At 50.3% G+C, this 40,440-nt stretch carries 32 protein-coding genes and 3 pseudogenes (1 of these 35 cut by a window edge); 21 read left to right on the plus strand and 14 right to left on the minus strand.

What is annotated here, in order from left to right:
* The 8 genes from AB1611_15395 to AB1611_15430 form a co-directional block, all read right to left on the minus strand.
* Nucleotides 1-138: the beginning of a prepilin peptidase gene (locus AB1611_15395; GenBank protein ID MEW6380977.1), read on the minus strand. 396 nt of this gene lie to the left of the window's left edge; the window shows 138 of its 534 coding nt (coding positions 1-138); the start codon lies at nt 136-138; its stop codon lies beyond the left edge, outside the window.
* A gap of 54 nt (nt 139-192) precedes the next feature.
* The gene (locus tag AB1611_15400) at nt 193-366 is read right to left on the minus strand and encodes a Flp family type IVb pilin (protein MEW6380978.1); all 174 of its coding nucleotides are present in this window, start codon (nt 364-366) and stop codon (nt 193-195) included.
* A gap of 216 nt (nt 367-582) precedes the next feature.
* Complete coding sequence (locus tag AB1611_15405; protein ID MEW6380979.1) at nt 583-756, minus strand: Flp family type IVb pilin; 174 nt, start codon at nt 754-756, stop codon at nt 583-585.
* 596 nt (nt 757-1,352) lie between these two features.
* On the minus strand, nt 1,353-2,066 hold the full coding sequence (locus AB1611_15410; protein MEW6380980.1) for a pyridoxine 5'-phosphate synthase: 714 nt from the start codon (nt 2,064-2,066) through the stop codon (nt 1,353-1,355).
* A gap of 41 nt (nt 2,067-2,107) precedes the next feature.
* Nucleotides 2,108-2,980 carry a dihydropteroate synthase gene (gene folP / locus AB1611_15415; protein ID MEW6380981.1) on the minus strand — a complete coding sequence of 291 codons (873 nt, stop codon included), beginning with the start codon at nt 2,978-2,980 and terminating at the stop codon, nt 2,108-2,110.
* A 111-nt stretch (nt 2,981-3,091) separates the two neighbouring features.
* Nucleotides 3,092-4,972, minus strand: coding sequence for an ATP-dependent zinc metalloprotease FtsH (gene ftsH, locus AB1611_15420; GenBank protein ID MEW6380982.1), 1,881 nt, complete (start codon nt 4,970-4,972; stop codon nt 3,092-3,094).
* Nucleotides 4,973-5,181: 209 nt separating this feature from the next.
* A complete protein-coding gene (tilS, locus tag AB1611_15425) occupies nt 5,182-6,657 on the minus strand; it encodes a tRNA lysidine(34) synthetase TilS (protein MEW6380983.1) in 1,476 nt (491 codons plus the stop codon).
* A 158-nt stretch (nt 6,658-6,815) separates the two neighbouring features.
* Nucleotides 6,816-7,220 carry an NUDIX hydrolase gene (locus AB1611_15430; protein MEW6380984.1) on the minus strand — a complete coding sequence of 135 codons (405 nt, stop codon included), beginning with the start codon at nt 7,218-7,220 and terminating at the stop codon, nt 6,816-6,818.
* A 623-nt stretch (nt 7,221-7,843) separates the two neighbouring features.
* Between AB1611_15430 and AB1611_15435 the strand changes: the two genes are divergently transcribed.
* From AB1611_15435 to ahcY, 6 genes are all read left to right on the plus strand, one after another.
* Nucleotides 7,844-8,227, plus strand: coding sequence for a response regulator (locus AB1611_15435; GenBank protein ID MEW6380985.1), 384 nt, complete (start codon nt 7,844-7,846; stop codon nt 8,225-8,227).
* Nucleotides 8,228-8,899: 672 nt separating this feature from the next.
* Nucleotides 8,900-9,706 carry a GNAT family N-acyltransferase gene (locus tag AB1611_15440; GenBank protein ID MEW6380986.1) on the plus strand — a complete coding sequence of 269 codons (807 nt, stop codon included), beginning with the start codon at nt 8,900-8,902 and terminating at the stop codon, nt 9,704-9,706.
* Between the two features lie 156 nt (nt 9,707-9,862).
* The gene (locus AB1611_15445; protein MEW6380987.1) at nt 9,863-11,218 is read left to right on the plus strand and encodes a polyketide synthase; all 1,356 of its coding nucleotides are present in this window, start codon (nt 9,863-9,865) and stop codon (nt 11,216-11,218) included.
* A gap of 14 nt (nt 11,219-11,232) precedes the next feature.
* Complete coding sequence (locus tag AB1611_15450) at nt 11,233-14,046, plus strand: SDR family NAD(P)-dependent oxidoreductase (protein ID MEW6380988.1); 2,814 nt, start codon at nt 11,233-11,235, stop codon at nt 14,044-14,046.
* 376 nt (nt 14,047-14,422) lie between these two features.
* Entirely contained in the window at nt 14,423-15,598 is a 1,176-nt protein-coding gene (metK, locus tag AB1611_15455) for a methionine adenosyltransferase (protein ID MEW6380989.1), read from the plus strand.
* Between the two features lie 145 nt (nt 15,599-15,743).
* Nucleotides 15,744-17,174 carry an adenosylhomocysteinase gene (ahcY, locus tag AB1611_15460; GenBank protein ID MEW6380990.1) on the plus strand — a complete coding sequence of 477 codons (1,431 nt, stop codon included), beginning with the start codon at nt 15,744-15,746 and terminating at the stop codon, nt 17,172-17,174.
* A 303-nt stretch (nt 17,175-17,477) separates the two neighbouring features.
* Here the strand turns inward: ahcY and AB1611_15465 are convergent, their stop codons facing one another.
* Entirely contained in the window at nt 17,478-17,774 is a 297-nt protein-coding gene (locus tag AB1611_15465; protein MEW6380991.1) for a hypothetical protein, read from the minus strand.
* Nucleotides 17,752-18,288 (minus strand): hypothetical protein, encoded by a 537-nt coding sequence (locus tag AB1611_15470; protein ID MEW6380992.1) that lies wholly within the window; start codon nt 18,286-18,288, stop codon nt 17,752-17,754. The genes AB1611_15465 and AB1611_15470 overlap by 23 nt, the downstream gene beginning before the upstream one ends.
* Nucleotides 18,289-18,428: 140 nt before the next feature.
* On the opposite strand from AB1611_15470, the pseudogene fabD reads away from it, so the two are divergent.
* The 6 genes and pseudogenes from fabD (at nt 18,429) to AB1611_15500 (ending at nt 25,472) form a co-directional block, all read left to right on the plus strand.
* A pseudogene (gene fabD, locus AB1611_15475) lies at nt 18,429-20,709 on the plus strand (ACP S-malonyltransferase).
* 133 nt (nt 20,710-20,842) lie between these two features.
* Nucleotides 20,843-21,049: a type II toxin-antitoxin system VapB family antitoxin gene (locus AB1611_15480; protein ID MEW6380993.1), complete on the plus strand. Its 207-nt coding sequence runs from the start codon at nt 20,843-20,845 to the stop codon at nt 21,047-21,049.
* The gene (locus AB1611_15485) at nt 21,046-21,444 is read left to right on the plus strand and encodes a PIN domain nuclease (protein MEW6380994.1); all 399 of its coding nucleotides are present in this window, start codon (nt 21,046-21,048) and stop codon (nt 21,442-21,444) included. Before AB1611_15480 ends, AB1611_15485 begins: the two co-directional genes overlap by 4 nt.
* A 79-nt stretch (nt 21,445-21,523) precedes the next feature.
* Nucleotides 21,524-21,853: a biotin carboxylase N-terminal domain-containing protein gene (locus tag AB1611_15490; protein ID MEW6380995.1), complete on the plus strand. Its 330-nt coding sequence runs from the start codon at nt 21,524-21,526 to the stop codon at nt 21,851-21,853.
* A pseudogene (locus tag AB1611_15495) lies at nt 21,777-22,052 on the plus strand (biotin carboxylase N-terminal domain-containing protein). The gene AB1611_15490 and the pseudogene AB1611_15495 overlap by 77 nt, the downstream one beginning before the upstream one ends.
* Nucleotides 22,053-22,058: 6 nt before the next feature.
* On the plus strand, nt 22,059-25,472 hold the full coding sequence (locus tag AB1611_15500; protein MEW6380996.1) for a biotin/lipoyl-containing protein: 3,414 nt from the start codon (nt 22,059-22,061) through the stop codon (nt 25,470-25,472).
* A 288-nt stretch (nt 25,473-25,760) separates the two neighbouring features.
* On the opposite strand, the gene AB1611_15505 is transcribed toward AB1611_15500, so the two are convergent.
* From AB1611_15505 to nrdD, 4 genes are all read right to left on the minus strand, one after another.
* Complete coding sequence (locus AB1611_15505) at nt 25,761-26,702, minus strand: hypothetical protein (GenBank protein ID MEW6380997.1); 942 nt, start codon at nt 26,700-26,702, stop codon at nt 25,761-25,763.
* A 933-nt stretch (nt 26,703-27,635) separates the two neighbouring features.
* Nucleotides 27,636-28,376, minus strand: coding sequence for an anaerobic ribonucleoside-triphosphate reductase activating protein (locus AB1611_15510; GenBank protein MEW6380998.1), 741 nt, complete (start codon nt 28,374-28,376; stop codon nt 27,636-27,638).
* A 265-nt stretch (nt 28,377-28,641) separates the two neighbouring features.
* A complete protein-coding gene (locus tag AB1611_15515; protein MEW6380999.1) occupies nt 28,642-28,923 on the minus strand; it encodes a thioredoxin family protein in 282 nt (93 codons plus the stop codon).
* Nucleotides 28,924-28,994: 71 nt separating this feature from the next.
* Nucleotides 28,995-31,088 carry an anaerobic ribonucleoside-triphosphate reductase gene (nrdD, locus tag AB1611_15520; GenBank protein ID MEW6381000.1) on the minus strand — a complete coding sequence of 698 codons (2,094 nt, stop codon included), beginning with the start codon at nt 31,086-31,088 and terminating at the stop codon, nt 28,995-28,997.
* A 1,175-nt stretch (nt 31,089-32,263) separates the two neighbouring features.
* Here nrdD and eno point away from each other — a divergent pair.
* The 9 genes and pseudogenes from eno (at nt 32,264) to AB1611_15565 (ending at nt 40,187) form a co-directional block, all read left to right on the plus strand.
* On the plus strand, nt 32,264-33,565 hold the full coding sequence (gene eno / locus AB1611_15525; protein ID MEW6381001.1) for a phosphopyruvate hydratase: 1,302 nt from the start codon (nt 32,264-32,266) through the stop codon (nt 33,563-33,565).
* 110 nt (nt 33,566-33,675) lie between these two features.
* A pseudogene (locus AB1611_15530) lies at nt 33,676-34,030 on the plus strand (DUF1016 N-terminal domain-containing protein).
* A 26-nt stretch (nt 34,031-34,056) separates the two neighbouring features.
* On the plus strand, nt 34,057-34,266 hold the full coding sequence (locus AB1611_15535) for a DUF433 domain-containing protein (GenBank protein MEW6381002.1): 210 nt from the start codon (nt 34,057-34,059) through the stop codon (nt 34,264-34,266).
* A 171-nt stretch (nt 34,267-34,437) separates the two neighbouring features.
* Nucleotides 34,438-34,770, plus strand: coding sequence for a septum formation initiator family protein (locus tag AB1611_15540; GenBank protein MEW6381003.1), 333 nt, complete (start codon nt 34,438-34,440; stop codon nt 34,768-34,770).
* A gap of 2 nt (nt 34,771-34,772) precedes the next feature.
* Nucleotides 34,773-35,756, plus strand: a complete 984-nt coding sequence (locus AB1611_15545) for a UDP-glucuronic acid decarboxylase family protein (GenBank protein ID MEW6381004.1) — start codon at nt 34,773-34,775, stop codon at nt 35,754-35,756.
* Between the two features lie 49 nt (nt 35,757-35,805).
* Nucleotides 35,806-36,363, plus strand: a complete 558-nt coding sequence (pyrR, locus tag AB1611_15550; protein MEW6381005.1) for a bifunctional pyr operon transcriptional regulator/uracil phosphoribosyltransferase PyrR — start codon at nt 35,806-35,808, stop codon at nt 36,361-36,363.
* Nucleotides 36,364-36,403: 40 nt separating this feature from the next.
* Nucleotides 36,404-37,324: an aspartate carbamoyltransferase catalytic subunit gene (locus AB1611_15555; protein MEW6381006.1), complete on the plus strand. Its 921-nt coding sequence runs from the start codon at nt 36,404-36,406 to the stop codon at nt 37,322-37,324.
* The gene (locus AB1611_15560) at nt 37,321-38,631 is read left to right on the plus strand and encodes a dihydroorotase (GenBank protein ID MEW6381007.1); all 1,311 of its coding nucleotides are present in this window, start codon (nt 37,321-37,323) and stop codon (nt 38,629-38,631) included. Before AB1611_15555 ends, AB1611_15560 begins: the two co-directional genes overlap by 4 nt.
* Nucleotides 38,550-40,187 carry an ABC transporter substrate-binding protein gene (locus AB1611_15565; protein MEW6381008.1) on the plus strand — a complete coding sequence of 546 codons (1,638 nt, stop codon included), beginning with the start codon at nt 38,550-38,552 and terminating at the stop codon, nt 40,185-40,187. Before AB1611_15560 ends, AB1611_15565 begins: the two co-directional genes overlap by 82 nt.
* The last annotated feature ends 253 nt before the right edge of the window (nt 40,188-40,440 follow it).

The raw sequence follows: 40,440 nt of genomic DNA on the forward strand, positions 1-40,440 counted from the left end.
ATAAATAATTCCCGTTACCATAGTGGAAAATGTGAGCCAGTTGGGAATTTTCCGGGATAAAATGTCACCTGTGGCAGCCACAGGCAGTATAATGGCTAAGTATACTATGGGAAATGCTTCAGTTATCCTTGGTTCCATGTGCCTCTCTACAAAGATGTTATTAACCTTAGACTCCTTACCCCAAAAGCCCCCCTATCTCGGTAAATCAGGTATACACTTAGATATGGCACCAAAATATGTGTTCAGGCTACGACCCAATGAGCCCGCCCCTATTGTCATGGCCAGAGCGATCAATCCAACAAGCAAAGCATATTCAAGAGCGACTGCTCCATCTTCATTTTTTAAAAATTTTATCATTTTATCCATGGTATCTACTGTGCAAGGTATTATTAGTATTAACGATATAATAGGTTATTTATACTATCTGGTTTAGATAGTATTCTCCCTCCTGAAGCGCATCGTTCTCATTACGCATAAAAGAGGTGCATTACTTACCCCCTCAGATGCAAGGTAAGTAATGCACTCCCGTATCCATTCAGATCAAAAGACGTCATCTGGGATCAGCAGACGTTATTAAGCTCCCTATCTTGGAAAAGAAGGTATTCTATTAGCTATGTCCTGAAAATATTGGTTTAAGTTAATACCCAATGCGCCTGCCCCGACGAGAATCGCAAGAGCGATCAAGCCAAGAAGCAAAGCATACTCAACAGCGCCGGCTCCTTCTTCATCTTTCAAAAATCTCATCAATTTGTCCATAACATTCGCCTTCCTTAAAAATCTAATAATATCAATATGTTATTTTACTTTGACCTTCCTAAACCTTACTAATTCCGTCAATTACCAGATTTTTTACACCCTGACGCTTTTCTTCTCTGATCTATCACCGTTTTTTGATAATCACCCCCCCTCTTTTTACTTTCCACCCTGTGTTGGCTTAATAAACCCTCAGATTCGATCAAATTTTATTTATTTACCCTTGAATACTGAAAATAAATATACCTTAAGATTTATATTACTTATATACTAGCAAAAAAGATGCCACTAACACTTTGTTATATTTAATTATAATATTAAAATTTCAAAATTATAATAATTATAACAATTTCTGTTATAAAGAATTGATTTATACTCCCCGATGTGAAACTTCTTGCATGTGCTGTGCACATATCTTCATATAACCGGCAATCCACGGTAAATGTTAGCCCGGCTCTATGAAAAGTATTCAATACTGCTTTTGGGGATAGGTGCTGAATAAGGAGGCAATCTCAGTCCTGGAGAAGACCAAGCATGCCTTCAGATCCCGGGACTTTGGACATCTGCGGAAAAACTGGAGGAAGCTATGGCGGGATTAATCATCGAATCAGGGTGAGCATTTCTTTGACCGCCTGCTCCAGGCCGACAAAGACGGCGCGGGCTACGATGTTGTGCCCGATATTGAGCTCTTCGATTTCCTCGATAGCTGCAATCGGGGTGACATTCCGGTAGGTCAGATCATGGCCGGCGTTGACTCCGAGGTTCAGCTTTTTGGCCAGTCTGGCTGCCTGCTGGATGCGCTCAAGTTCCTCACCCTGGTGGGCCGGGGCCTTGGCCGCAGCATACAGGCCGGTATGAAGCTCGACGTATTGGGCATCGATCTTGCGGGCCAGCTTTATCTGTGACAGGTCAGGATCGATAAATATACTGACGGTAATTCCGGATTCCCTGAGAGCTCTGACCCGCTGGGCCAGAGCGTCTTTCTGCCGTTCGATATCCAGTCCGCCCTCGGTGGTCACTTCATTGGGTTTTTCCGGGACCAGGGTGACCATGTCCGGCTTGATTGCCAGGGCAATATCGATCATCTCGTTTTCAGGACATATCTCGAGGTTGAGGCGGGTTTGCACAACTTCACGCAGGAGCCGAAGGTCCCGGTCCTGAATGTGCCGGCGGTCCTGCCGAAGGTGTACGGTAATGCCATCCGCACCGGCCATTTCCACCATCACAGCCGCCGCAATCAGGTCCGGCTGGGTCGCTTTCCTGGCTTCCCGGATGTTGGCCACATGGTCGATATTAACTCCTAATCTGGTCATTCCCGGTTTTCTCCTTCTCTCCTGACTTATGGTATTACCATTCATCCCTTCACCGCAACCTGCTGCGGCTCCAGGATGGCATCCATCATCCGGGCTACCCGGACCATGGCCTTGACATCATGGACGCGAACCAGATGAGCCCCGTTCATGATCCCGGCGGCAACGGCAGCCGCAGTCCCCTCGATCCGGTCCTCCACCGGAAGATCCAGGACCTTACCAATAAAGGATTTGCGGGATGGGCCAAGCAGGACCGGCTTGTCCAGGGAACGAAATTCCCCAAGCCTTTGAATGATCTCAAGGTTATGGAGGAGCGTTTTTCCAAAGCCGATTCCGGGGTCCACGATGATCTGCTCAGACAGGATACCGGCCTCCAGGGCTGTCTCAATGCTCTGGTGCAGATAGTCTGCTATTTCCGGGATAAGATGCTGGTAAAAGGGATTCTTTTGCATATCACGGGGCGTTCCCTGAATATGCATCAGAACCACAGCGGCCTTAAACCTCCCCACAACAGCGGCCATCTGTGGATCAAAGCGCAGGCCGCTGATATCGTTAATCAGGTGAACCCCTTCATCAAGCATGGCTTGTGCCACCGCAGCTTTGTATGTATCGATGGACAGGGGAACCGGGATCTCTTTTCGCAGATGGGAAATGAGCGGCTTCAGCCGCGCAATTTCCTCCTCAGCCGATATGGGCATTGAGCCCGGGCGGGTGGATTCCGCACCAATGTCAATGATATCCGCTCCCTCTTCAACCATCTGACCGGCCCGGCGGATGGCCTGGTCACGGCCGAGGAACTGCCCCCCGTCGGAAAAAGAATCGGGAGTGACGTTCAGGATGCCCATGATGCAGGTTCGTGATCCAAGCCGAATGGTCCGGTCATGGAGCACAAGAGAGTATTCTTTCCTCTTTTCCATACGGGACGGTTTCCTTCCTGATATCGCCTTACGGTTATAACTTTCGAATTTTTTCCTACACGGGCACCAGGGAAAGACGGGAGAAGTGGGGCATCGGGAAGACTTCTCCCGTTATTTTTGAGCGAATGCCTTGACAGCCACAGGCGCTTCTATTACCGGGACCTTTTGGTTAGCTGGAGGAGCGTCTTTTTTATCCGGCTGGAGCTCACCCCTGACCAGTGCTTCGATCTCCGCTCCATCCAGCACTTCCTTTTCCAGCAGGGCGAGGGCCAGGCTGTTCAGTTGGCTCAGGTAGGTTGTCAGAATTGTCTTGGCCAGGTTATAATTCTCGTTCACAATTCTCTTAATCTCCTGATCGATCAGAATGGCGGTATCCTCGCTGTAGTCCCGGTGCTGAGCAAATTCCCGGCCAAGGAAAATCTGCTCTTCCTTCTTTCCGAACGAAAGAGGGCCGAGTTTGTCGCTCATTCCCCACTCGCAGACCATTTTTCTGGCCAGTTCCGTAGCCCGCTCGATATCGTTGCCCGACCCGGTGCTCAGGCTGTTCAGGACGATCTCTTCAGCCGCCCTGCCGCCCAGCAGAATGGCAATGTTCTTGAGCAGGTAGTCCGACGAATAGTTATGCTTTTCATCAAGCGGAAGCTGCTGCGTCAGGCCCATGGCCCGGCCACGGGGGATGATGGTCACCTTGTGAATCGGGTCTGTTCCCGGCAGCATCATGGCCACCAGAGCATGGCCGGATTCGTGGTAGGCAGTGATCTTCTTCTCCTCGTCGCTGATGATCATGCTCTTTCGTTCCTTGCCCATCATGACCTTGTCCTTGGCTGCCTCGAAGTCTTCCATGGCCACTTTATCCTTGCCCTTTCTGGCCGCCAGAAGGGCCGCCTCATTGACCAGGTTGGCCAGGTCAGCACCGGAAAACCCGGGGGTTCCGCGGGAGAGTACCTTCAAATCGACATCGGCGGTCAGGGGCACGTTTTTGACATGAACTCTCAGAATGCCCTCACGCCCCTTGATATCCGGACGGGAAACCACTACCTGCCGGTCGAACCTGCCGGGCCGCAGGAGTGCCGGATCGAGAACATCCGGCCTGTTGGTGGCAGCCACGATAATAACCCCTTCATTGGATTCAAAGCCATCCAGCTCGACCAGCAGTTGGTTGAGGGTCTGCTCCCGCTCGTCATGACCGCCGCCGAGCCCTGCGCCACGGTGACGGCCTACGGCATCGATCTCATCCACGAAAATGATGCAGGGGGCATTCTTTTTCCCCTGCTCGAACAGATCACGCACCCGGGAGGCACCGACACCGACAAACATTTCCACAAAATCGGAGCCGCTGATGCTGAAGAAGGGCACATCCGCCTCTCCGGCGATAGCCCGGGCCAGCAGGGTCTTTCCGGTCCCCGGAGGCCCCATGAGCAGCACTCCCTTGGGGATTTTTCCTCCCAGTCTCTGGAATTTTTGCGGATCACGTAAAAATTCGATGATTTCCTGCAGCTCGTCCCTGGCCTCATCAATGCCCGCCACGTTTTCAAAGGTAACTTTCTGCTTGGGATTGGAGAGCATCTTGGCCTTGCTCTTGCCAAAGGAAAGCGCTTTGGCCCCTCCTCCCTGCATCTGCCGCATCAGATATATCCAGATGGCAATAATCAGGATCAGGGGAAACCAGGAAATAAAGAGATTGGTAAACCAGGAATTTTCATCCACGGGTTTAGCTTCGATCCGGATGTTCTTGGTCCGCAGGGTCTTGATCAGGTCTGGATCGTTGGGAGAAAAGGTCTTGAATCGGCTGTTATCCTGATAAGTGCCCTGAATGTCATTACCCTTGATGATAATTTCCGCTACATTCCCCTTTTGGACTTCCTCCATGAACTCGCTGAAAATAATTTTTTTAACCTGCGACCTTGGAGTATTAAAGAGGTTGAAGAGCAGAATCAGGACCAATCCCATGACCAGCCACAGGGCTAAATTTTTATAGAATGAATTATTCAAAATCTTGCCTCCACGAAGCGAATATTTATACAAGCCAGCTATTTGATATCTATATTTATATACTAAATATATAGTAAGCCTTGTTAATCATAGCACAATATTCCCCCCATTACAACAGACAAACGGGTGAATTTGACTCAAACTATACGGGAATTTTCCATTTTTATTCATACGGAGCTTCAGCCAGACAGTGCTGTCTGCCTCAGGCCTTACTCCGTTGCAAGCCGAAGGACGCGCTCCGTTTTTTCTGTTATCTTGAACGGCTCGGCGATCCGCCTCCCGAAAACCCAGACCACCTCCTGGCCGAAAGCCACGACAGGGATTTTTTCTCTTTCCGGCCTGGGAATTTTGGCATCAATAAAAAAATTTTTCAGCTTCTTATGTCCCGGCCCTCCCAGCGGATGGAAACGGTCACCCGCCTGACGCTTGCGGATAACCAGCGGAAGAGGCAGGGTATCAAAATCCAGACAGGCTTTTTCAGCCTTGCATTGAGAGCCATGCCTTCCGCTATCCATAACCTCCGTAACCTCTGGTGAGATAGCCTCTGCCGGAACAGCCCCGGCTGGAAGAATCTCAGCAGAAATCGAAAGATTCAGTTCCGGAATCAGGGTGTTTCCGGGAATATTCATCTGATGGCAGAAATCTGCCTGCGGCAGGGTTTCGAACTGCTCCTGCCTCCCTTCAATCCAAAAGCTCTTCCCGTGTCTTCGGATGCGCAGGTCCCGGCCAAGGTGCATCACTCCTTCCGCCCTGCCCTCCTTGAGCCATTGAAGCACAGCAGACACTTTGAGAAATCCTGTCTTGTAGGGGCTCGAACCTGCCTGCTGGACCGCTTCGCGCAAGGTCTCCCGCTGGAGGGCGAGGGGAGCGGCCAAAAACGGGTCCAGAGCAAAGCGCATCCTCTGCTCCCCGGCCTCTTCGAGGCACTGCCCCAGGTGCTCCTTGACCAGTCTGGATATCCACTCTTGCTCTTCCCCCAGAATGGATGCGGTCTGGTGCAGGGTCACGAGGATCTGAGGATTGTATTCCCTGCTCAGCAGGGGGATCAGGTGCAGACGGATTCGGTTTCGCAGGCAGTTAAGCTCCCGGTTGGTTGAATCCAGGCAAAAAGGTAATTTCTGTTCATCCAGAAAGTCCAGTATTTCCCGGCGAAAAACATCCAGCAGCGGTCGAATCAAAGGGATTTCCTCATCCCGTCTGGGCCGCATGGCTGCAAGGCCATCCAGTCCCGCTCCCCGGAAAAGGCGCATCAGGAGAGTTTCTGCCTGATCATCAGCCGTATGCCCCAGGGCAATCCTGGTGGCCCCGATATCCCTGCCCGTCTCCCTGAAAAACCGATACCTGGCTTCCCTGGCTGCCTCCTCCAGGGACAGGCCCCTCGTTCTGCTGAGCCGGGGCACGTCCACATGGCGGACAAAGCATTCCAGGCCCAGTTCCTTCCCAAGATGCTGAACAAATCTCGCCTGCTCTCGTGATTCCTCTCCCCTGATTCCGTGCTCCAGGTGTGCCAGTGCCAGTCTCAGGCTATATTCTTCCCGCAGCTCAAGCAGAAGGTAGAGAAGGGCAACCGAATCCGGTCCTCCGGAAATGCCGATAAGCACGCTGTCACTTTGTTTCAGGAGTGCATGCTTTTCGGAGAATTTCCGAATGCGCTGCACGAGATGATATTTTATCCTTCCATTCATCTTTTTCGACTCAAACTGCTTTTTTCATCAATGAGTGAAAAATAATTTTGAGGAGTCAGAAGTCAGGAGTCAGAAGTCAGGAGTCAGGAGTCAGAAGTCAGAATAAAAGCATTTCTCCTGGCTTTCTGGCTTCTGGCTTCTGACTCCTGTTTTTCCCATCAGTACCTTCTCTCAAAGTAATCATCCAGAATATTTGCATGATCAAAGGCCATGTCCGGGGGAATCCGGTCTCGAGTGAAAATCCGTGCCTCCGCTGCATCATCCCTGCCCATCGGCTCTCCCTGCGCCGTCGCCAGATAGACTGTGGAGATGGTGCACAGGCGGGGATCTCTGCCTGGATCCGAATAGGTGTGAAACTGCCGCACCAGGTGCACATCAAGGCCGGTTTCCTCTTTGGCCTCACGGCAGGCAGCCTCCTCCAGGGATTCTCCATAATCGACAAATCCGCCGGGTATGGCCCAGCCATAGGGCGGATTCTTCCGCCGGATCAAAACAATTCCCTTTCCCTCTACCTCAATGATAATGTCAACCGTAGGCAGGGGATGCCGATATTTTTGTTCCATACTGTCCTCCTTCTCTCCTGAGCCCTTAGCTTTGTTTCTTCCCGGATCATCAAAGCGAATTTTTATACTCCGGCTCTCAGACTCATGCCTCACCTGCTCACATTCTCATATGCTCATATTTCAGGGTGAATATCGTATGCTGAATCTATCTCGTCTGGAAACGTCGGGAAAGAGGTGTCTCAACACTGTACTCCAGGACCAAGGGGGGAGATTGAGCGATGTCATGGGGTCCATATTCAGGCTATCCTGGTGGGATGTTCGTATCAGATTGAAATGCGCTTACCCGCGAATTTAACCTTTTAATCTTTACAAATCTGGTATTATAGCATATATTGAGGGAAATGGAAAGGTAAACGAAAAAGACAGAAAGTTCCCCATGTTCCTTTTCTCGATGAGGAGTTATGGAGGCTTTCATACAAGATGGGGAACATCTGAAAAAGAGAAGAGCATGACAAGTACGGTTTCGTTCTTGATGGTGGATTATCTGCCTGTGAGGAGTAAATGATTTTTGTTGAAGGGCGTCGAAGCGGATTGATGAAGTGTAAGGAATTGGGATGGACACCACATTGGTTATTGGAAAACTTACCATCAGAAATCGAAGGAGAAAGGAAAGAGATAATCCCATGGATTCCCCAAAAAAAACACCTAATATATTAATTGTGGATGACGACGAGGAACTGTGCAATATTTATAAAGAGGCCTTGGAAGATGAGGGATACGGAATTGCCACTGCCCAAAATGGCAAGCAGGCTCTGGCCAAGATGAAGGAAGAGCATTTCGATCTGATTATCGCAGATAAAAACATGCCACAGATGGGAGGTGCCAGGCTGCTGAAGGCAATTCGGAAGAAAGACCCGATTGTGAAAATCGTCCTGATTACCGGTTTCGGAGGGCAAAAGTCATACCTTGATGCCATGGAACGGGGTGCGGATGAATTTCTGAATAAGCCTTTTCACGTCGCGGAGCTCAAGAAGTTTGTCTCAAACATGCTGAGTCAGACCTCCTGAGACATTCACCTCAGACCTCGTAAGAGCTTGTCCCTGGGGCAAGTAATTTCGCTTGCAGAGGGGGATCTGAAAATCCACCCCTAAGTAGTTGAAAGCATCTTTATCCCCCTTTATGCCTTTACCCCTTTGTGTCTGCCTGAACAGTAACCAAAAATCAAACTAATATGGCTTGATGCAGGGAATCTGACGACATGCAGACGACATGCAGAGGTCTTTACAGAAAAAAAAGCCAGTGTGTTGATCTCCACACACTTGGCTTTATCCATTCCGGAAATAAGAGAACAACTGTCAGGTTTAAAAATTAAGAATATCCCTCCCCAGCATTCAATTCTCCTCATATTTTCCTCTATATTTTCCCCTCCCTCCTGCTCGATATTTTTTCTTAGGAATAATTTATGCTAGAGAAAACGCTATGACATGAGCTTACGGTGGATGAGGTTTTTTCAACCTCATAATATCAAGCGGTTAATTGGATTTTTTACCTGAATTCTGTAGAAGAAGCAGTGGGAAAATTATGGTTTTCCCCTGATATTTTTTCACTCTCCAGCACTGATTGTTTTTTCACTCCCAGCATTGTAGGGATATATCCCGTGAAGGGAAGAGTTACTTGAGGTCAATATTTTACGAGAGGGGATTTGATTTACCTGAAATCAAGGATCAAGGGAGGAAGCAGTGGTAAGGCAATCGGTTCAAGGGGTATCTAACTTTCAGACTAGCGACAATGGTCAGCCTTATTACCATCAGTCTCAATATGGAAAAAGTTACCCACATTTCCATCGAAGCAGGGTTTCAACCGATCTGGACATTGAAGGAAGCGTAACCGTTCGCAAGGCGGTAACCAGAGACGATTTGATGAAAGTTTTCGGTGTCAGGTGGGAGGGGTATAAAAAGTATTACAAGACTCCGGATGAAAATATGGATCAATTCGATTTTTCACCCCATGCATCTTTACTCCTGGCTGAGGATAAAGGCCATAATGCGGTAGGAACGATAAGGATACTTGATCGCCGACAGGGAAGCGTAGAGCTTGACAAGTTTATCGACCTTGACGCTATCCTTCCATCGGAGAAAAAAACCAGTGTTATTGAAGCCACCCGCTTTTCCATTCCAAGCCATCCGGAATCCAAAATGATTAAGATGCTGCTCTGGAAAGCACTCGTGCTCTATTGTCAAATAAACCATATCGATACTATTGTCATGTCGGCACGGCCTGCCGCTGCCCGTTCATATCGGTGTCTGCTTTTTGAAAATGTCGGCCCTCTGGGGGTGTATAAACACGGATTGCTGGGAGATTTGGAACATCAGACGTATATATGCACTATTTCTGAAAGGAAATCTATCCTTAAGCAGAGGCACTGGCCGCTCTATCACTTTTTTTTCGTCAAGGCTCATTCCGGCATCAATACCGATTATTTCATGCCTTATGATCCGGAGACTGAATATCAGGATCAGTGCATGAAAAATTGGAGTTATGTGTAATGGGCAGTTGTGCTGTATTATCCAAGCTGTTTTTTTATCTTGTCCTGGCATCAACTTTGCAAAATAATCTTGTGCTTACGATTAATTACTAGATTGCTATAATCATGCAATTTATTATTTTTTAACTGTAATTAATAAGAAGGCAAGGAAGTAACCATGAGGATGTTCAGTGGAGGCAGCGAAGATAAGGACGAAAAGCAGGAGCCGGAATCCGGGCAGGGAGCAGCCGGGAAGAAGGGTGCGGATATTGCCATAATCGGCATTGCCTGCCGGTTTCCGGGGGCTCAGGATTACCGGGAGTTTGCTGATAACCTGTTCAAAGGGGTCAATTCGATCCGGGAGATCCCTTCTTCCCGCTGGGATACCCAAAAATATTACTCCCCTGATTTTAATAAGCCCAACACCAGCATCAGCAAGTGGTGCGGCCTTATCGATGGGATAGATCAATTCGACAACCAATTTTTTAGCATTTCTGCGCGGGAAGCGAATTATATGGACCCGCAGCAGCGGCTTCTCCTGGAAGAAACATGGCATTGCATCGAAGATTCGGGAGTCTCCTTAAAAAATCTCCAGAGGAAAATTACCTCCGTGTACATCGGGGTAATGGCCATCGATTACCACCAGGAAGCCTCGCATCCGGATATAATAACTGACAGCTATGCCTGCCTGGGAAACTATGAGTGCATCTTGGCCAACAGAATTTCTTATGCTTTCGGACTTCAGGGCGCCAGCATGTCGATTGATGCAGCCTGCGCCTCTTCTCTGGTAGCCATGCACCAGGCCAAAAATTCCCTCCTGTTGCGAGAGAGTGATTATGCCCTGGCCGGTGGGGTCTCCCTGGATTTTCACCCCTGGAAATATATTTCCTTTTCCAAGTCCCGGACGCTGAGCCCGGACGGGCAGTGCAAGACCTTTGATCGGGAAGCCAATGGCTATGTGCCGGGAGAAGGGGTGGGGATACTGCTCCTGCAGCGGCTGGAAGATGCTCTTGCTGAAGGTAATCGTATCTACGGGATCATCAAAGGATCGGCGGTAAATCATGGAGGAAAAACCCTGTCGATTACCGCTCCACGGGTGGAATCGCAAAAGGATGTAATTATGCGCGCTTACCGTGATGCGAACCTGAGCCCTGACACCATAACCTATATTGAGGCTCATGGAACAGGGACCTCTCTGGGCGATCCTATCGAGGTAGAATCCCTGACTCAGGCATTTCAGGAGTATACTCAGGATGTGCAATTTTGCAGGATCGGTTCGGTCAAAACGAACATTGGCCATCTCGAGGCCGCTGCCGGGGTTGCAGGTGTTATCAAGGTATTACTGATGATGCGCCATCGCACAGTGCCCAAGAGCTTGAATATCAAAAAATTAAACCCGATCATCAACTTCAGGGGTTCACCGTTCGTGGTAGCCACTGAACCGGGTGACTGGCAGGCACGGAACCCTGAATTACCTCTGCGTGCCGGGGTAAGCTCATTCGGGTTTGGCGGCACGACAAAAGATCAAGGATAAGATCAAAATAGTGCATGCCTATCCTGCTGGTGCCGATGAACCACAGCCTTTCTGCGCTGCCCTTTGGCGGATTGGCCAGGACGGTTCAAAAGGAAAATTCGAAATTTTCATTCAAGATCGTGGAGTTTCAAACATCACACGAGGCACAAACGGCCCTGCCGTTATCCCGGAAGGTGGATATCCTGCTGGCTGAGGCGCAAACGGAGAACGATAATGAGGTTGAGGTCCGGTATGAAGGAGAGCGAAGGTGGATAAAGCGGCTGCGGGAATTCAATCTTGAGGCAGAAGCGAAGCTAACGGATGGAAGGGCAGCCTCGCTCAAAGAGAAGGGTGTGTATATCATTACGGGCGGAGCTGGTGGTTTGGGGCTCATTTTTGCCGGGTATCTTGCCGGCAAGGTGAAAGCACGGCTCGTGCTCACAGGCCGCTCCGAGTTAAGTGACAAGAAGCAGGCCAGGATCCGGGAGCTTGAATCTCTCGGCTCGGAAGTAGCTTATATCAGGGCTGATATTTCCAGCCGTGAAGAGGTACGGAAACTGATCACTGAGGCTAAATCCCGGTTCGGTGAGATCCAGGGAATCATTCATAGCGCCGGGGTAATCCGGGATGCATATATTATCGGGAAATCACAAGAGGATATGGATGCGGTACTGGCCCCGAAAGTATTTGGCACCGTGTATCTCGATGAAGCAACCAGAGGGGAGAATCTCGACTTCTTTGTGCTCTTCTCGTCAATTGCAGGAGCGATAGGCAATCCAGGGCAGATCGATTATGCTTATGCCAATAGCTTCATGGATAATTTTGCCCTCATGAGGGAAGGGCTGCGAAGAAAAGGGTCCCGCGCTGGCAGGACCTTGTCCATCAACTGGCCGCTGTGGCGGGAAGGCGGGATGAAGGTTGACGAGAACATTGAAAAGGCGTTGGCAAAGACTTTGGGGATGTGGCCGCTCCGGACAGAGGCCGGGTTGAATACCTTTACTCAGGGGTTGGCCTCGGAGGAAACCCAATTCCTGGCAGTAGAGGGTGACCAGCAAAAGCTCAGGCAACTGCTCGGAAAAGGAGACGAATCCTCCTGGCAGGAAGATGAAGGCAAAATCCCACCCAAAGCGGATGAGGAAGATTTACTGGAGAAGATTCAAAAAGACATCGTGAGGATTGCTTCGGAGATTCTCAAGATTCAGGAAACGAGCATCGATGTAAACAAGGACATGAATGAATATGGTTTCGATTCTATTACCCTGACAGACCTCACCAATCGAGTCAATGCCCGCTACGGCCTGGAGATAGCCATATCTGTTTTCTTTGAACATTCCTCCATCAGTGCATCTGCGAAGTATTTGGGTAATGAATACCGGGATAGCTTTCTCCGCTATTACCAGGATAGCCTGGGAGTGGGCAAACCAGTAAAAGTGGACCAGGACGCTCCACATTTCCCTGTTCTTGATGAGGAAGGTGAAAACAGCCATCACCCTCACCCAGCCTCCCCCCTCAAGGGGGAGGAGAGAGATGGGTGTCCTCAACAAGGATGGGGAACATCTGAGTCTGCTGCATATAAAGTCGAACCCGGAAGCTGCTTTCACACTGTTTTTCTCACCGGGGCTACCGGGATTTTGGGCGGATACATACTCAAAGAGCTGCTGGAAACGACTGATTCACGGATATATTGTCTAATCCGGGCCAATGATACCGTTCATGCTCAAGAGAGGCTGAGGAAAATATTAGCCATTTATGGGGCGGACGACAGGGTATTAAGCGCATTGAACCACAGAGTCCTTCTCCTGATCGGCGATGTCAGCAAAGATAATCTTGGCTTGTCAGGCGAGGAATACCGCCATTTGGCAGAGTCGATCGATTGTGCGATTAATATCAAATGGCTGTCCAAAGGCTCGAAAAAGATCCTCGAAGCATCCAAAGAGCTGGGCTATAAGATGGAACCCATGCCAAAATTCATGCGGTATAACAAGTGCCGCAGGTGCGGCATGTGCCATTTGGGCTGTCCCTACGGTGCCAAGTGGACGTCCCTGGATTACCTGGATGAAGCCGTAAGCCAGGGGGCTGACGTCAGGTATGAGACCGTTGTCGAGCGGGTTCTTCTCGAGAATGGCAAGGCCGTAGGAGTAAAGGGAAAGGGTCCGAAGGGGCGGGTTGAAATCTTCTCGGACGTGGTCATTCTGGCCGCAGGCGGCCTGGGGACCCCCGTTATCTTACAGAAAACAGGCATTGAAGATGCCGGGTCAAATTTTTTTGGGGACCTTTTGATGAATACCTATGGAGTCACCAAAGATCTCAGCCAGCTTCATGAGCCTGTGAAGGCACTTGTTGATACTGAATTTCATAAAAGCAAAGGGTTTATTCTCTCTACATTCCTCCAGCCGGCGCGATTGCACAGGTTCGTAGAAGCCGGGGTACGGGGAGTGCTTCTTCCAACCGACCGAACATTAGGCATCATGACCAAAAGTGCCGATGACCAAACCGGTCGCGTATACCTTGATGGATCTTATTCCAAGGTGGTGACCGAAAAGGACAGGGCAAGACTGAGAGAGGGCTCTGAAATAGCCAAAGAGATACTTATCAGGGCGGGAGTAGACAGCAAGTCCATCGTGGTTGGAAATCCTGTTGGTGCTCACCCTGGTGGAACCGCTGCTATCGGCAAAATCGTGAACAGTGATCTGAAGACAGAAATCGATAACCTCTATGTCTGTGATGCCAGTGTCTTTCCGCGGTCAGTCGGTGCCCCTCCTATTCTGACTATCGCTGCCCTGGCCAAGCGGCTGGCGAAAACGCTGGTATCGCAGCAAACTCTGACCGAGTACCGGAGTGCGGCATAGGAGAAGAGCGGCGGTAGCCGCTTTGAAGTGTGGTGGCACGACACCGCTTCCCTTCAGGGAAAGCGGTGTCCATTTAGCCGGCTAATTCCCGTGCCGGGTACTAAGTCTCTGTATAAGCATAGTTAATTCATTAAATTCCGATAATATTGATGGAGTGAGAAAAAAATTTCTTGATGGTCTGAGCAGGAAACACAGTTACCTGTCGGTGTTCGTATCAGGCAGTGGTTTTTGGAGTAATTACCCCAAAATATTATAGAAATTTTAACATAATTAGGCTACAATAGTCTTTCATGGGCTGGGAACACCGGTTCATTACCGGTAGTCACTTATAATGACCTACAGTCGGAAACCGCTATGACAAAGGAGAAACAAACCGATGCATAAGAAAGATTTCCTCTTTACCTCAGAGTCCGTTACCGAAGGGCATCCGGATAAAGTAGCTGACCAGGTATCGGATGCAGTTCTGGATGCCATTATGGCTCAGGATCCGATGGGGCGGGTGGCCTGTGAAACCCTGGTCACGACCGGCTTGGCTTTTGTGGCTGGAGAGATCACAACCCGGTGTTACGTCGATATACCGAAAATCGTCCGTAATACGATCCGGGAAATCGGCTATACGGACGCCCAGTATGGTTTTGATTGCCAGACCTGCGCGGTGATTACCTCCATCGATGAGCAGTCTCCTGACATTGCCCAGGGCGTGGATACCGGCGGGGCCGGTGATCAGGGTCTGATGTTCGGCTATGCCTGCAATGAGACGCAAGCTCTCATGCCCATGCCCATCCTCTTAGCCCACCAGTTGGTCCGAAGGCTGGCTGAGGCGCGGAAAAAAGGCATTCTTCCTTACTTGCGGCCGGACGGTAAGAGCCAGGTGACTCTGGAATATGTCAATAACAAGCCGGTGAGGGTGGATAGCGTGGTTATCTCCACTCAGCACAGCCCCGAGATTGACAACCAGACTCTGAGGGAGGATGTTATCAATCAGATCATCCGACAGGTAATCGATCCCTCCCTGCTCGATGCAGAGACAGTCTTTTACATCAATCCTACCGGCCGGTTCGTGGTGGGCGGTCCGATGGGCGATACCGGCCTGACCGGAAGAAAAATAATCGTTGATACCTATGGCGGATTGGGAAGCCACGGAGGCGGGGCTTTTTCCGGAAAAGACCCCAGCAAAGTGGACCGGTCGGCTTCCTACATGGCCCGCTACATTGCAAAAAACATTGTCGCTGCCGGGATCTGCGAGCGATGCGAAGTACAACTGGCCTATGCCATCGGTGTGGAAAAGCCGGTTTCCATCATGGTGGACGGCTTTGGAACAAGCCGGATTCCCCTGAAAAAGATCAGAGACATTGTCTGGGACAACTTTGACTTAACTCCCAAAGGCATTATTAAGCATCTTGACCTTCGTCGCCCCATTTTCAAAAAGACTGCCGCCTATGGCCATTTCGGACGGAATGAGGAGGAATTTACCTGGGAGAGAACTGACAAGGCGGAGCAACTGCGGATAGATGCGGGCCTTGAAGAAAGCTTATGTGAAGTAACCGGGTAGTGCCTTAAGCATCAGCCTTGACATCGATTACTTATTTTGAGATAAGCGTTCAGTATCCGGGACAAATCCTGAATGCTGAACGCTTTTACCTTAAACCCATGAGGAGACATGGATAAGCATGAACAATCAGACTGCTGTATTAGATATGCCTGCGAGCGAAATTGATACCATGAACCAGGATTATAAGGTCAAAGATATTTCATTAGCCAGGGCCGGGCGGCTGCAAATTGAAATTGCCGAAAAAGAAATGCCCGGGCTTATGGCCATACGAAAAAAATATGCTGCTGAAAAACCTTTGAAAGGGGCACGGATTACCGGCTCTCTTCATATGACCGTCCAGACAGCCGTCTTAATCGAAACCCTGGTTGAATTAGGTGCCCAGGTGAGATGGGCCTCCTGTAATATCTATTCCACCCAGGACGAGGCAGCCGCAGCTATTGCCCAGGCCGGGATTCCGGTGTTTGCCTGGAAGGGAGAAACACTGGAAGAATACTGGTGGTGTACTGACCGGGCATTATCTTTCCCCGGAGGGAAAGGGCCGAATCTCGTCGTGGATGATGGCGGCGATGCTACCTTGCTCATCCATAAAGGGTATGAGGCCGAAGAGGGAAGTACCTGGTGCAGCGAGCCTTCAACCAGCAGAGATGAAGAAACCCTGAAAAACCTTATCAAAGCCGAGTTGCAAAGAGATAATACCCGATGGCACAAGGTAGTGAAGGAATGGGCAGGAGTTTCGGAAGAGACCACTACCGGCGTGCACAGATTAATCCAAATGGCGCAGAATGGTACCTTGCTTGTCCCGGCTATCAATGTCAATGATTCGGTGACGAAATCCAAGTTTGATAATCTGTATGGATGCAGGGAATCTTTAGCCGATGGCATCAAAAGAGCGACCGATGTCATGGTGGCTGGCAAGGTCTGTGTTGTCTGTGGGTATGGTGATGTCGGGAAAGGCTCCGCCAAGTCTCTTCGCGGATTCGGGGCGAGAGTTATCATTACCGAGATCGACCCCATCTGCGCCCTGCAGGCGGCCATGGAAGGGTATGAGGTCACTACCGTGGAAGACACTCTGGCGGAAGGTGATATCTACATCACTGCAACAGGGGACTGCGATATCATTACCATTGAACATATGGCCAGAATGAAAGACCAGGCCATTGTCTGTAATATCGGTCATTTTGACAGTGAAATCCAGGTTGAGGCTCTTAACAATTTTCCCGGCATAAAAAAGGTCAATATCAAGCCGCAGGTAGATCGATATGACTTTCCTGATGGACACAGTATTTACCTTCTTGCTGAAGGCAGGCTGGTAAACCTGGGCTGTGCTACAGGGCATCCCTCGTTCGTCATGTCAAATTCATTCTCCAATCAGACCCTGGCTCAAATCGATCTCTGGAAAAAGAGAAGTGAATATAAGCCCAGGGTATACCGGCTGCCGAAAAAATTAGATGAAGAGGTTGCCCGATTGCACCTTGAAAAAATCGGGGTTAAATTAACCGTTATGACCAAAAAACAATCCGAATATCTGGGCATACCGGTTGAAGGTCCTTTTAAACCAGAACATTACCGCTACTAACAGCCTGGCAGTTCAGCAATCGGATGTTCCCCATCCTGTATGAGAGCCTGTTTTACTCTTCTCCCCCCTCAAGGGGGGAGGCCGGGTGGGGGTGATTGTCGTGAAAACCCTACCTCTCAAGCCTCTCCAGTAAGTTGAGGTGAGAAGAAAAGCAGGCTCAGCTTAACGCCTATGGGCAAAAGCTCTATTCTGTATTTAATAAATTAGCAAAAATAACCTAATATATATGCAATATAAAAAATCAGGTGTTCACTGCTCTATAGATAAATCCATGCAGGTTTTTTTCTTTGGAAGATTCGGATTTCATCCCAAGGTTTCTGAGTCTATCCAATCCTCTAAATCAACATTAAGCTCTATTCTTCTGGTTTTGAGCAGGCCATGGAAATCCCATGGTGACAGATGTAGCTTATTACAAACCTGCATCATCGTTAACTCCCCCTTGCGATACTCATCAAGGAGTCTTTCCATCTTGTCTTCTTCGAATCCCTTTTTAAGGATCTGCCTTAAATACTCGGACTTATCAAGGTCCATTTCCTTGATAAAATTTGATAGATCCTTTAAAAATTTATCGGATACCCTAACGGTTGTCGGCTTTAACACGTCTTGTCTCCTCCAATTGATAGATTGCTTCAGCAATGATATCCGGGGAATATCGACCTATGGTCCTTAGCTTTTGCATAGCCGCCGCTGCTTTTTTATCGTCTATTTTATCTAATCTATATAACTCTAAGACAATTTTAGGGGAAATAATGAAAGGAATTTCAAGGTATCTGTATATCTTTATAGCCTTACCATCATCGGTAGCTATAAGAGATTTTTCCAGTTGTTGCGATAATGATATGACTTCTCGTTCTCCAGCACCAAGAGGGTTGAGAAATTCTCCACTTAATGAATTTTTCTGCCTGTTCACAGCAGCGACGTTTATCTTTTCTTTGGCAACATACTGTAAAATTATAGCAGCATCCGGATATTTAAAAGCAGCTTTTTCACCTGTGGTTTCTTTTAATACCGCTTCAGGGATTACTACTTTCAGGCCCTCAACAAGGAACTTTAACATATTGCATTTTATTAGCAGGATGAGGGAACAGCTATCGGCTATCAGGTGGTTATACAATTTTCCCCTCCTTGCGAAAAGTATACAATTCGATTAAATTGTATACCAATTTAACTTAAGATGTCAAGTATTCATAATTTTTGATTTAAAATGAACGTTCATAAGGCAATTCCCAATACGGAGAAGGGGCAGGAGTTATGATCAGGGCATTTGTTTTTCCCGGCCAGGGATCGCAGAAAAAGGGAATGGGTGGAGAGCTTTTCGACCTGTTCCCTAACATTACGGAAAAAGCTGATAAAATTTTAGGCTATTCTATCAAGGAACTTTGTTTGGAAGATAAGCAGGATGTTCTGAAATTAACCCAATATACCCAGCCAGCGCTCTATACCGTCAATGCGCTGATGTATTATCAGAAAATCCAGGAAACAGGCCAAAAACCGGATTTCGTGGCCGGGCACAGCCTGGGTGAATACAATGCCCTGCTGGCAAGCGGAGCATTCGATTTCGAGACCGGGCTGGAGCTGATTTGTATAAGATCGAGGCTGATGGCCAAAGCCGCAGGCGGCGGTATGGCAGCGGTAATTGGCCTGGGTGAGGAAAAGATCCAGGAAATTCTCGACGAAAAGGGTTTGGAAGCCATTGATGTAGCTAACTTCAACTCTCCTTCGCAAACGATCATCTCCGGCATGAAAGAAGATATCGACCGGGCGGAGAAAGTTTTCCAGGAGGCAGGTGCCCGGTATATCCGCCTGAATGTCAGCGGTGCCTTTCATTCACGGTATATGGAGCCGGCCAGGAAAGAATTTGTGCAGTCCCTGGAGCTTTTCCAGTTTTCTGATCCTGCCATACCGGTAATATCGAATGTCGAGGCCAGGCCCTATACCAAAGATAAAATCAGGCAGCTCTTGGCTGACCAGATCAGCCATTCTGTCAAGTGGACGGAAAGCATTCGCTATCTCATGGGAAAAGGGGTGCAGGAGTTTCACGAGATCGGCCCTGGCAAGGTCTTGGCAGGCCTGGTCGCTCAAATCCAAAAGCAGGCAGAGCCCCTCGTTGTTGCGGAGGATGCCGATTCTCCGGCAGTTGTGGGAGGAGGGCGGATAAGCCGGGAGGGAGCAGGAACGAAAATAACAGCTTCTTCCCTGGGCAGCAGGGAATTTAAAGAGGATTACCATAATTAAATATGCCTATGTGGCAGGCGCAATGTATAAAGGTGTGGGCTCAAAAGAAATCGTCGTCAAGATGGGCAAAGCAGGTCCGATCGGCTATCTTGGAACTGGAGGCGTGCCTCTCGCCCAGGTTGAAGAATCGATCCGCTTCATTCAAAAGGAGCTTCACCGTGGTGAAGCCTATGGCATGAATTTACTGTGCAATCTGCAAGATCCCCAGATTGAGGATGAAACGGTGGATTTGTTTTTGCAGTACGGAGTCAGAAATATCGAAGCCGCAGCCTATATGCAAATGACTCCAAGCCTGATACGATTCCGGTTGAAGGGAATTCATCGCAATGCCGATGGAGAGATAATTGTCCCGAATAAAGTCATGGCCAAATTGTCCCGCCCGGAAGTCGCTGATCTCTTTATGAGCCCTGCGCCTGAAAGTATCCTTCAAAAACTCGTGCAGGCAGGAAAACTGACCTCTGAGGAGGCGGCGTTGGGAAGAGAAATACCCGTGGCGGAAAATATCTGTGTTGAAGCTGATTCCGGAGGGCATACCGATCAGGGAGTGGCCTCTACCCTCCTGCCAGCCATCATGGCCTTACGGAATGAAAAAATGAAAAAGCATGGCTACCAGAAGCGGGTCAGGGTCGGGGCAGCCGGGGGAATCGGAACGCCGGAAGCTGCCGCTGCCGCCTTTATCATGGGAGCGGACTTTATCCTCACCGGATCGATCAATCAGTGTACGGTAGAGGCTGGCACAAGTGATGCTGTAAAGAACATGTTGCAGGAGATCAATGTTCAGGACACGGACTATGCACCGGCAGGAGATATGTTTGAGATGGGAGCCAGGATTCAGGTTCTCAGAAAAGGGGTATTTTTCCCAGCCAGGGCGAATAAATTATATGATCTTTATATCCACCATAATTCCCTGGATGAAATTGACGAAAAAACCAGGAAGCAGATTCAGGAAAAGTATTTCAGACGAAGCTTTGAATCGATATGGGAAGAAACAAAAGACTATTGGCTGAAAAGGAATCCGGAGGAGGTCGCCAAAGCGGAAAAGAGCCCCAAGCATAAAATGGCCTTGATTTTCCGCTGGTATTTTGGATACTCGACCTTTCTGGCGTTACAAGGAGATGAAGAACACAAGGTCGATTATCAGGTCCACTGCGGCCCGGCATTGGGTGCCTTCAACCAGTGGGTCAAGGGGACCGGGCTTGAGAACTGGCGAAACCGGCATGTCGATGAGATTGCGAAAAAACTGATGGAAGAGACAGCCGCCTTGCTCAACGAGCGGTTTCAAAGGTTCCAGCAGGGGTAATCAAGAAATATTACCTCTGGGCATTCGGAAAATAAAGAGAGCTATCGTGGCAGCGAGACTCAATATAAATATATTCTCATTGACTAAGGTATAAGGTACGCGCTATCTTATACACAAAGGGAGGTGTATAGCTATGCGCACAAATGTGGTCTTAGATGATGAATTAATTCAGGAAGCCTTTAAACATGCAAATGTGAAAACGAAAAAGGAGTTAATTACTATAGCTTTACAAGAGTTTGTAAGAAATCATAGCAAACTGGACTTACGAGACCTGAAAGGTAAAATCGCCTTTCAGGAGGACTATGATTATAAAAAGCTAAGAAAAGGTGAAAAGTTATGATCATAGTCGATACCTCAGTTTTTATTGACTTTTTCAAGAATAAAAATAATGAGGCGGTCGAAAAATTTACTAATATTCTGTCAATGAATATCCCTTTTGGAATTAATGTGTTCATCTACCAGGAATTATTGCAGGGGTGCGCCTCTGAAAAAGATTATCAAAAGTTAAAAAAGTACCTGGATACGCAGACTTTTTATAAACTACATAATGGAAAAGAATCGTTCGCCCAAGCTGCAAGAATATATTTTACCTGTAGAAGGGCAGGATACACTATTAGCAGTACCATAGACTGCCTTATTGTTCAGACTGCCATAGAAAACAATTTAGCACTTTTACACAATGATTCTGATTATCGACACATTAAAGAAACCATCAAGGAATTAATCATATATTAATCTGTTTAACTACTTTAAAAAGCAAAACCCTACTACTTATGACTGCATCAAGATGAAGAAGAGATAGGAAAAGGAGCCTATGGAGAGCACAGAGCACAAGAGACCAACCCTTGACAACTCTTCACGCATCGGCATTATCAACCGGGGCGAAGCGGCTATCCGGTTTATCCGGGCGGTCAGAGAGTACAATGCTCTCTATCACACCAGCCTCACCACGGTGGCTTTTTATCTTGACATTGAGCAGGAATCGCTCTTTGTGAAAGAAGCTGATGATGTCTATCCACTGTCCAAGATAACAAGGCTTCACCAGGGGGCATGGGTCTCCTTATCTCAACCGGGAGCTGATGCTGGAAGCACTTCTGTGCGCCCATTGCCAGGCGGTCTGGGTAGGATGGGGATTTCTGGCTGAAGACGCCGCCTTTGCCGGGATGGTTGAGGATGCGGGTCTTGTGTTTATCGGCCCTTCTGCTCAGGCTATGGCTCTTTTGGGGGACAAGATATCGGCCAAGGAACTGGCGGAGCGGGCCAGGGTTCCGATCCTGCCCTGGAGCAGGGGGCCGGTGAAAGAGCTGGAAGATGCCCGCAGGGTCGCCGAACAGATCGGCTAGCCGGTCATTGTCAAGGCAGCCAATGCCGGAGGCGGGCGGGGCATCCGGTTTGTGCGAAAACCGGAAGAGCTGGATACCCAGTTTGTGCTGGCCAAAGAAGAATCGCTTCGCACCGCCGGGAACGATGTGGTATTTATCGAGCATCTGGTCGTGACCGGACGGCATCTCGAAGTGCAGGTGCTGGCGGACCGGCAGGGAAATGTCAGTACCTTTGGTGTCCGGGACTGCTCGGTGCAGCGCAGAAATCAGAAGATTATCGAAGAGCCCCCGCCTCCCCATCTCGATCATAAGGTTATCGAGGAAATGCAGGAGGCGGCTGCCCGTCTCATCCGGGAAGCCGGGTATGAGAATGCCGGTACGGTGGAATTTCTGTACGACATGGATCAATCACAGTTTTACTTCATGGAAGTCAATACCCGGCTTCAGGTGGAGCATCCGATTACCGAGCAGCTTTACGGTGTCGATCTGGTCAAGGGACAGCTTCTGGTGGCCCAGGGTCGGCCACTGGAGGAGGCTGTTCACAGCCCCGGGGGCAGTGCTATCGAAGTGCGCCTCAATGCGGAAGATCCGGACAGGGAATTCATTCCGGCACCTGGCAAGGTTGTGCTGTTTACCGTTCCCTCCGGCCCCGGCATCAGGGTGGATTCGGGCATCGAGCAGGGGAGCGCCATTCCGTCGGAATTCGATTCCATGATCGCCAAGATCATTGCCTATGCACCCAGCCGGAACGAAGCTCTGGCGCGGTTAGAGCGTGCTCTTCGGGAGATGCGGATCAAGATCGAGGGGGGAACGACCAACCGCGCCTTTCTGGTGGGGCTCCTGCAGTGCCCCGATATTCAGCGGGGCGGAGTACCGACGCGCTTTGTAGAAGACCTGCTGCGGGATCACAATCCGGTCATTCGAAGAGACCGCCGGGACATTGCCCTGATAGCCTGTGCTATTGATCAGGCCATTGCGCGCTACCAGGAAGAGCTTATGCACTTCAGGCAGCAATGGAGCAGCATCGGCCAGCCCAGGGGCATATCTTCATCCCGCGGTTACGAGATTACTTTGCAGCTTTCCGGCCATACCTATGTATTCCTGGTAAAGGCACTCGGAGGCAATGTCTATCATCTGAAAATCGATGGACAACTGCTGATAGCTCAATACGTCAAACGAAACCATGAAGCAGTATTGCACTATGGCAATCAGCGCTCCACCATTCAGATGGTGAGCCGGGATGATACTCTGCACTGTGAAATAGACGGAACCCCGTATTATATTGAAACAGAATCAAGTGACCACATCAAAGCCCCGTTCCCGGCAGTAGTTATTGCTACGGTGGCTGCACCCGGTCAGGCTGTAGAGAAAGGGGACCTGCTGCTGCAGCTTGAAGCCATGAAGATGGTCATGAGCATCGAGGCCCCGAAAAGCGGCAAAGTCAAGACCCTCCATGTCAGGGAGGGAGAGCAGGTGTATGCCGGGCAGCCGCTGATACAATTGGATACGGGTGAGCAACCTGAACCAGGGGCGGAATCGGGGGAGGAATCCAGTCATCCGAGAGTTATGTTCGATCCTCCACAACTGGATGATAGTGCTTATACCTGGCAGATCCTGGAGCGGGAGCTTCTGGCTGTTTTTCTCGGCTACGACTATGAGGGAGAAGAGGGGGCCGTTACGGCCATCTTCGAGTCCCTGGTTGATTTTGCGAGAAAGAATCCCCGGTTCCAGCAGGAGGTTATCCGCTGCTTTTTAGCTGCCCTGGAGATCTATACGGCAGTTGAGGCCCTTTTTTCCCACCGGCGGATTGAATCGGAAGGGTTTGCCGGTGCATCGAGTTTCCAGGAGTTGCTCATGCACTTTTTTATCCGCAACGACTGTCAGAAGGAGGGATTGCCGCAGGAATTTCTCGATAGTCTTGAGCGGGCCATCAGATGGTATCCGAATGGAGGGCAGAATGAACACGACCGGTTCAATCAGGCCCTGTTCCGGATTTACAAGTCACATGCTCATCTTGCGATCAAGCAGACACTGCTTGGCTCTATTTTGCGTTCCCTGAAGGAATTTCCCGATATCAGGGTATTTGGTCAGAGAGTGTCCGATTTGCTCGACGAGATCGCCCAGACTTCCCAGAATCAACTGCCTCATCTGGCGGATGCCGCGATCCAGGCACGATATTACCTGATAGACAGCATGTTCCTCCAGACCATGAAGGAGGAGCGAAAGCAGCAGCTCGAAAGGCTGGTACTGGCATCTGTGGGGATGGACGAGAACCGGCAGGAGCGGGCCGAATTAACGGCCTCGGTAGCGAATACCGGTCATTACATGGTATTTGAGCTGGTGGCTCTGGCTCTTGATCCAGTCAGAGAGCACCGCACCCTGGCCCTGAAACTGCTTGGCAGGTATTTTAACCGTGACCGGAGATTCATTGCCGCCAGGATAGAAGAGGAAAACGGACTGCTGCTCTGTCGCGTGAGCAGCATGAAAGATAAGGAGCATCATGAGACTATCGTGGCAGTTTCCGATAGCAAGGGCTGGGCAAAAAACGCGGACAGGATCCAAAGCTGCCTTGGAAGAGCACGGAACTTTGAAAAAGCACAATGCTCTGAAAAACCGGAGCTTATTGCGCTCATTGCAGTCGGAGGAGACCGGGATGAAGAGAAGGAGGAAATGGTTATCCAGCATCTTTACCGGCAGGTTCTCCCTGTACGCTGGTGCTGCCTGGGACTGTTCTACGAACATACTGCCTGCTCGTATCGGACATTCACTATCGATCAGGAGGAAAAATGGCGGGAGAACCTTCATCGCCATTCATTCAATCCTTTGTTCTACCGTGAGCTGAAATTGCATCTTTTTTCTCATTTCAATCTGAAGATACTTTCCTCCAGTGAATCGGTCTCCCTGATCTTAGCAGTAGCCAGAAACAACCAAAATGACAAGCGGCTGCTTGCCCTGGTCGATGTTCCGGAAAGCCGGGCCGAGGTTGGCGAGGACAACTCGATTGCCAGAATCATTGCCTTTGACTACGCTCTCATGGAAGCGATTTACGCCATGAACGCCGAGCGGTCCAGGGGAGAAGGGCCGTGCTATCTGAATAGAATCTCGATCCACGTTCATTCCCTGCTCACGGTGAATTTGCAGCAAATCACCGACTATGCCCGTAAACTTACCCCCCGGGGCAGGGAATTGGGGCTTGAAAAGGTAATCATCTTTACCCGCCGCAGGAAAGAGAGTGACCGGAAAGAGAATGACCGGAGAGAGAGTGAAGGGTTTATTCATGAGTTTGAGCTTCACCTTACCAATATCTCCCAGGACCATTTTGCCCTCGATGTCTGTCCCCCGTCCACCAGGCTTCTTCAGCCGATGACCGACGATTATGTTGCCAGGATCGTCAGAGCACGGTCGAGGGTGACCCCGGATTTTTTGGGGTTAATACATTGAATTAGCTGCTTATTATATTCCTACCCCTTGAGGGGGATGTTAGGTGGGGTGATGGTTATTTTCACCCTCCTCATCGAGAAATAGGGTGCCTCTATGACAAGAGAAATGTGGAATATCTGCCTCTCAGCAGTGGGGTGAGTTGTATTGCCTGATTCATACTGAGCGATTATTTTACCTCACTCTTCAGTCAAATGTTCCTTGAAATGGAATGCCTACTCCTTCACGAGATTACAATCAACTCCCAGTAGACGAGCAACCTCTGAAACACCCATCTTCACGTCTATCTCTTTAGGAATTGCTCTGTATTTTACTCATGAACTCCCGATATATCTCTTCACTCAGGGATTTATTGGCATACAGCTTCTCTAACTGTGCTTTCGCCTGCTCTAAGGTAAGGACTCCTTCACTGTAGAGGTCATATAAAGCCTGAGCCCTTCCCTCTTGTCTTCCTTTCTGAATCCCTTTTTCAATGCCTAATCCTTCTATTGTTGTAGTGATATGCGCCACTTTTATTTCCTCCTCGAATGTCTTCAATTCTTCCTGGAATTTAACTTCAAGTTCCCTCGGTAAGACCATCACCCAGTCAAGGAAGCGCAACAAGTTTATTATGTCTTCCCGACTGTATCCCTTGAGATATAAAGCCTTGGCCAACCTCTTTTTCCAATCGAGCCTGGCGTGGTCATCTTTTCGCGTTTCCAAGGTTTTAAGATGGGCCACAACGATAGTTCCAAATGGATTCTGGCTGGCCTCAAGCTCCTCTACCCTGTCTTTGTAATCAATGAGTTTGACCACAGGGAATTCAAACAAGAGCCTGAATCCCCATCGGTTGATCTCATATCGGCAGGGCCTGTAATTTTCAGCCTCGTCGGTCAGAATGGCCAGGCTGATAACCTCCTTATCATGATGGTCGAAGATGCGGTAGTTGTAGGTATACATCCTCTTCACAAAGTCGGCGTCCTGATAACCTTGGACCTCCATGTGAATCAGTAACCATTTTTCTGCCCCGTCCCTCAAGTATACTTTAACTAGCATATCGGCAAGGCGCTTACCGATCATAGAAGCCTTGACGATCCTTTCCAGCTCCTTATCGAGGAATTCATAGCCCTTTTCCAGATTGACCTCGTCATAGATTGCTGGAAAGAAGAACGGTAGAAACTGCTTAAAGTAAATCTCCATGGCCTCTTTCCAGCCACTGTCTGCTTCACTGTAGACAGTTTCGTCGATGGTCATAAGATTGGTCTCCTCCATTAAGCCGAATGGCACTTACATAAGAATTAGTAATTCTCCCGCAGAGACGCTGAGACGCAGAGGATATCATTGAAAAGTAAAAGTAAAATAAGTTCCTCCTTGTGCCTTTTTACTTTTTGCTTGCTTCCAGGCCGTTGACACATCGATATATCCCGACTTTCATCAGGACCTTGCCGGATTGGTTGTTCTCTGCGTCTCTGCAGGAGATTTTTTTTCCCTGTGTGCTTTGTGTCCTCTCTATATTATAAGCTTGGCTTATGTAAGTGCCATTCCCATTAAGCCTGCTCTCCATGCTCTGTATAGGGTTAACTACTTATAGGACTGTGAAACACCCCTTATTGTATATATTTTAACTGATCTTTCGGATATTTACCACCAGGATATGAGGAGAGGGAGGGTATTTAACCTGAATGGCACTTACCTAAGTACACGACGCGGGAATTACCCGGCCGGTTTGGTTCAACGACACCCACCTCACCCCAACCCTCTCCCCCCACAGGCTTCAGTGGCGGACAGTTTTGGTTAGCAATTGAGCTCAGGATACCTTTGTTCTTCCTTTCCCTCTTTGAGGGCATCTCTTCTCCCTCGCCCCTGAAGGGGAGAGGGTTGGGGTGAGGGGCTTTTTGGTAAGTAGCTTAACGTCAGAGATATTGCCCTTAAAAGGAGGGGAAGAAGTCGTTTTTGTTCACCCCCACCTAACCTCCCCCCTCAAAAGGGGGAGGGATTATGAGGAGCATTCGCTCCATTATGGTGTAAAAATAGGGGGCTACCTCTGATGAACTAAACCTGTCCGCCCCTGAACCCCACAGGCTGGGGAGAGGGAGTGAAGGGGCGGATTTAACTGGCCGCGGATTTAACGCGCTGTGTACTAAGTTATGCGTATATCAAACCCATAACCTCAAATTACAGCTCCCCTCACCCCACCACCCTGCATTCCCCAACGTAATCCTTAAGAATCCCCTGAAATTCCAGCATCTCTTCCCGGTTATAGGGGGCTACCTTTTTCAGTTCCGGCACCAGGGGATCTTTCGGGTTAAACCCTTGCAGAACAAATCGCTTTACTCCCTTGATCTGCCGGGCAAGGTCCTGGATATCATCCTTGGTGGTCAGGGTTGGGCAAACGGTCATTCGGAGTTCGTAGTCTATCTTTGATTGGGCTAAAATGGAAAGGCTCTTTCGGATCGGGGAGACGCTCTGGGGCACTCCTGCGCAGCGGCTGTAGCGGATATCATCCAGGGGTGCTTTCATATCCATAGCCACATAATCGAGGAGATTATCCTCAAGCAGAGCGGCGAGAACATCGGGCTTGGTGCCGTTGGTATCTAATTTTACCGGATAGGACAGATTCCGGAAAAACCTGATCAATTGGGGCAGTTGGGGGCAGAGGCAGGGCTCTCCTCCCGAAATGACGATTCCGTCGATCCAATCGGCAAATTCATGGAGGCGGCTGGCTATCCATTGACGGGAAATAGTGGCATAGGAGTGAGCAGCAAGAACCAGGGTGTAGTTATGGCAATAAGGACAGCGCAGATTGCATCCTGACAGGAAGATCACTGCCGAGACCTTGCCGGGCCAGTCGCTGAAAGATGTTTCTATGAATCCTTTGATTTGTCCTGCCGGGCAGGTGTTAATGGCTTTCATACCTGTTGCTTTCATACCGTACTGTTATTTCTCCTGCTCTTTCTCCTACTATTTCTGGTGCTTCTCCTGCGTTACAGCCTGGTAAGCTGCGGCGGATATCCCTTGCCGGTTTTTCCCCCTGTGAGGGGGGACATTGAGGGGCTATTCGCCTGATGGGTGTCTATGTTCCCCTCACTCACGAGCCTTCTTTCCCAAGGGTAATGTCGTGAGCTTAACGGTACTTACCAGGAAAGCCCCTCCCTCCGGCCCTCTCCCCAGAGGGGCGCGCCAGTGCCAGTGCCTACGGCCTGGCAGGCCGTGGGACTACCGGGCCTGCGGCCTGGCGGGCTTCTTCCAGGGTGGGGATTTTGCCCCTCCACTCGGCAACCGTGCTATCCTGGTTATCGATCAGCATGATGGTCGGGGTTGACAGGATGCCGTAAAATGCCGCTTCTGCAAGTCCTTCAGTTGTTTCAAGGTCGTGTTCTATGGTCAGGTATCCATCGTGTGCCAGTTGATGGATAATATTTTTAGCTACCGGACATGCCGGGCAGCCTTCTTTCCAGAATAGCTTAAATTTCATTTCTCATACTCTCCTTCGTGCAGATAGGTCTGATTTCGGTACTGGTACCGGTTCCCGGTTTCCAGAACAGCTTACATTTCGTTCCCGATATTCTCTTGTTGCAGATAGGTCTGGTTTCGATACCGGTCCCGGAGCTCTCCCCGTTTGCCCTTGTTCCAACTGGAAACCTTGGTGAAGTAGCCGGTAATCCGGGTGATCCCATCGACCTGGGCTGATCCGCAGTACGGGCAGGATTCTTTCAGTCCCCTGGACGTCTGGTTGCAGTTGTTGCAGGTCGTGAATTCCGGAGAGAAGGCAATCTGGTCATTGAGGGTCTTGCGGAAGGTCTTGACCACGAAATTGGCCAGAGACTCGCGGGATGGCTTGGCTTCACCCAGCCAGACATGGGTCAGAGCTCCTGCCTCGATCAGCGGGTGGAACAGGCCTTCCTGCCTGACCCGCTCGATGGGGTTGATCTGGGCGCTGACATTCAGGTAGCTGGAGTTGGTGTAGTATACTTCTCCTTTGGCCGCATCCCCCTGGACAATACTCTCTGCCTGGGGTCCATAGTGGCGGATATCGAGCTTGGCGAACCGGTAGCTGGTGCTTTCCGCAGGGGTCTGCTCGAGCACGAAATGCATTTTATGCTTGCTGGACAGCCGGTCAGCCAGAAGCTTCAAATGGGAAATAACTTTCAGCCCCAGCTTGAAGGCTTCTTTTGATTCATGCATTTCCTGGCCGGTCTGAACCTTTACCAGCTCGTTCAGCCCGACCATGCCGATCAGATGCGAGGCGCGGTCCAGGCGAAGATAGGGCTGCCCGTCCCGGCTCATGGTCAGGAGGGAGAGCGGGCCGCTCTCTCCGAGAGCCAGGAGCTTTTCGATAAAAACCCGCTTTTGCATATGGGCCTCGGCAGCCAGCTCCATCAGATCACTCAGCCGCTCGAAGAGCCTGCTGGCATCTCCCCTGGCCTCATAACCAACCCGGGGCAGGTTCAAGGTGATATTCTGCAGGGCGCAGTATCGCATCTTCCAGGGCTCTTTGGCATCTTCCAGGTCTTCGGCCCTGAGCTTGAAGCTCAGCCGGCAGCATTCGGAAATTTTGGCCGTATCCCCCCGGTCAAAAACAAAGTAGGTGTTCCCCTTTTCCACAGCCACTTCACAGATATGGTGGAGGAAATCCTGATGGCCCGGAGTCTTGAAAAATTTCTCGGTGATATGAACCAGCGGCTTGGGGAAGAAGAAGGGCCTGCCTGAGCCGTCTCCTTCCATATAGACATCGAAAAGCGCCCGGGCAAATCTTTGCGACTCTTCCAGATACTGGCCGTAGGTCTTTCCGGTATAAGTCCCGCCGGGTCCGATGGCCGGAACATTCTCGAAGTGATTGGGAACTTCCCAATAGATATTGATATCACTGAAAATCGCCTGTCCTCCCCTGGCCACTGCCTGCTGGGAGAACTCGAAAATCATGATCTGGGCCAACTGGCGGACATCCCGGTCCGACATGCCCGAAAGGTACGGGGCAAAGAAGAGGTTAACCGCATCCCAGCCGATGGCCCCGGCAAAATTTCCCTGCAGGGCGGCGGCAAACTTCACCATGTGAGCCAGCAGCACTTCCGGATGTTTGGCCGGTTTGGCCATGGAGAGAGCATTCGGCAGGTTCAGGCCGAATTTCTTGACATACTCCAGGGACTGGCCGGAGCAGTAAGGGCGGTCACAAAAGCCAAGATCGTGAATATGGATATCTCCCCGCATGTGAGCATCGGACACCTCCTGCGAAAAGAGCGCCAGAAGGGCATACTCCTTCTTGATATGCTCGGCCAGGGTCAGGTTGGTGGCCTCCGGGCCATGCGGTACATTGGCATTTTCCTTGTTTGGATGCAAAATGAGCTGATTGACATCATAGAGCGGCATCCCAAGCCGGGTGTGCATCCAGCGGGCCCGCTCCAGGCCGTGCTCGATAAGCTTTGCATCCACCAGCTCCCGGATCAGGGGGGCGGTGATGATTTTGAGATTTGAGGCAATAATCTGACTCTCTACTTCCTTACTGATGCGGATAGCCGTATCCTCATCAATATAGGTTTCGCGCACCAGGGCCTCGACAATTTTCTGCCGATCCCAACTCCGAAAATCCTCTTCCGAGGTTCGAACAAAAAGGGCCATATCCGTAGTTTCCAAGGTATTCATCCTCAAATCTCCTAACCTGATTATACTCGATTCCGTGATGTATTCAAGCCGGACTCTTCGGCATCGGTATTTCAATCACGGGTAGATCATATTGTGTATGTTCTCAAGGACAACACTATATATAGTATCAGAATATGACCGTATCATACAATATCATGATATCGTGTCAAGCAAGTTACAGAGTTTATGCCTCAGAATCGCGGAATCGTCAGAAAACTGAAAATCCCCCTGAGAACAACCTGTGGATAAATTTTCCTCCTTGTGCCCTGAGCTTTCGAAAGCGGTTTGCTGACACGGCACTCCTTCTATAACTTGTTGAAATATAAAGCGATGCAAGCAGCCTCAATTCAGAGCATAATCGCTATCGCCGCTGTTTTTCCGCAGCTTTTCCCTGCTGACCTTCCACTTTATCCACAGCTTATCCATAACTTTTGTGGAAAGTCTTCCTAATGCGTGGCAAAATCACTTCTTTTCCTCCTCCCTCAAGGGTATCTCTTACTCCCTTTCCGGAAATCCCTGACCGGCGTCTGATCCTCGCTGATGGCCGGACCACTGCGGACCACTGTGGATAACTTCCTGGTGCCCGCTTTTCATTTTGAAGGCGAGTCCGCCAGGCAATCCCCAGCTCTATAACTAGCTGAAATATCAAACAAACAAGCGAGCATTAATTTAGAGCGAAATTGCTATCTCCGCCCGTTTCTCAGGCAGTTTCAGCCGATTATTGGCCGGTTATCCACAGGTTATCCATATAAATTGTGGAAACTGTTCCTAACAGTTCGCTAATATTACCTCTTTTTTATCTGTCCGAATTTCCGGTTCCCACCTCCTGATGAAAACCGGCTGTGGATAACATCAGTTTTTCTCACGGTGCTCATGAATATCTTCCGTCACCAGAGAGGGCTTTGGGCTTAACTGGCTGAAAAGACTGCTAAAATTTATACGCCCCAGTCTGGTGCAGGTTTTCGATCCCGCTTCATTTTTCAGGTAGTTCTGTGGCCGGATTTCCAGTTTATCCCCAATTTATCCAGAAGCTTATCAAGGATTTCATTAAACTGTTTTTCTGTTGAATCCGAAAACTAATTGTGATATTTTGAGCCAGGATGATTTTCGGCATTGGCCGAGAGACAGACGGTCCAGGTTCAACCTAATAACAATCTGAGGAGGAGGACGGCGTAATGAGTGAAATCTGTGATATTATTGCCAGGGAGATTATCGATTCACGGGGAAATCCGACAATAGAGGTTGATGCAATTCTTGAAAGCGGCACACTTGGCAGGGCGGCAGTCCCCTCAGGAGCATCGACGGGAGAGCGGGAAGCTATTGAATTACGTGATGAAGAGAAGGACCGATACATGGGCAAGGGTGTCAGGCAGGCGGTTGATAATGTCAATCTGATCATAGCCCAGGAGGTTGCGGGTTATGACGCGATGGATCAGACATATCTCGATTACCGGCTGATCGATCTGGACGGTACCGAAAATAAAGCCAAACTGGGTGCCAATGCCATTCTTGGGGTTTCGCTGGCTGTAGCCAAGGCGGCAGCCGCTGAGCTGAATCTTCCTCTCTATCGGTATATCGGAGGGACCAACGCCCGCGAGCTTCCCGTGCCGATGATGAATATCCTCAATGGAGGAAAGCACGCCGATAATAACGTCGATATTCAGGAATTCATGATCATGCCTGCCGGGGCCGAAAACTTTTCCGAAGCCCTGAGGATGGGCTCGGAAATATTTCATAACCTGAAGTCCGTCTTGAAAGCCAGAAAGTACGTCACCTCAGTGGGCGATGAGGGAGGATTTGCCCCTGATCTCAAGTCCAATGCTGAGGCGCTTGATGTCATTATGGAGGCTATCGACAAAGCCGGCTACCGGGCGGGTCAGGATGTCTTTCTGGCCCTTGATGTGGCCGCAAGCGAGCTTTACGAGAATGGTATCTATACGCTGGCTGCCGAGGCCGAGCCGAAAAAGAGCAGTGAGGAATTGATCGATTTTTACGAACATCTGGTTGAAAAGTATCCGATAATTTCTATTGAGGATGGGCTTTCGGAAAGCGACTGGAGCGGGTGGGAACTGCTGACCAGACGGCTGGGGAAGAAGATCCAGTTGGTAGGAGATGATGTCTTTGTCACCAATACCAGCATCCTGAGAGAGGGAATTGCCCGCGGTGTTGCCAACTCCATTCTTATCAAGCTGAATCAGATCGGAACCCTGACCGAAACCCTGGAGGCAATTGAAATGGCCAAAAGGGCAGGGTATACAGCCGTCATTTCCCACCGGTCGGGAGAGACCGAAGATACCACCCTGGCTGATCTGGCTGTGGCCTGTAATACCGGTCAGATCAAGACAGGTTCAATTTCCCGGACCGACCGGGTGGCTAAATACAACCAATTACTCCGGATCGAAGAAGGTCTGGGAGATATTGCCCTGTTCCGGGGTGTGGAAGTTTTCTATAACCTTCGATCCGGCACGTCAGAGTAACTGACACTGACAGACAGAGAGGCTGACTTTCCCATCCCCCTCTTCCCCTCTGGGGGAGAGGGGGATGAGTCGATGTATATACGTTCTGCTTTACGCTAAGGTTGCAGGACATGACAAAAGCGATCGAAGGATACACACAACTATTGAAGAATATCCGGGAGCGGATCCGGTCGGCGCAGTACGAGGCTTTATGCGCTGTCAACAAGGAGGTGGTGGCCCTATACTGGGACATTGGCCGGATAATCTCGGAACAAAAACAGGACCAGGGCTGGAGAAAGTCCCTCGTACAGGGGCTTGCCGACGATTTGCAGCAAGAATTCCCAGGGATAAAAGGTTTTTCTGCATCCAACCTTTGGCGGATGAAGTCGTTTTACGAGGCATATTCCCCCAATGAAAAACTTGCACCACTGGTTGCGAGAAATCGGCTGGTCTCATAATCTTATCATCCTGGAGCGATGTAATGACTTATTGGAAGCGGCATGAGGTATTTTATGAGTCGGAAATTATTTGGCCGGTATATTGTCTCGGATCCCGACATTTGTCACGGCAAGCCAACCTTTCGGGGTCGTATTATGGTCTCGCAAGTTCTCAAACAGGTTGCCAGCGGAATGGCCTGGGAGAAAATTATTGGCAAGTGGCGTGGTAGTATCACCAAAGATGCTATCGCAGAAGCCATACGTTTAGCAGGTATGATCAGCTAAAACAAACTAAACAAATTGCGACACATGCAGATGTTCCCTATGTTCCGTTTCTCAATGAGGAAGGTGAAAACAACCATCACCCCCACCCAGCCTCCCCCCTCAAGGGGGAGGAGTGGAGAGAAGGTTCCCATTGAAGATGGGGAATATCTACAGATACATGGACCATGAAAAATGTCTCAAAGCCGACTGAGCTGCATCTGGAGGTATATACTTCTTATTCTCGCTGTCGGGCTGCTGGTATTCTCCGCCCTTGAGGGGCGGTATAGTCTGATGCGCATCTACCGGTTTCGGAAGCAGCGTGACCAGATAAAGAGGGATATTCTTCAACTGTCGGAAGAAAATCAAGCTTTACGAAAGGAGATAGAAACACTGCGCTCCGATCCTGAATATATAGCCCGGATAGCCCGTGAAGATCTGGGACTGGCCAAACCGGGTGAAATTATTTATCGGTATCATCAACTGCAAACTCACAAGGAAAAACCGGCCCAGAAGGTTACGAGGTGACCATGCCAAGAGTATTGATAACTGGCGGAGCAGGTTTTCTTGGCTCCCATCTTTGCGATTATTTTCTCCACGCGGGTTTTGAGGTCATATGCATGGATAACCTCCTGACCGGAGACATCTCAAACATTGCCCACATCCGTTCGGAAAAGTTTCTGTTTATCAAACAGGACGTGACCAATTACATCTATCTTGACGGCCCGCTGGACTATATCCTGCACTTTGCCAGCCCGGCCAGCCCCCTCGATTATCAGCAACTGCCCATTCAGACGCTGAAAGTCGGCTCTCTGGGTACCCATAAAGCTCTCGGCCTGGCCAAGGAGAAGAAAGCCGTTTTCCTGCTGGCCTCGACTTCCGAGGTCTATGGTGACCCCCTTGTTCATCCGCAAAATGAAGACTACTGGGGGAATGTCAACCCTATCGGCCCCAGAGGGGTATACGATGAGGCGAAACGGTTTGCCGAAGCCCTGACCATGGCCTATCATCGCTACCACGGGATCGAGACCAGAATTGCCCGGATATTCAATACCTATGGGCCCAGAATGCGGATTAACGATGGCCGGGTGGTGCCGACGCTCATGTCTCAGGCCATCGAGGGCAGGGAGATGACGATTTTCGGCGACGGGAAGCAAACCCGCAGTTTCTGCTTTGTTGACGATCTGGTCGAAGGAATCTACCGGCTGCTGATGTCAGGTTGTCAGACTCCGGTCAATATTGGCAATCCTTCCGAGATGACCATTCTGGAATTCGTGGAGGTACTGCGGAAAATCACGGGCACAGGCAGCAGGGTTGTATTTCAGCCTCTTCCTGAAGACGATCCCAAGGTGCGCCAGCCCGATATCCAAAAAGCCCAGAAGCTGCTCAACTGGAGCCCCCGCTATAGTCTGGAAGAGGGATTGGCCAGGACCCTGGAATGGATGCGGAAAAAAATCAGCGCAGCCAGTGGATGTCCCGGTGAATGTGCGGGGCTGGAGGAGATGCCCCGGTAGAATCGCAGAGTCAGTCGTAAAACCACAGCCAACACCCAGAGGAACGATTATGGAAAAAGAACCGCGAATAATCATGACCAAGGAAGATGTTCAGAATGCCTTACGGAAGATGGCGCAGCAGATATTGATTGAAAATTCTCCTGTCAAAGACTTGGCCTTAGTGGGAATCAGGTCAAAAGGGGTGGAGTTGGCCAGGAGGCTTATCAGGCTCATTCACGATCTTTCCGGTGTTCAGCTCCCGATCGGAGCGGTTGACGCCACTCTCTACCGTGATGATCTCGATAACTCAGCGTATAAGCCGGTCCTGAAAAAAACGGAAATAGATTTTCCTGTCACGGACAAAGATATTGTCCTGGTAGATGACGTTTTATATACTGGCAGAACCATCCGGGCAGCCCTCGACGCCCTGATTGACCTTGGCAGGCCGAAAACCATCAAACTGGCTGTCCTGATCGACAGGGGACATCGGGAATTGCCCATCAGTGCCAATTATATCGGGTTGACTGTGGGCACCAGCCTGGACGAGTCCGTCAAGGTTACCCTGGAGGAAACGGGAGAGGAAGACGGTGCTTTTATCCTTCCCTTCCCCGAGGAGACGAGATGGTGAAACCAGATGGTGAAGATGTGTTAAGGAAGGATCAGAAGGATTGTTGAGAAGGAAGAACTTATTAGGTATTCAGGAGTTAGACAGGGAGGAAATCTGCTTTATTCTCGATACGGCAGAATCCTTCAAGGAAGTACTTACCCGGCCGATCAAGAAGGTTCCCACGCTTCGCGGGAAAACAGTGATCAATCTTTTTCATGAGCCCAGCACCAGGACCCGGACTTCTTTTGAGATTGCCGGGAAAAGGCTGAGTGCTGACACGATTAACATTTCTCCCTCCACCAGCAGCCTGACCAAGGGCGAGAGCCTCAAGGACATGGCCAAAACCCTGGAGGCTATGAATCCGGACATTATTGTCATCCGGCATCCCATACCGGGTGCGCCGCATTTTTTGGCGCAAAAAGCGAAATTCTCCGTTATCAACGCCGGTGACGGAGCGCACGAGCACCCAACCCAGGCCCTCCTGGACCTGCTTACCATCCGGGAGCATAAAGAGCGAATCGAGGGGCTTCAGGTGGCTATCGTCGGTGACATTCTCCACAGCCGGGTGGCACGGTCGGACATTTTCGCTCTGGTGAAAATGGGGGCCAGGGTAAGAGTGGTTGGCCCGCCAACCCTTATCCCGCCATGTATCGAAAAGCTGGGAGTTACGGTCGAGCATCATCTGGAGCGGGGAATAGCGGGATGTGATGTGATCATTCTGCTGCGGATACAACTGGAGCGGCAAAACAAATTGTTTTTCCCTTCCATCCGGGAGTATTCCCGGCTCTATGGTCTGACCCCGGCCAAACTGGCCTGGGCACGGGAGGATGTGCTCATTATGCATCCCGGCCCGATCAACCGGGGGATCGAGATCGATCCGCAGGTAGCCGATGCGCCCTTCTCCCTCATTCTCGATCAGGTAACCAATGGCCTTGCCGTGCGCATGGCTTTACTCTATCTCATTCTCGGGGGTGAAAGTTGAGAATCGTCATTCAAGGTGGAAGAATTATCGATCCGGCCAACAACATCGATGGCCTGGTTGACCTTTTGATCGAGGATGGGAAGATCATGGCTGTGGAAAAAAACCTTCCCGTCACTCAGGATAGCCTGCTGATCAAGCTTTCCGGGAAACTGGTGACCCCGGGACTGGTTGACATGCATGTCCATCTTCGCGAGCCGGGCAGAGAAGATAAGGAAACGATAGCTACCGGCTGCGCGGCCGCAGCAGCCGGGGGAGTGACCTCATTGGCCTGCATGCCGAATACTGCGCCGGTCAATGACAACAAGTCCGTAACCGAATTTATCCTGCGCCGGGCCAAAGAGGTGGATCTGGTCAGCGTCTATCCCATCGGGGCTATTTCCAAGGGCCTGCGGGGAGAGGAGATGGCGGAGATGGCCGAGCTTCGGGAAGCCGGGGCTGTGGCCTGTTCCGATGACGGCAGGCCGGTCATGAATGCCCTGCTCATGCGGCGGGCACTGGAATATGCCCGGCTGTTCGATATCCCTTTGATCTCTCATTGTGAGGACGTAAACCTTTGTGCCGATGGGGTGGTGAACGAGGGATTTATCTCCACCCTGACCGGCCTTAAAGGGATCCCCGGAGCAGCCGAAGAGGTTATGGTGGCCAGGGACATCCTGCTGGCCAGGATGACCAGGAGCCGCGTGCATATTGCCCATGTCTCTACGGCTGCCAGTTGCGCCCTGATCCGTCAGGCCAAACGGGAGGGGATTCCGGTCACAGCCGAGGCCACGCCGCATCATTTCAGCCTGACCGAAGAGCTGGTGGTAAATTTCGATACCAATACCAAGGTAAATCCTCCCCTTCGCACCCGGAGCGACCGAGAGGCTTTGGTCGAAGCCCTGCGAGATGGCACCATCGATGTCATTGCCAGTGACCATGCACCGCATACCCAGGCCGAGAAAGAGCAGGAATACGACCTGGCACCCTTTGGCATGGCAGGGCTGGAGACCCTGCTTTCGGTCTCTCTGACCAATCTCTATCATACGAAAAAGCTTGACCTGCTCACTCTTATGGCCAAACTTACCGCCCATCCGGCCAGAATCCTGAATATCCCTGCCGGGACTCTCGCTCCGGGAAGTCCGGCTGACATCTGCATCATCGATCCTGAAAAGAAGTATATCGTGGATGCAGGCAGGTTTTTCTCCAAAGGGAAAAATACCCCTTTTCACGGCCAGGAACTGAGCGGATGCGTAGTCATGACCCTTCGGGCCGGAAAAATTGTTTACCCCCAGGGGGAAACAATTCCTGGCGGGCAGTTATCCCCATGACCATCCGAAGGCTTTTCCTGACGTTCGGTGTTTCCTTTCTGTGCTGCCTGGCGGTTGTCTCCTGCCGTCCGAAGGGGGAAAAGGGCAGCCAGAGCCCCCTGGTTGTCGGGATGGAAGGAAGTCCCATCACCCTTGATCCGCGCCTGGCGACGGATGCCTATTCGGCCCGGGCCATTCAGATCGTCTATAACGGACTGCTCAAAAAAACACCCGAATCCACCCTGACAGCAGATCTTGCCGAGAGGTGGGAGACCCCCGACGACACGAGCTATATTTTCCACTTGCGCCGGGGAGTCAGGTTCCATGACGGGACCGAGCTGACAGCCGAAGACGTCCGGTATACCTTCGCCAGTCTCCTTGATGCCGGCTTTCCCTCTCCGCTGAAGGATTCCTACAGTCAGATCAGCCGCATCGAGGTCCTTTCTCCCTATACCGTCAGGTTTCAGCTCAAGGAACCCTTTGCCCCTTTTCTGACCAACATGACCCTGGGTATCGTCCCCCGGCACGCAGCCGGGAAACCCGGCAGCAGGCTTGCATCTCAGCCGGTGGGCACCGGCCCGTTCCGGCTCACGGGATGGGAGCCGGACGAATCATTGACCTTTCAGGCTTTCGACCAGTATTTCGAGGGGAAGCCGCGACTGTCTGGCCTGATCTACCGGATCATACCGGATGAAACCATCCGGCTGCTCGAAGTGAAGAAAGGGAGCCTGGACCTGGTGCAGAACGCTTTATCCCCGGATGCCGTAGAGTCCCTCCGGAATAACCCTCAGATTCAGATTGTCAAAAAGATGGGCACCAATTACACCTACCTGGGCTTTAATCTGGAGGATAAAATCCTCAGTCACCTTGCGGTGAGGAAAGCCATTGCCCTGGCTATCAACCGTCCGCTGATCATCCGTCAACTGATGGGGAACCTGGCAGAGCCTGCCACGGGGGTTCTTGCTCCCGGCAACTGGGCTTATGAACCCGATGTAGCCACCTATGACTATAGGCCGAAAGAGGCCGCCCGGCTTCTGGATGAAGCCGGGTTTCCCGATCCTGACGGCCAGGGGCCTGCCATGCGGTTTTCGGTGCTCTATAAAACCTCCCAGAATGAGCTGGGCAAACAGGTGGCCGAGATTATCCAGCATAACCTGGCTGAAATCGGTATTGGCGTCGAAATCAGAAGCTACGAATGGGGTACCTATTTCTCCGATGTCAGGTCAGGCAATTTTCAGCTCTGCTCGCTGCAATGGGTGGGAGTAACGGATCCTGACATTTACTATAACCTCTTTCACTCCTCCTGTGTGCCGCCGCACGGGGCCAACCGGGGCCGGTACCGCAACCGCACCATCGACCTTCTCCTGGAAGAGGGAAGAAGGACCATGGACCCTGAAGCCCGCAAAAAAATTTACAGCTCGGTCCAAAAGATCATTGCCGCCGACCTCCCCTATGTCAGCCTGTGGTATCAGACCAATGTAGCGGTCATGAGCCGCAGGGTCCGGGGATTCGTCCTCTATCCGGGCGGGGACTTTACCTCGCTGCGACAGGCTTATTGTGCCCCTTCTGAAGGGTAAGAGAATTATGGATAAAGAAGAGTCGAGGCGGGTGAGTATTATTTCTCAAAACACGGAGATCAAGAAAGGCAAAACGATAATCTTACGATAGGAGAGATTGAAGAAGCCTTGATGGACAGGGAGAATCTTAGTACAGGTCGCCATAAATACGCGACCACATAGAAAACAAAAAGAGGTTCGGACATGGTAAAATATCCTTGGTACCAGAGAAGAGGTATCAAAAAAGGTCTGAAAGGAGTGATTATCATGCCAG

The sequence above is a fragment of the bacterium genome (assembly GCA_040755755.1).
Taxonomy (GTDB): domain Bacteria; phylum SZUA-182; class SZUA-182; order DTGQ01; family DTGQ01; genus DTGQ01.

Bases quoted from the DNA above. Each gene is read 5' to 3' on its own strand.
- AB1611_15400 (MEW6380978.1), bottom strand. From the start codon at position 366: ATGGATAAAATGATAAAATTTTTAAAAAATGAAGATGGAGCAGTCGCT.
- AB1611_15405 (MEW6380979.1), bottom strand. From the start codon at position 756: ATGGACAAATTGATGAGATTTTTGAAAGATGAAGAAGGAGCCGGCGCT.
- AB1611_15410 (MEW6380980.1), bottom strand. From the start codon at position 2,066: ATGACCAGATTAGGAGTTAATATCGACCATGTGGCCAACATCCGGGAA.
- folP (MEW6380981.1), bottom strand. From the start codon at position 2,980: ATGGAAAAGAGGAAAGAATACTCTCTTGTGCTCCATGACCGGACCATT.
- tilS (MEW6380983.1), bottom strand. From the start codon at position 6,657: ATGAATGGAAGGATAAAATATCATCTCGTGCAGCGCATTCGGAAATTC.
- AB1611_15430 (MEW6380984.1), bottom strand. From the start codon at position 7,220: ATGGAACAAAAATATCGGCATCCCCTGCCTACGGTTGACATTATCATT.
- AB1611_15435 (MEW6380985.1), top strand. From the start codon at position 7,844: ATGGATTCCCCAAAAAAAACACCTAATATATTAATTGTGGATGACGAC.
- AB1611_15445 (MEW6380987.1), top strand. From the start codon at position 9,863: ATGAGGATGTTCAGTGGAGGCAGCGAAGATAAGGACGAAAAGCAGGAG.
- AB1611_15450 (MEW6380988.1), top strand. From the start codon at position 11,233: ATGCCTATCCTGCTGGTGCCGATGAACCACAGCCTTTCTGCGCTGCCC.
- metK (MEW6380989.1), top strand. From the start codon at position 14,423: ATGCATAAGAAAGATTTCCTCTTTACCTCAGAGTCCGTTACCGAAGGG.
- ahcY (MEW6380990.1), top strand. From the start codon at position 15,744: ATGCCTGCGAGCGAAATTGATACCATGAACCAGGATTATAAGGTCAAA.
- AB1611_15480 (MEW6380993.1), top strand. From the start codon at position 20,843: ATGCGCACAAATGTGGTCTTAGATGATGAATTAATTCAGGAAGCCTTT.
- AB1611_15485 (MEW6380994.1), top strand. From the start codon at position 21,046: ATGATCATAGTCGATACCTCAGTTTTTATTGACTTTTTCAAGAATAAA.
- AB1611_15490 (MEW6380995.1), top strand. From the start codon at position 21,524: ATGGAGAGCACAGAGCACAAGAGACCAACCCTTGACAACTCTTCACGC.
- AB1611_15505 (MEW6380997.1), bottom strand. From the start codon at position 26,702: ATGACCATCGACGAAACTGTCTACAGTGAAGCAGACAGTGGCTGGAAA.
- AB1611_15510 (MEW6380998.1), bottom strand. From the start codon at position 28,376: ATGAAAGCAACAGGTATGAAAGCCATTAACACCTGCCCGGCAGGACAA.
- AB1611_15515 (MEW6380999.1), bottom strand. From the start codon at position 28,923: ATGAAATTTAAGCTATTCTGGAAAGAAGGCTGCCCGGCATGTCCGGTA.
- nrdD (MEW6381000.1), bottom strand. From the start codon at position 31,088: ATGAATACCTTGGAAACTACGGATATGGCCCTTTTTGTTCGAACCTCG.
- eno (MEW6381001.1), top strand. From the start codon at position 32,264: ATGAGTGAAATCTGTGATATTATTGCCAGGGAGATTATCGATTCACGG.
- AB1611_15535 (MEW6381002.1), top strand. From the start codon at position 34,057: ATGAGTCGGAAATTATTTGGCCGGTATATTGTCTCGGATCCCGACATT.
- AB1611_15540 (MEW6381003.1), top strand. From the start codon at position 34,438: ATGTCTCAAAGCCGACTGAGCTGCATCTGGAGGTATATACTTCTTATT.
- AB1611_15545 (MEW6381004.1), top strand. From the start codon at position 34,773: ATGCCAAGAGTATTGATAACTGGCGGAGCAGGTTTTCTTGGCTCCCAT.
- pyrR (MEW6381005.1), top strand. From the start codon at position 35,806: ATGGAAAAAGAACCGCGAATAATCATGACCAAGGAAGATGTTCAGAAT.
- AB1611_15565 (MEW6381008.1), top strand. From the start codon at position 38,550: ATGCGTAGTCATGACCCTTCGGGCCGGAAAAATTGTTTACCCCCAGGG.